General features: G+C 63.6%; 47 protein-coding genes and 1 tRNA gene (1 of these 48 running past the window's edge). 27 read left to right on the plus strand and 21 right to left on the minus strand.

Features of this window, described 5'->3' with window-relative positions; all coding sequences use genetic code 11:
* Positions 1–138: 138 nt before the first annotated feature.
* The 5 genes from glgB to AWB79_RS33865 form a co-directional block, all read right to left on the minus strand.
* Positions 139–2,364, minus strand: a complete 2,226-nt coding sequence (glgB, locus tag AWB79_RS33845) for a 1,4-alpha-glucan branching protein GlgB (protein WP_061171858.1) — start codon at positions 2,362–2,364, stop codon at positions 139–141.
* Positions 2,351–5,737: a maltose alpha-D-glucosyltransferase gene (gene treS, locus AWB79_RS33850; RefSeq protein WP_061171820.1), complete on the minus strand. Its 3,387-nt coding sequence runs from the start codon at positions 5,735–5,737 to the stop codon at positions 2,351–2,353. The genes glgB and treS overlap by 14 nt, the downstream gene beginning before the upstream one ends.
* 79 nt (positions 5,738–5,816) lie before the next feature.
* Positions 5,817–9,212 carry a maltotransferase domain-containing protein gene (locus AWB79_RS33855; RefSeq protein ID WP_063963609.1) on the minus strand — a complete coding sequence of 1,132 codons (3,396 nt, stop codon included), beginning with the start codon at positions 9,210–9,212 and terminating at the stop codon, positions 5,817–5,819.
* Between the two features lie 365 nt (positions 9,213–9,577).
* Positions 9,578–11,248, minus strand: coding sequence for a glycogen synthase GlgA (gene glgA / locus AWB79_RS33860; protein ID WP_061171821.1), 1,671 nt, complete (start codon positions 11,246–11,248; stop codon positions 9,578–9,580).
* A 301-nt stretch (positions 11,249–11,549) separates the two neighbouring features.
* The gene (locus AWB79_RS33865) at positions 11,550–12,206 is read right to left on the minus strand and encodes a DUF1345 domain-containing protein (protein ID WP_061171822.1); all 657 of its coding nucleotides are present in this window, start codon (positions 12,204–12,206) and stop codon (positions 11,550–11,552) included.
* Between the two features lie 84 nt (positions 12,207–12,290).
* Here AWB79_RS33865 and AWB79_RS33870 point away from each other — a divergent pair, with 84 nt between their 5' ends.
* The 5 genes from AWB79_RS33870 to AWB79_RS33890 all read left to right on the plus strand — a co-directional run bounded on the left by AWB79_RS33870 (position 12,291) and on the right by AWB79_RS33890 (position 17,899).
* Positions 12,291–12,779 carry a sugar dehydrogenase complex small subunit gene (locus AWB79_RS33870; RefSeq protein ID WP_061171823.1) on the plus strand — a complete coding sequence of 163 codons (489 nt, stop codon included), beginning with the start codon at positions 12,291–12,293 and terminating at the stop codon, positions 12,777–12,779.
* Between the two features lie 47 nt (positions 12,780–12,826).
* Positions 12,827–14,422 (plus strand): GMC family oxidoreductase, encoded by a 1,596-nt coding sequence (locus tag AWB79_RS33875; protein ID WP_061171824.1) that lies wholly within the window; start codon positions 12,827–12,829, stop codon positions 14,420–14,422.
* On the plus strand, positions 14,419–15,669 hold the full coding sequence (locus tag AWB79_RS33880; RefSeq protein ID WP_063963610.1) for a cytochrome c: 1,251 nt from the start codon (positions 14,419–14,421) through the stop codon (positions 15,667–15,669). Before AWB79_RS33875 ends, AWB79_RS33880 begins: the two co-directional genes overlap by 4 nt.
* Before the next feature lie 112 nt (positions 15,670–15,781).
* Positions 15,782–16,519, plus strand: a complete 738-nt coding sequence (locus AWB79_RS33885) for a metallophosphoesterase (protein WP_061171825.1) — start codon at positions 15,782–15,784, stop codon at positions 16,517–16,519.
* A 48-nt stretch (positions 16,520–16,567) separates the two neighbouring features.
* Complete coding sequence (locus tag AWB79_RS33890) at positions 16,568–17,899, plus strand: DNA topoisomerase IB (protein ID WP_061171826.1); 1,332 nt, start codon at positions 16,568–16,570, stop codon at positions 17,897–17,899.
* A gap of 36 nt (positions 17,900–17,935) precedes the next feature.
* Here AWB79_RS33890 and AWB79_RS33895 read toward each other — a convergent pair whose 3' ends face one another.
* The 3 genes from AWB79_RS33895 to AWB79_RS33905 all read right to left on the minus strand — a co-directional run bounded on the left by AWB79_RS33895 (position 17,936) and on the right by AWB79_RS33905 (position 19,470).
* Positions 17,936–18,661, minus strand: a complete 726-nt coding sequence (locus AWB79_RS33895; protein ID WP_061171827.1) for an RES family NAD+ phosphorylase — start codon at positions 18,659–18,661, stop codon at positions 17,936–17,938.
* 5 nt (positions 18,662–18,666) lie between these two features.
* Entirely contained in the window at positions 18,667–19,104 is a 438-nt protein-coding gene (locus AWB79_RS33900) for an MbcA/ParS/Xre antitoxin family protein (protein WP_061171861.1), read from the minus strand.
* A gap of 93 nt (positions 19,105–19,197) precedes the next feature.
* Positions 19,198–19,470, minus strand: coding sequence for a DUF2866 domain-containing protein (locus tag AWB79_RS33905; RefSeq protein ID WP_061171828.1), 273 nt, complete (start codon positions 19,468–19,470; stop codon positions 19,198–19,200).
* Between the two features lie 464 nt (positions 19,471–19,934).
* Here AWB79_RS33905 and AWB79_RS33910 point away from each other — a divergent pair, with 464 nt between their 5' ends.
* The gene (locus AWB79_RS33910; protein ID WP_061171829.1) at positions 19,935–20,159 is read left to right on the plus strand and encodes a hypothetical protein; all 225 of its coding nucleotides are present in this window, start codon (positions 19,935–19,937) and stop codon (positions 20,157–20,159) included.
* Positions 20,160–20,176: 17 nt separating this feature from the next.
* Positions 20,177–20,494, plus strand: coding sequence for a hypothetical protein (locus tag AWB79_RS33915; protein WP_061171830.1), 318 nt, complete (start codon positions 20,177–20,179; stop codon positions 20,492–20,494).
* A 75-nt stretch (positions 20,495–20,569) separates the two neighbouring features.
* On the opposite strand, the gene AWB79_RS38005 is transcribed toward AWB79_RS33915, so the two are convergent.
* Positions 20,570–20,728, minus strand: coding sequence for a DUF3309 family protein (locus AWB79_RS38005; protein WP_064506629.1), 159 nt, complete (start codon positions 20,726–20,728; stop codon positions 20,570–20,572).
* A 311-nt stretch (positions 20,729–21,039) separates the two neighbouring features.
* Positions 21,040–22,620 (minus strand): inorganic phosphate transporter, encoded by a 1,581-nt coding sequence (locus AWB79_RS33920; protein ID WP_061171831.1) that lies wholly within the window; start codon positions 22,618–22,620, stop codon positions 21,040–21,042.
* Positions 22,621–22,811: 191 nt separating this feature from the next.
* Here AWB79_RS33920 and AWB79_RS33925 point away from each other — a divergent pair, with 191 nt between their 5' ends.
* Complete coding sequence (locus AWB79_RS33925) at positions 22,812–24,314, plus strand: CHAD domain-containing protein (RefSeq protein WP_061171832.1); 1,503 nt, start codon at positions 22,812–22,814, stop codon at positions 24,312–24,314.
* 43 nt (positions 24,315–24,357) lie between these two features.
* A complete protein-coding gene (locus AWB79_RS33930; protein WP_061171833.1) occupies positions 24,358–25,182 on the plus strand; it encodes a TOBE domain-containing protein in 825 nt (274 codons plus the stop codon).
* 45 nt (positions 25,183–25,227) lie between these two features.
* Here AWB79_RS33930 and AWB79_RS33935 read toward each other — a convergent pair whose 3' ends face one another.
* Positions 25,228–25,926, minus strand: a complete 699-nt coding sequence (locus AWB79_RS33935) for a phosphatase PAP2 family protein (protein ID WP_061171834.1) — start codon at positions 25,924–25,926, stop codon at positions 25,228–25,230.
* 341 nt (positions 25,927–26,267) lie between these two features.
* On the opposite strand from AWB79_RS33935, the gene AWB79_RS33940 reads away from it, so the two are divergent.
* On the plus strand, positions 26,268–27,428 hold the full coding sequence (locus AWB79_RS33940) for an extracellular catalytic domain type 1 short-chain-length polyhydroxyalkanoate depolymerase (RefSeq protein WP_061171835.1): 1,161 nt from the start codon (positions 26,268–26,270) through the stop codon (positions 27,426–27,428).
* A gap of 138 nt (positions 27,429–27,566) precedes the next feature.
* Positions 27,567–27,740 carry a DUF3563 family protein gene (locus AWB79_RS38010; RefSeq protein ID WP_064506630.1) on the plus strand — a complete coding sequence of 58 codons (174 nt, stop codon included), beginning with the start codon at positions 27,567–27,569 and terminating at the stop codon, positions 27,738–27,740.
* Positions 27,741–27,841: 101 nt separating this feature from the next.
* Here AWB79_RS38010 and AWB79_RS33945 read toward each other — a convergent pair whose 3' ends face one another.
* From AWB79_RS33945 to AWB79_RS33965, 5 genes are all read right to left on the minus strand, one after another.
* A complete protein-coding gene (locus tag AWB79_RS33945; RefSeq protein ID WP_061171836.1) occupies positions 27,842–28,261 on the minus strand; it encodes an organic hydroperoxide resistance protein in 420 nt (139 codons plus the stop codon).
* Positions 28,262–28,392: 131 nt separating this feature from the next.
* A complete protein-coding gene (locus AWB79_RS33950; protein WP_061171837.1) occupies positions 28,393–28,842 on the minus strand; it encodes a MarR family winged helix-turn-helix transcriptional regulator in 450 nt (149 codons plus the stop codon).
* Positions 28,843–28,936: 94 nt separating this feature from the next.
* Positions 28,937–29,758: a BPSS1780 family membrane protein gene (locus AWB79_RS33955; protein ID WP_061171838.1), complete on the minus strand. Its 822-nt coding sequence runs from the start codon at positions 29,756–29,758 to the stop codon at positions 28,937–28,939.
* A gap of 9 nt (positions 29,759–29,767) precedes the next feature.
* On the minus strand, positions 29,768–30,736 hold the full coding sequence (locus AWB79_RS33960) for a homoserine kinase (protein WP_061171839.1): 969 nt from the start codon (positions 30,734–30,736) through the stop codon (positions 29,768–29,770).
* Positions 30,737–30,862: 126 nt separating this feature from the next.
* Positions 30,863–31,273, minus strand: coding sequence for a hypothetical protein (locus tag AWB79_RS33965; RefSeq protein WP_061171840.1), 411 nt, complete (start codon positions 31,271–31,273; stop codon positions 30,863–30,865).
* Between the two features lie 218 nt (positions 31,274–31,491).
* On the opposite strand from AWB79_RS33965, the gene AWB79_RS33970 reads away from it, so the two are divergent.
* Positions 31,492–33,018, plus strand: coding sequence for an AMP nucleosidase (locus tag AWB79_RS33970; protein ID WP_061171841.1), 1,527 nt, complete (start codon positions 31,492–31,494; stop codon positions 33,016–33,018).
* A gap of 55 nt (positions 33,019–33,073) precedes the next feature.
* On the opposite strand, the gene AWB79_RS33975 is transcribed toward AWB79_RS33970, so the two are convergent.
* A complete protein-coding gene (locus AWB79_RS33975) occupies positions 33,074–33,823 on the minus strand; it encodes an LOG family protein (RefSeq protein ID WP_061171842.1) in 750 nt (249 codons plus the stop codon).
* A gap of 1 nt (position 33,824) precedes the next feature.
* Here AWB79_RS33975 and polA point away from each other — a divergent pair, with 1 nt between their 5' ends.
* The 3 genes from polA to AWB79_RS33990 all read left to right on the plus strand — a co-directional run bounded on the left by polA (position 33,825) and on the right by AWB79_RS33990 (position 39,198).
* Positions 33,825–36,563: a DNA polymerase I gene (gene polA / locus AWB79_RS33980; protein ID WP_061171843.1), complete on the plus strand. Its 2,739-nt coding sequence runs from the start codon at positions 33,825–33,827 to the stop codon at positions 36,561–36,563.
* Positions 36,564–36,739: 176 nt separating this feature from the next.
* Positions 36,740–38,110, plus strand: coding sequence for an NAD(P)/FAD-dependent oxidoreductase (locus AWB79_RS33985; RefSeq protein ID WP_061171844.1), 1,371 nt, complete (start codon positions 36,740–36,742; stop codon positions 38,108–38,110).
* 212 nt (positions 38,111–38,322) lie between these two features.
* Positions 38,323–39,198, plus strand: coding sequence for a dienelactone hydrolase family protein (locus AWB79_RS33990; protein ID WP_061171862.1), 876 nt, complete (start codon positions 38,323–38,325; stop codon positions 39,196–39,198).
* A gap of 15 nt (positions 39,199–39,213) precedes the next feature.
* On the opposite strand, the gene AWB79_RS33995 is transcribed toward AWB79_RS33990, so the two are convergent.
* The gene (locus AWB79_RS33995; RefSeq protein WP_061171845.1) at positions 39,214–40,083 is read right to left on the minus strand and encodes a sulfurtransferase; all 870 of its coding nucleotides are present in this window, start codon (positions 40,081–40,083) and stop codon (positions 39,214–39,216) included.
* Positions 40,084–40,183: 100 nt separating this feature from the next.
* Positions 40,184–41,290 (minus strand): aromatic ring-hydroxylating oxygenase subunit alpha, encoded by a 1,107-nt coding sequence (locus AWB79_RS34000; RefSeq protein ID WP_061171846.1) that lies wholly within the window; start codon positions 41,288–41,290, stop codon positions 40,184–40,186.
* A 312-nt stretch (positions 41,291–41,602) separates the two neighbouring features.
* On the opposite strand from AWB79_RS34000, the gene AWB79_RS34005 reads away from it, so the two are divergent.
* The 4 genes from AWB79_RS34005 (at position 41,603) to folE2 (ending at position 45,783) form a co-directional block, all read left to right on the plus strand.
* Positions 41,603–41,938, plus strand: coding sequence for an exodeoxyribonuclease VII small subunit (locus AWB79_RS34005; RefSeq protein ID WP_061171847.1), 336 nt, complete (start codon positions 41,603–41,605; stop codon positions 41,936–41,938).
* Positions 41,935–42,822, plus strand: coding sequence for a polyprenyl synthetase family protein (locus AWB79_RS34010; RefSeq protein ID WP_061171848.1), 888 nt, complete (start codon positions 41,935–41,937; stop codon positions 42,820–42,822). Before AWB79_RS34005 ends, AWB79_RS34010 begins: the two co-directional genes overlap by 4 nt.
* An 85-nt stretch (positions 42,823–42,907) precedes the next feature.
* Complete coding sequence (gene dxs, locus AWB79_RS34015; protein ID WP_061171849.1) at positions 42,908–44,824, plus strand: 1-deoxy-D-xylulose-5-phosphate synthase; 1,917 nt, start codon at positions 42,908–42,910, stop codon at positions 44,822–44,824.
* 152 nt (positions 44,825–44,976) lie between these two features.
* Positions 44,977–45,783 carry a GTP cyclohydrolase FolE2 gene (gene folE2, locus AWB79_RS34020; protein ID WP_061171850.1) on the plus strand — a complete coding sequence of 269 codons (807 nt, stop codon included), beginning with the start codon at positions 44,977–44,979 and terminating at the stop codon, positions 45,781–45,783.
* Here the strand turns inward: folE2 and AWB79_RS34025 are convergent.
* Positions 45,780–46,706, minus strand: coding sequence for a LysR substrate-binding domain-containing protein (locus AWB79_RS34025; protein WP_061171851.1), 927 nt, complete (start codon positions 46,704–46,706; stop codon positions 45,780–45,782). The genes folE2 and AWB79_RS34025 overlap by 4 nt on opposite strands.
* Positions 46,707–46,799: 93 nt before the next feature.
* Here AWB79_RS34025 and AWB79_RS34030 point away from each other — a divergent pair, with 93 nt between their 5' ends.
* Together AWB79_RS34030 and AWB79_RS34035 are read left to right on the plus strand one after the other, a co-directional pair.
* The gene (locus AWB79_RS34030; protein ID WP_374728583.1) at positions 46,800–48,044 is read left to right on the plus strand and encodes an MFS transporter; all 1,245 of its coding nucleotides are present in this window, start codon (positions 46,800–46,802) and stop codon (positions 48,042–48,044) included.
* A 35-nt stretch (positions 48,045–48,079) separates the two neighbouring features.
* Entirely contained in the window at positions 48,080–48,703 is a 624-nt protein-coding gene (locus tag AWB79_RS34035; protein WP_061171852.1) for a glutathione S-transferase family protein, read from the plus strand.
* Positions 48,704–48,718: 15 nt separating this feature from the next.
* On the opposite strand, the gene tsaD is transcribed toward AWB79_RS34035, so the two are convergent.
* Positions 48,719–49,747, minus strand: coding sequence for a tRNA (adenosine(37)-N6)-threonylcarbamoyltransferase complex transferase subunit TsaD (gene tsaD / locus AWB79_RS34040; protein ID WP_061171853.1), 1,029 nt, complete (start codon positions 49,745–49,747; stop codon positions 48,719–48,721).
* Between the two features lie 89 nt (positions 49,748–49,836).
* On the opposite strand from tsaD, the gene AWB79_RS34045 reads away from it, so the two are divergent.
* From AWB79_RS34045 to AWB79_RS34070, 6 genes are all read left to right on the plus strand, one after another.
* The gene (locus AWB79_RS34045) at positions 49,837–51,063 is read left to right on the plus strand and encodes a BaiN/RdsA family NAD(P)/FAD-dependent oxidoreductase (protein ID WP_061171864.1); all 1,227 of its coding nucleotides are present in this window, start codon (positions 49,837–49,839) and stop codon (positions 51,061–51,063) included.
* Between the two features lie 244 nt (positions 51,064–51,307).
* Positions 51,308–51,754, plus strand: a complete 447-nt coding sequence (locus AWB79_RS34050) for a GatB/YqeY domain-containing protein (RefSeq protein WP_061171854.1) — start codon at positions 51,308–51,310, stop codon at positions 51,752–51,754.
* A gap of 20 nt (positions 51,755–51,774) precedes the next feature.
* Positions 51,775–53,658: a DNA primase gene (gene dnaG / locus AWB79_RS34055; RefSeq protein ID WP_061171855.1), complete on the plus strand. Its 1,884-nt coding sequence runs from the start codon at positions 51,775–51,777 to the stop codon at positions 53,656–53,658.
* A gap of 452 nt (positions 53,659–54,110) precedes the next feature.
* Positions 54,111–56,174 carry an RNA polymerase sigma factor RpoD gene (gene rpoD / locus AWB79_RS34060; protein WP_061171856.1) on the plus strand — a complete coding sequence of 688 codons (2,064 nt, stop codon included), beginning with the start codon at positions 54,111–54,113 and terminating at the stop codon, positions 56,172–56,174.
* Positions 56,175–56,311: 137 nt separating this feature from the next.
* A tRNA-Ile gene (locus AWB79_RS34065) sits at positions 56,312–56,388 on the plus strand.
* Positions 56,389–57,011: 623 nt separating this feature from the next.
* A protein-coding gene (locus tag AWB79_RS34070; RefSeq protein WP_157695908.1) for a hypothetical protein crosses the window boundary here: on the plus strand, positions 57,012–57,671 show its 5' end (the start). Its footprint extends 1,257 nt past the window's final position; 660 of the gene's 1,917 nt are visible here — the first part of the coding sequence; its start codon is at positions 57,012–57,014; its stop codon lies off the right edge, out of view.

The raw sequence follows: 57,671 nt of genomic DNA on the forward strand, positions 1-57,671 counted from the left end.
AAAAAGCTGCTTTCTTTGGTGACTTTCTTTGCAGCAGCAAAGAAAGTTACCCCTGCCCCGGGGAGGGGCGACGCTAATAGACCGACAACAAAACAGGATTTCATAGAAGCGCTGGCAAAGCACCAAACCCACCCCGCTTCAATCACCCCGCAAAACAATCGTCGCCAACGGAGGCAAAGTCAACGCAGCAGACTGCTGCCTCCCATGACTCGGATAGTCATCCGTATGAATAACCCCGCCATTCCCCATATTCGACCCACCATAAATGGAGGCATCGGAATTAAAAACCTCACTCCAGCGCCCGCCGCGCGGAAACCCAATCCGATAAGCCAGCCTCGGCACCGGCGTCATGTTGCAAACAACAACCAGATCACGCCCTTCGGCGTCCGTCCGCCGAAACGCATACACGCTATTCGCGTTGTCATCGCCCACGATCCACTCGAACCCGCGCGAATCGCTATCCAGCTTATGCAACGCCGGCTCGCTCGTATATAGCGCATTCAAATCACGCACCAGCTTCTGCAATCCGCCATGCAATGAATCATCGAGCAGATGCCAATGCGGCGATTCATCGTGATTGAACTCCGCGAACTGCCCGAACTCTCCGCCCATGAACAAAAGCTTCTTGCCCGGATGCGTCCACATGAACCCGAAATACGCCCTCAGATTGGCAAACTTCTGCCAGCGATCCCCAGGCATCTTGTTGATCAGCGATCCCTTGCCATGCACGACTTCATCGTGCGACAACGGCAACACGAAACGCTCCGAATACGCATACACCATCCCGAACGTATACAGATGATGGTGATACTGCCGATAAACCGGGTCCTCCTGCATGTAATGCAGCGTGTCATGCATCCAGCCCATGTTCCACTTGAAGTCGAAACCCAGACCGCCGCTCTCCACGCTCGCCGTTACGCCCGGCCATGCGGTCGATTCCTCCGCAACCGTGATTGCGCCCGGAATCTGCCTCACTTCATGATTCAGCCGCTTCAGAAACGCAATCGATTCGAGATTCTCGCGCCCGCCATAAACATTCGGCACCCATTCGCCCGCCTTGCGCGAGTAATCGCGATAAAGCATCGAAGCGACCGCATCGACCCGTAATCCATCGATGTGGTAACGCTTCAGCCACGCCAGCCCCGACGCGATCAGGAACGCGCTCACCTCGTTGCGGCCGAGGTTGTAGATCATCGTGTTCCAGTCCTGGTGATAACCTTCGCGCGGGTCCGCATGTTCATACAGCGGCGTGCCGTCGAATTGCACCAGCCCATGCGCGTCGTTCGGAAAGTGCGCCGGAACCCAGTCGATGATCACGCCCAGGCCCGCTTCATGCGCCCGGTTCACGAACTCCGCGAACTGCTCCGGCGTGCCGAAACGCGCGGACGGCGCAAACTGGCCCAACGGCTGATAACCCCACGAACCGCCGAACGGATGTTCGGCAATCGGCATGAATTCGAGGTGCGTGAATCCCATGCCCTTCGCATACGGAATCAGGCGCTCCGCGAGCTCGTGCCAGTTCATGCCGCGATTCGCCTCTTCCGGCACGCGCAGCCACGATTCGGCATGCGCCTCGTATATCGTGATCGGCGATTGGGCCGTCTGCTTGCCGCCGCGCGTCGCCATCCAGTCGGCGTCGGTCCACGCGTAGTGATCGATCGCATCGGCATCGGCCACCACCGATGCCGTCGAGGGCGGCTTCTCGCTCTGCATCGCGCACGGATCGGCTTTCAGCGGCAACGTGTGTCCGTCGCGCGTGACGATCTCGTACTTGTAGCGCGTGCCCGCGCCGATGCCCGGAATGAATAGCTCCCACACGCCCGCGTGGTGGCGCATGCGCATCGGATGACGCCGGCCATCCCATGTGTTGAAGTCGCCCACCACCGACACGCGCCGCGCATTCGGCGCCCACACCGCGAAACGCACGCCCGCGACATTGCCATGCGTGATGGGCCGGGAGCCGAGACATTCGAGCACCGCGTACGGGTCCGCGTGCGACAGGCGCGTGAGCCATTCATCAGACAGCACGGGGCCAAACGCATAGGTGTCGTGCGTTTCCTGCGGCGTGCCATGCCAGTCGACCTGCACGCGATACGCCGCCGGCCGCGAAACGAAGCCCGCATAAAGCCCCGCATCGTGTATGCGCGCGAGCGAGCCGAGATGCTCGCCATTGGATGCATCGACGACACTCGCCGCCGACGCGCCCGGCAGAAACACGCGCACCACATGTCCCACGTCGGTTTCATGCAGGCCGAGCATCGAGAACGGGTCGGGATGCCGCGCGTCGACCAGCGCGTCGATATCGAGCGGATTGAGTCCGTGCGCCGGATTCCTGGTATCCGCCGGATCGCTACGATTGTTCATGATGGGTTCCATCAGGATTGTCCTTGGTTGCTCCGAACACGGGTCGCGTGCCGGGCGCGGGCGGCTCGCCCGTGTCTCCCAGCAGGCGGCTCGCGAGCGACGCGAGACCCCGCAACGGAAGGCCGATCCAGGTCGGCCGGTTCGCTGCTTCGTAGCGGATTTCGTAAGCGGCTTTCTCGATCAGGAAGAGATCGAGCAAGGGCGCGAACACGTCCTCGGCCGCGATCGTTTCCGGCGACGATGCGATCGCCTCCATGTACTCACGCAAGAAGCTCTCCTCGGCGAACGCGCGCAGACGCTCGAACAGCGCGCGCTTGCGATCCGCCGTCTGCGCCGGCGCATTCTCCGTGGTCGACTGCGCCGCCGCGCTCGCATATGACAACGAACGCAGCAGGCCCGCGACATCGCGCAGCGGACTCGTTTTTCTGCGGCGCTCTTCCAGCGCGCGCGCCGGCTCGCCTTCGAAGTCGATCAGATACGCATCGCCCTGCGCCATCAGCACCTGGCCCAGATGGAAGTCGCCGTGAATGCGGATGCACAGCGCATCGGCCTTCGACGCGATCAGCTTCTTCACGGCATCGACGAGCATGTCGCGACGATCGAGCAGACTCTGCGCGAGGAAGCGGTCGTGCTCGTTGAACTCGCCGATCTTCTGCGCAATGATGTCGAGCGCCGATTCGAGCAGCTTCAACGTGCCGTCGATCCAGCCCTTCACGTCATCCATGCTCGCGCGCTGCGGCGAGAAGGCTTCGTCATCCGTGGGCGACGCAAGCGCGACGTGCAGCTCGCCCAGCCGCTTGCCGATCACGCCCGCGATGTTGCCGTAGCCCGCGAAGCCCTCGGTCTGCGCATCGCGTTCGGGCGTATGTTCTTCCGATTCCACCGCGACCGAAAGTTCATCTACCGTGCGGCGCAGATAGTCGAGCGCGTAGTTCCACGCATCGCCCTGATTGTCGATGAAGCCCTGCAGGATCACGAGCGTATGCGGTACGCCTTCCGGGTCCACGCGCACCACTTCGCCATACAGCGGGCCGGTGTTCGCATAGCCGAGTTTCGTCAGATAACGGCTCATCTCCGCTTCCGGATGAATGCCGCCGACCACGCGCCGCACCAGCTTCAGCACCACCTTCTCGCCGATCACGAGCGAGCTGTTGCTCTGCTCGGCCGCGAGCCAGCGGATCTCGGGCGGATCGGCCGGATAATAGTTGAGCTCATTCAGGCGCTCGGTTGGCAGGAAGCGAATCTCGCTCTTCTGTACCGTCTCGACAACCGCGCGCTCCTTGAGCTTGCGCATCACGCCGTAGGTGAATTGCGGCACCGCGAACGCATCGGTCAGATGTCCGATGTTGCGGTTGCGCCGCACGCGCGCGAGCGCAAGCTGCATGTACAACGGCGACGTCGTTTCCGTGCCCCACGCGATGGAAAGCGGCAGCACATAGCGCTCGCAATGGTCGCCGACATCGGCTTCGATTTCGGTGAACGCGAAGCCCGCGCCTTCGATCGTCGTCAGCGCGGCGAGACGGACCGCATGCAGCTTCTGATCCTTCGATGCAAACCAGCGCCGCTTGCTCAGATAGTTCGGCAGCACTTCCGATTCGAGCAGACGCACGTTCTCGGGCGTCGGTCCCGTTTGTCCCGCGCGAATCACCATCGTGACGAACTCGGGCAACTGTTCGGAAGGCGCCTGTGCCCACGCGGGCCGCATGTTGCCGGGGCAAAGCTGGAACCACAGGAATCCGTACGGCGGGAAGGTCAGCAGATAAGTGAGCTGGCCGATCTGCGGAAAAGGCGAATCAGCGGTCATTTCGAGCGGCACCGATCCCGCGAATTCCGATAGATCGAGCTCGACAGCCTGCGGCGCACGCGAGAGATTCGCGACGCACAGAATCGGCGGCTCGCCTTCCAGTTCGCGCAGATACGCAAGAATCTTGCGATTCGCCGGGCGCAGGAAACGGATCGTGCCGCGTCCGAACGCATGCGTCGAGCGGCGCACCGCGAGCATCTTGCGTGTCCAGTTCAGCAGCGAATGCGGATCGCGGCTCTGCGATTCGACGTTCACCGCGTCATAGCCGTACAACGAACCCATCACGGGCGGCAGCACGAGTTGTTCGGGATCGGCGCGCGAGAAGCCGCCGTTGCGATCGGACGACCATTGCATCGGCGTGCGCACGCCATCGCGATCGCCCAGGTGGATGTTGTCGCCCATGCCGAGTTCGTCGCCGTAGTAAATCACGGGCGTGCCGGGCATGGAAAGCAGCAGCGAATTGATCAATTCGATGCGCCTTCTGTCACGCTCCATCAACGGCGCGAGCCGGCGCCGGATGCCGAGATTCAGACGCGCGCGACGATCGCTCGCATACGTGTTCCACAAGTAATCGCGCTCGGAGTCGGTGACCATTTCGAGCGTGAGTTCGTCGTGATTGCGCAGGAAGATCGCCCATTGATTCGTTTCGGCGAGGTCCGGTGTTTGCCGCATGATGTCGGTGATCGGAAAGCGGTCCTCGCTCGCGATCGACATATAGATGCGCGGCATCAGCGGGAAGTGGAACGCCATGTGACATTCGTCTTCGTCGCCGAAGTATTCCTTCACGTCCTCCGGCCATTGATTCGCTTCCGCGAGCAGCATGCGGTTCGGATATTCGGCGTCGATGGTCCCGCGAATCTTCTTGAGAATCTCGTGCGTCTCGGGCAGGTTCTCGTTATTCGTACCTTCGCGCTCGACGAGATAAGGCACCGCATCCAGCCGCAGACCGTCGATGCCCATATCGAGCCAGAAGCGCATGACGGAAAGCACTTCCTTGAGAACTGCCGGATTGTCGAAGTTCAGATCGGGCTGGTGCGCATAGAAACGGTGCCAATAGTACTGCCCCGCAACCGGATCGTGCGTCCAGTTGGAAGGCTCCGTATCGATGAAGATGATGCGCGTCTCTTCGTACTTCTTGTCCGTATCGGACCACACGTAATAGTTGCGATGATTCGAGCCCGGCTTCGCATGGCGCGCGCGCTGAAACCACGGATGCTGATCCGACGTGTGATTGATGACCAGTTCGGAAATGACGCGTATGCCGCGCGCATGCGCTTCCTGAATGAAGCGCTTCACATCCGCGATCGTGCCGTAGTCCGGATGCACGTTGCGGTAATCGGCGATGTCATAACCATCGTCGCGCCGCGGCGACGGATAGAACGGCAACAGCCAGATGGCGTCGACGCCCAGCTCCGCGATGTAGTCGAGCTTCGCGAGCAGGCCGGGAAAATCGCCAATGCCGTCGTTGTTCGCATCGAAGAATGACTTGATGTGAACCTGATAGATGATCGCGTCCTTGTACCAGAGCGGATCGTCGTTGAGAATCGACGCCTTCTTGTTGCGCTTCACCCTTGTATCCACGGTTTCGCTCCAATTTGCATGGGCTGGCTGCGGCCCTTGTTATGGGTGTGATGCCGTCGTCAGACGCTCATTCGTCGTCCGGCTGAGGCTTCGGCAAGCCCCACGTCGGCGAGATGCGCCAGATCGCGAACGGCAGCGAATGCGGATTCAGCCGCACATGCTGACGCCGTCCGCGCCATTCGAATTTCTCACCCGTCACCTGATCCTCGACGGCAACGGCATCCCCTTCATGCACGCCCCAGCGTTCGAGCGTCTGCCACGGCAACTCGATATCCGCGCCTTGCTCGTTGAACGGATCGAGATTGATGGCGACCAGCACGACGTTGTCGCGCGACGCGTTTGCCTTTTCGAAGAACAGGATTTGCTCGTTATGAGCAGGCAGGAAGTTGATGCCCAAATGCGTCTGCAGCGCGGGATTCGCGCGCCGGATTCGATTGAGCGCCGTGATCTCCGTGACGATGTTGCCCGGCCGGTTCCAGTCCCACGCGCGCAGCTGATACTTTTCGGAGTCGAGATACTCCTCGCTGTTCGGCAGCGCGGCCGACTCGCACAACTCGAAGCCGCTATACACGCCCCAGAGCCCCGACAAGGTCGCCGCGAGCGCCGCGCGAATCACGAAGCCCGGACGCCCCGAGCTTTGCAGAAAGCGCGGATTGATATCCGGCGTGTTCACGAAGAAGTTCGGACGGAAGAATTCCTTCGCGTCGGTCTGCGTGAGATCGTGCATGTACTCCATGAAATCGCGCTTGCTTTCGCGCCACGTGAAGTACGTGTACGACTGCGAGAAACCGAGCTTGGCGAGGCGATTCATCACGCGCGGCCGCGTGAACGCTTCGGAGAGGAAGATCACATCGGGATGACGCGCGCGCACATCGCCGATCACCCATTCCCAGAACGGGAACGGCTTCGTGTGCGGGTTATCGACACGGAAAATGCGCACGCCCGCCGCGATCCAGTGCAGGAACACGTCGCGCAAACCGACCCATAATTCGGGCTTCGCATCCTGCGCATAGAAGTCCGGGTTCACGATGTCCTGGTACTTCTTCGGCGGATTCTCCGCGTAACGCAGCGTGCCGTCGGGACGCCATGCGAACCAAGTCGGATGTTCCTTGAGCCACGGATGATCCGGCGAGCATTGCACCGCGAAGTCGAGCGCGATTTCGAGGCCGTGTTCATGCGCGGCTTCGAGCATGCGCTTGAAGTCGTCGAGATTGCCGAGCTCGGGATGCAGCGCATCGTGCCCGCCTTCCTTTCCACCGATCGCATACGGGCTGCCGACATCGCCGGGCTGCGCCGTGAGCGTGTTGTTCTTGCCCTTGCGGTTCGCCACGCCGATCGGATGAATCGGCGGGAAGTAGAGCACGTCGAAGCCCATCTCGCGAATGCGCGGCATCTTGCCGATCACATCGATGAACGTGCCGTGACGATTCACGTCGTCGCTCATCGAGCGCGGGAAGATCTCGTACCAGCTCGCGAAGCGCGCAGCCGCACGTTCCGAGTCGACGCGATACACCACCGGATCGCGCGATAAAAACGGCCGATGCCGCGCCGCCGCGACGGCCTTCGCGGTCGCGGGCGCGAGCACGAGTTCGAGCTTGCGCGCGTCGCCCGCCTTGGTGAATTCCTTGACGATCGCTTCGAGCGGTCCGCTGTCCGAATCGTCGACGGTCTTCACTTCGGCGAGGATCAGCGCGAACAGATGCTTCGCTTCCTCGACTTCGAGCTCCACCGTCTGATTCGCCTTCAGCTTCTTCTGCATGTGATCGACGAGCGAGGCGAAATCGTCGCGCCACGCCATTACGACGAACTCGTGACGTCCGACACGTTCGAGCGGAATGCGCGTGCTCCACAAGTCGAGGCCCGCCGGCTGCACGGCCGACATGGGCGTTTCGTGCCACTCGGTTTCGTCGGCGGCGCGCCATTGCACGGCGGCGGCGATCTTGTCATGGCCTTCCGCGAAGATCGCGGCCTGAATCTCGACCGCTTCGCCGACGATGCGCTTGGCCGGAAAGCGCCCGTGATCGACCGCGGGCGTCACGCTCTCGATCGACACGCGCGGCGCGGCGATCGCGTCCGCCACCGACTTCTTGTCCGCGGCCTTGGCACCGCGCTTCACTTGCGGCTGCGCGAGCAGAATGAACGGCTCGGCTTCGGCGCGGAACAGACGCACTTCGCCGGGTTTCAGCGAGAACGGCGCAAGACGCTCGGGCTTGGTCTTCTCCGCATCGATGGGCGCGAAGCGTGTGTAATTGCCGGGGACCGATTCGAGCAGATGCAGCGTATCGACATGCACCGGCGCGACGAGATCCGGATTGACCATCATCAGCACCGCGTCTTCGCTGTTACGCAGATCGCCGCCATCCGCGCGGATGAGCGCGGCGTACGGCGTGCCCGCGCCCGTGAGCGCGCGCAACTCGCCCACGCTCGACAAGGTTCCGACGTTGCGTTGCAGATCGTTCGCACGTTTGACACGCTGGCTCAGATCGATGCGCTTCTCGTTCGTCGCGCGCTTGTACTCCGCGGCGACGCCGTATTGCGGCGACAGCGGCAGGCCGACGCCGTATTCGAAGCCCATCGGCACCATGATGCCGGTGCCGAGCGCGGCGGCGGTGTCGAGCACGCGCGTATAGGCGCGTTCGACGAGCGCGGTGTCGCTCGTGTCGGACAGATCGCTGATGAGACGCGCGCCGAACGGGTCTTCCGGAAACGCGACAGGCGAGGCGATGCGCGACAGCGCCGCGTGCTCGTCGAAGAGCCATGCGCTTTTGAAGTCCCACCAGCGCGTGGAGGAAAACACCGCGTCGAAGCCGGCGTCGGTCAGACCGTGCAGATCGTGCCGCGTGACGCCCACGGTCCACGCGAGCCAGCGCGTGTCGGGATGCTTCTCGCGCACCGCCGCGCCGAGCCGCCGCCACACATGCGCGGGCACGGCATGCGGCGCATCGAAACGAAAGCCGCCTACGCCCGCATCGGCAAGCTGGTTCAGTTCGCGCGCCCACCATTCGGTCAGCTGATGCGCGGCTTCGCCATCGGCGAAATTCGCGTAGGCGACATCGCGCTGACGCGGCGGCTTGCGCGGGTCGAGCCGCGCGTCCGCGCTTTCGAACGGCTGAAACCAGCGCTTGTTCTCGAGATAGAGACCGCCTTCCGCGCTCACACGGTCGATCACGATATCGACGAGCAACGTGAGCCCGTGCTTTTTCGCGGCATCGGCGAGCTTGCGCAGGCCATCGGCGGCGCTGGCGTCGGACTCGAAGACAGGGTGCAGGCGATGATGATCGGCGACCGCCTCGCGATGCCCGTTGCTGCCGGGCACGAACGGCGCGCCGATCAGGACATGATCGAAGCCGAGCGCGGCCGCATGCTCGAACTGGGCGGGCCAGTCCGCGAGAGGTCCGACAAGCAGGGGATCGATGAAGTAAATACGCGGCGCGTACGCATGATGAGCTTGATGGTTTTCCATCGTTCGTCTTTTCCAGAGTCGTCCTGCGGTGGCGGGGATGCGGGCATCATTCGCGATCACGCTCACGGGCCAAACTGGCTGAAGAGTTCGTCCGCGCGACACGCTTGACTCACGCGGACTTCAGGCGGAACTCAGATTACACCCTGGCGCCGCTCGTATCGACGCCTGCCTGGCCGTGTCCTGCGATGCACCGTGCATCGAGCGCTGAAACGCGCTCGCGGCGGGCGCCACGGTCCCCGAGGATTTCGTTCGGGGCACGTACGGGGCGAGGCAGCACATTGCGTGCCGCGCCCGGTGAGTGCCCACGAGTGTCCAACTCAGCTCTGCATGAAGGCACTACTATGGAGCAACTGCGTCGGCCGTGCTCAGGCTGTGCGCGCGAGCGAATGCGCATCGCCTTGCAAGGGCAATTGCGCCGGCATTTGCGAAGGCTGTTGCACGCCATCCGCTGCGCGGCGCGGGCGCAGCGCGCTCCGGCTCGGCCGCGCGTCGCTCAGGCCGACGTACAGTGCGACCATCGTCGTGATGGCTTCGTTCCATCCGAAATCGCATGACATCGCGTTGCGCTGCAGCGCGCGCCACGCTTGCGGACGCATGTACGCATCGAGCGCACGGCTCGCGGCGCGCACGATATCGTCCGCGCGTTCGCCTTCGAAGAGAAAGCCAGTGGGTGCGTGCAACGCGCGCCGCGCGGGCGCTGCGGCGACCGGCATGTCGTGCGTGCCGTCGCGCAGCCACACCGAAGGACGCAGCGCATCGTGCGCGGCATGATCGACGTTTTGCGCCGCATCGACGATCGTGTCCGCGAGACCGCCTACCCGCGATGCAACCGGCAGCGTGCCGTAGCGCATCGCATAGAGTTGCGTGAGGCCGCACGGCTCGAAGCGGCTGCCGTGCAACAGGATGTCGGCGCCCGCGTGCAGCGCATGTGCGCGTCGTTCGTCATATCCAATATGCGCGCCGACGCGATCCGGCCATTCCTGCGCGAGCTTTCTGAAGCCCGCTTCGATATACGCCTCGCCCTTGCCGATGACCGCGAGCTGCAGGCGCGGATGTTTCGCGAGCAGGCGCGGCAGCGCTTCGAGCACGACATCCGCGAGCTTCTGTCCCGTCATGCGGCTGCCTATCGCCATGAGCGGCGCGAACGGATCGACCGGCAGGCCGAACTTGCGTTGCAGCGCGCGCTTGCAGGCGTGCTTGCCGCGCATATCGTCGAACGAATAGTTGCGTTCGATGAGCGTATCCGTCGCCGGATTCCACGTCTGTTCGTCGATGCCGTTGACGACGCCGGAGAGCTTGTGCGCGCAACTCTGCAGCACGCCTTCCATCAGATTGCCGAAGCGCGGCGTGAGAATCTCGCGCGCATAGGTTTCGGAAACGGTGGTCACGCGATCGGCATGCACGATGCCCGCTTTCATCAGACTCAGCGCGCCGTAGAACTCGATGCTGAGCGGTTCGCTCAACGCATGCACGAGCCATTTCTCCGGCACGCCGAGCGACGCACCAAGCGAGAGCGCGTAGTTGCCCTGAAATGCGAGATTGTGGATCGTGAAAACGCTCTTTGCGTGCACGCCCGCGTGCTTCATCAGAAGCGGCGTCAGGCCGGTGTGCCAGTCGTGCGCATGCACGATGTCGGGCTTCTTCACGCCGCGCACGCCCTGCGCGATCCTCACCGCGGCGGCGGAAAGCGTCGCGAAGCGAATCGCGTTGTCCTGATAGTCGCGGCCTTGCGCATCCTGATACAAACCTGTGCGTGCGAACAGCGCGTCGCAGCGCAGCAAAAGCACCGGCACGCCGGTCCCGGGCATGCGGCCGCGCAACAGCGACGCGTCGCCGCCGGGCAGACCGCTCAGCGTGCCGATCTTGCTCAGACCTTCGGCCTGGGCGATCGCGTTCGGGTAGGCGGGGAGCAGGATGGTGGCGTCGACGCCGGCTTCGCGCAGCGCGGCGGCATAGGCGCTGACCATGTCGCCGAGTCCGCCGGTCTTGGCGAGCGGGACAGCTTCGGAGGCGACCAGCAGAACGTTCAAAGGCAAAATGGGCTCCTGGCGGGAGGAACGCGGGCGATGCGCCGCGCATGCGAATGCTGATCGGGGTTTTGTCTGGAGTGGCTGGCGCATTGCAGCAATCGTTGTGCCACCGCAGCACGCTTGTGTGCGCTGCGGCACGTTTCTATCCGCCCGTGGCGCGAAAAGACTGGCCGACGCGTCCGCTTCCTGGCGCGTCGATGGCACGAACGTGCCGCGTGTAAAACTGACAGCGGCGCGCGCCGCGTTTTTACACGGCGTCTCAGATGAGCTTATGTCGCGCCCGTGACAGCGGCATGATGCAGGGCCGCTAGCCGCTGACCATGCTCGCGGCGATGTTGATCGAGAGCCCGAGCACCGCGAGATTGAAGAAGAACGACATGATCGATTGCGCGAGCACGGTGCGGCGCGCGGCGGTCGAGCCGAGCGCGATATCGGCGGTCTGCGAGGCGACGGCGATGGTGAAGGAGAAGTACAGGAAGTCCCAGTAATCGGGCTTCAGGTGTTTGTCGGGAAAGCGCAGCGCGGTGTCGTCGCCGGGCGACTGATAGTACTGGCGCGCGTAGTGCAGCGTGAACATCGTCGGAATGAGGAACCAGGCGCCGAGCATGGTCGCGCCGGTCAGCAGATAGTGCAGCAGCGGCCGCGAGCCGGGACTTTTCGCCGCCGCCAGTTCCACCACGATCGCGACGATGCTCGCGATCGCCGCCACGCTCACGACCATCAGCACGGTGGCTGCGTTCTCGTCCTCGCGTTCGGCGAGCTCCTCCACGTCGCTTTGACCGGCCCGCGCCATCTTGATCCAGATGAGCGCGAGATAAAGCCAGACGGCCGCATCCCAGCCGATCAGCGCGCGTGCGGTCGGCCGCAGATGCGCCGGAACCAAAGCGCCGACGACGACACCAACCAGCAGGGCGATCAGCGCGCGCGGCCGGTTGCGCAGTACGGGCGGCAAAATAGGCTTCATTTTCGTTTTGTCCGCGTGACGGAGAGCAAGGCCCGGTGTCTGCGATTATTGCGCGCGTCCCTTTCAATACGCTGAGGAAGAAGCATGTCGTTTGCGATGCGGCGGGGAATCATGGCGGGCGCGTGCGCTTCGTTTGCGTGCGGCTTGCTGGCGGCGCGAGCGCAATCGGCCAGACCCGCGACGCCATCGGGCGGCGACGCGTTTCTTGCCGTATCGATGAAACTCACCGGCCGCACGAGCTTCGATCCGCAACTCGCGGAACGCGTGCATGCGGCGCTCGCCCGCCATGACGCCGCCTTCGCCACGAAGATCGCCGCGCTGAATCAATGGATCGCGACGCACGGCGGCACTCCGACCGACATCATCACCGCCGCGCTCGAAAGCACGCGCCCCGAGCTCGGAAAGACCGTGGGCGACGTGATGCGCGCGTGGTATCTCGGCGTGGTCGGCGAGGGGCAGCATGCCGAGGTCGTTGCGTACGAGCGCGCACTGATGTTCGATCCGGTCGGCGACATGCTCACGATTCCCTCATACTGCCGCGGCGAGCCGGCCGACTGGGCGCGCAAGCCCTGAGCAGGGAATCGCCCCGCATCGACATTTAAAAGGACAAAGGCGCGCGCATGGCGGGTTCCACTTCGGCGGACGTAGTCGTCGTCGGCTCCGGCGTGGCGGGCAGTCTCGTCGCGTACCGGCTGGCGCAGGCGGGCGCGTCGGTGATTCTGCTCGAAGCCGGGCCGCGCCTCGCGCGCTGGCAGATCGTCGAGAACTTTCGCCGCGCCGCCGACAAGCGCGACCTGTGCGCGCCATATCCGCTGCCGCGTCACGCGCCGCGCCCCGAGCCAATGAATCCCGGCGCGTATCTGATCGATCGCGGCGCGATGCCGTATCAGCCGCAATATCTGCGGCTCGTCGGCGGCACGACATGGCACTGGGCCGGCGCGGCGTGGCGGCTGTTACCCGCCGACTTTCGTCTGAAGTCGCTGTACGGCGTCGGGCGCGACTGGCCGTTTCCCTACGAGACGCTCGAACCGTGGTACGGCCAGGCTGAGGTCGAACTGGGCGTGTCGGGGCCGGACATCGATCTCGGCTCGCCGCGCTCGACGCCGTATCCGATGGACGCACTCCCGCTCTCGTGGATGGACCGGCGCGTGACCGAAGTGCTCGGGGCGCAGTCGTATCGGGTGGTGCCGGAGCCGGTCGCGCGCAACAGCCGCCCGTACGATGCGCGGCCTGCCTGCTGCGGCAACAACAATTGCATGCCGATCTGTCCGATCGGCGCGCTCTATCATGCCGCGACGCACGCCGAAAAGGCCGAGCGCGCGGGCGCGAAGTTGCTCGCGCAGGCGGTCGCGTATCGCGTCGAGGCGAACGACCGTGGCGAGATCGTCGCGATTCATTACAAGGATCCGAATGGCCAGGGCACGCGCGTGACCGGCAAGCGCTTCGTGATCGCGGCGAACGGCATCGAGACGCCCAAGCTGTTGCTGATGTCGGCATCGGCGCGGTTTCCGAAGGGCGTCGCCAATGGCTCGGATCAGCTCGGACGCAATCTGATGGATCATCCGGCCACGAGCGTGAAGTTCCTCGCCAACGAGGCGCTGTGGCCGGGGCGCGGGCCGGTCGAGATGAGCTCGATCGTCGATTTCCGCGACGGGCCGTTTCGCGCGCGGCAGTCGGCGACCAAGCTGCATGTGTCGAACGCCGCGCCGACGCTCTCGGTCACGCACAAGCTGCTCGGTCTCAAGCTGACTGGCGGCGAGCTCGACCGGCAGATCCGCGAACGCTGCGCGCGCACGCTCACGTTCGGGAGTTTTCACGAGCAGTTGCCATCGGCGGCTAACCGCGTGACGCTGTCGGCGCAAAAGGATGCGCTCGGTCTGCCGCGTCCCGAGGTCACTTATTCGGTCGATGACTACGTGCGCCGCGCCGCCGCGGAAACGCGCGCGCAGTTCGAACGCATCGCGGGCATTTTCGAGGGCGCGGAAGTCGAGCACGACGAGTCGCTCGGAGCGAGCAGTCACATCATGGGCACGGCGATCATGGGCGCCAACCCGAACGATTCCGTCGTCGATGCGGAGTGCCGCGCGCACGATCACGCGAATCTCTTCATCGTCGGGAGCGCGGTGATGCCCGCAGGCGGCGCGGTCAACTGCACGCTGACGATCGCCGCGCTGTCGTTGAGGCTCGCCGGCACCATCGAAGCGTCGTTGCGATGAGCGGACTACGCGCTTCGCTGATCGGCAGCCTGATCGTGGCGCTCGTATGCGTCGCCGGTGGCGCGAAGGCGCAGAACGAGAAGCTCGCGCAGGGCGAATATCTCGTGCGCGCGGGCGGCTGCGTGACCTGCCATACGGCCGATGCCGCGCGTCCCTTCGCGGGCGGCAAGCCGATCGCGACGCCGTTCGGCGATGTGTACGCGCCGAACCTCACGAGCGACCGCGCGACGGGCATCGGCGCGTGGACCGACGCGCAGTTCATCCGCGCGATGCGCGAGGGCGTAGGCCGGAATGGCGAGCGGCTTTATCCCGCGTTCCCATACACCGCCTACACGCTTCTCTCCGACGACGATCTGCTCGCGATGCGCGCGTATCTCGCGACCGTGCCGCCCGTACGCGCCACCACGCCGCGCAATACGCTCTCCTTTCCCTTCGATCAACGCTGGCTGATGCCGCTGTGGAATCTCGTCAACTTCACGCCGGGCCGCTTCGTGCCCGATCCGTCGAAGAGCGCGGAATGGAATCGCGGTGCGTATCTCGTCGAAGGGCTCGGTCATTGTGGCGAGTGCCACACGCCGCGCAACTGGCTCGGCGGATTGAAGTCCGGCGCACGGCTGGCCGGCGCGGATGTCGCGGGCTGGCGGGCGGGCAATCTGACGGCGGATCGCGTGGCGGGCATCGGTGCGTGGCGCGACGACGAGTTGACGCGTTTCCTTTCGACCGGCGCCGCGCCCGGCCGCGCGCATGCGCTCGGGCCGATGGCGGAGGTCGTCGCCGCGAGCACGCAATATCTGACGCCCGCCGATCAGCGCGCGATCGTCGTGTATCTGCGCACCGTGTCCGCGGTTCCAGTGCAGAATGCGCGCGTGCGCACGAGCTTCGGCCAAGCTTCGCGCGTGGATGTCACGTCGCTCGACGCATCGGGCGATGGCGCGCGCCTGTATGCCGCCGCGTGCGCGAGTTGCCACGGCATGACGGGCGAGGGCATCGTGCCGTTTCCCGCGCTCATCCACGATGGCGTGACCGGTGCGCTCGGCACCATGACGACGAGCAATCTCGTGCTCGTGATCCTGCACGGCGTGAATCGCAAGACGCGCGAAGCGCACGCGCTGATGCCGGCGTTCGGCGCGCAGTTCACGGATGAGCAAATCGCCGCGCTCGGCAACTATCTGACGCGCCAGTTCGGCGATCCGCGCGCTATGACCGATGCGAAGTCCGTCGCGCGACTTCGTGCTATATCGCAGTGAGCGCGCGGTGTGTGAATCACCCCACGAACGCGCACGATACTTGCACCGGATTTGCATTGTGAAAGCGACCCAACCCGCACACCCCGCGATAGAGCAGCGCTAAGATCGTCGCATGAATGGACCTACTTACCCTATCGTCTGCAGGCATCCCGCCAATGACCTCGGCCGCGATTTCGTGGTCGGTGATCTGCATGGCTGTGTCGATGCCCTGCGCTATCTGCTGCACGAGATCGGCTTCGATGGCGAGCGGGATCGTCTGTTCTCCGTCGGCGATCTGGTCGATCGCGGCACCGATTCGCTCGCCGCGGTCGAACTCATCGAGAAGCCGTGGTTCTATCCGGTGCTCGGCAATCACGAGGATTCGCTGATCGCGGTGGCGACCGGCGCGATGCGCCGTCAGGCGTGGTACGCGATCGGCGGCGCATGGGCCGACACGCTTCCCGAGGAGCAACTCTCCAGCTTAGCCATCCGTCTCGCGAAGCTGCCGCTGGTGCGCATCGTGGGCGACGGCGCGCGGCGCTTCAACGTGCTGCACGCGGAGTTCTTCGGCAGCGACGAAGATCTCGAAGTCATCGATTTCTCCGACGAAGTGCGCAACGAAATGCTCTGGGGCCGCGGCCTCGCGCTGGGCGAAGTGGACCCGGCGCGCCAGCGGGGCCTGTCGCCTACCTACGTCGGCCATACGCCGATGCGCGCGGTCAAGCAGATCGGCTCGCAGATTTATATCGATACGGGCGCGTTCGCATCGGAGGGGCGGCTCACCATCGTCCAGCCGGGCACCGACGAGCGCTGGTCCGTGAAAGAGCGCTGGGCCGCGTCGGAAGGCGCGCGCATGATCCCGCTGCCGTGATATCGCGTGCGCCACGCGGCACGCACGTTGCTCATAGGTTCGCCATGAATGAAAAGCAAATCAGGCGAGGCGATGGTGGCGCAAACGGAACGGAGCACCGAAGCTGACGGCGGCGCGGGCGGCATGCAAGGCTGCCCGGAGGACTTGCCGCCGGGTCTGCGCTATATGGACGATTCGCGGCGCGGCTATACGCGCGAATGGATCGACGGCGCGTTCGCCTACTTCAACACGCAGGGCAAGCGCATCGACGACGATGCCGAGGTGCGCCGCATCAATGCTCTGGCGATTCCGCCCGCCTATACCGATGTCTGGATCTGCCCCGACTCGCGCGGTCATCTGCAGGCGACGGGACGCGATGCGCGCGGACGCAAGCAATATCGCTATCACCCGCAGTGGCGCGAAACCCGCGACGCCAGCAAGTACGAGCGCATGCTTGCGTTCTCCGCGGTGCTGCCGAAGCTGCGCGCGCGCGTGGCGCGTGATTTGTCGCTCGAAGACATGCCGCGCAACAAGGTGCTCGCGACGGTCGTGCGCCTCCTCGACACGACGCTGATTCGCGTCGGCAGCGAGGAATACGCGCGCGAGAACCGCTCGTATGGATTGACGACGCTGAGGAAGCGCCATCTGAGCGTATCGGCCGGCAGGCTGCGTTTCAGGTTTCGCGGCAAGAGCGGCATCGAGCACGATGTCGCCGTGAGCGACGCGCGCGTCGTGCGCATCGTCAAGCGCTGCATGGATTTGCCGGGCCAGGATCTGTTTCAGTATCTCGATGCCGATGGCGCGCGCCATGCCGTCACCTCGTCCGATATCAACGATTATCTGCACGAGATCACCGGCGCGGATTTCACCGCGAAGGACTACCGCACGTGGGCCGGCAGCGTGTTCGCGCTCGCGGCGCTCAGAAGGCTCAAGTGGGAGACGGTGAGCGAGGCGCGCAAGCATGTCGTCGGCACGATCAAGGAAGTGTCGCAACTGCTGCGCAACACGCCGGCCGTGTGCCGCAAATGTTATGTGCATCCGGCGGTGGTCGAGGCGTTCGAGGCGGGCGAACTCGCCGAGACGATGCCCGCATCGCGCCGCCGCGGGCTGAGAACCGATGAAGCGGCGCTCGCGGTCTTCCTCGAAAAGGACACGCGGCGGCGCACGCGCGAGGCGGCGCGCAAGAGCCGCAAGGGCGCCGATCCGTCCGATGCGCGCCTGACGAAGCTACTCGACGCGTCCAGCCGCAAGGCGCGCTCCGGCGCGCTGAAGGCAAGCAGCAAGGGCGCGGCGTCGCAGGCGCTGGAGCAGGTCACGAAAAAGCCAACGCGCAGCGCCGCGCGCCCGGCTTCGAAGAAGCTGGCGAGGACGCGATCGGGAACGGCGGTCGCGATGAACTGAACCGGGATCAACCGCGCGATTGAAACGTTTGCCCGATCAGCCGACCTGATTCATCTCGAACACGTAATCGATGGTCTCGCCATTCCAGTTGTATTCGAGATAGGCCGCGTGACGGCAATCGCGCAGCATCGTCGTGCGCAGCGCGGCGAGACATTCGCCGCCCGGATCGCGCACCGACGGATACGCGATTCCCGGCGTGCCCGCCGCCCGCACGGCGCGGCCGAGCGTCTTGCCCGGCATGTAATCGTCGGGTGCGAGGATGCACGGGTCCAGTTGCCATCGCGTGATCGCGTCGCCCCGCAGATCGACGACTTCGCCATGCGCCATAACGGTGTAGAGGCGCATCTGCTGGCGCAGCGGCGCTTCCTTCGTCGCGGCGAGAAACAGGCCCGAGTGATAGCGCGTCTCCGCGATCGCCGTCTGCCGCTCGCGGCCGCAATAGAACACGCCGTAGCTGCCGTCCGAGAAGCGGCTGCCGTTCGGGTTCAGATGCGTGAACGCCGCCATGATCGGCCCGCAGCCCGGCCCGAAGCAGCGCTCCTGCGCTGGCACGAGATCGAGTTCGCCGACTTCGGTGCGCAGACGGTCGTTGGTCATCGCCTCGAGTGCGTAGAGCGCTTCGAAATCCTGCGGCGACGCCACGCGGTCGAACAGATTGACGGCCGGAAAGCGCGTGGGAATCACGCGATACGCGGGCGACCAGTCCAGCAGACCGTTCGGCCACCGCTCGCGCCAGTTTGTCGTGTCATTGCTGAATGCCATCCCCATCACGCCCAGCCGCCTCGCATCGCGTCGAGATACTGGCGCACCGCGATCAGGTCGCCGATATTGCCGGCCAGCATGCGGTCGAGCGCCGGACGCCCGCCGAACGGCGGCGCGGCGTTGGGGCGGCGAATCCAGGTATCGGCGGCTTTCGGGTCGGGCAGGAGGATTTGCAGCGCCTTGTAGATGCCGAGAATCAGCGAAAGACGCTCCAGCGTGTCGCGTGCGAGCCGCGCCGACTCGGGCGCATTCTTCCATTTGAAGTAGGTGGAACGGCCGGGCGAGCCTAGAAGCGTGATCTGCTCCTCGGCGGAAAGCTCCCAGGCCTCGGCGATTTTGAGGAAGGCGCGCAGGCCGGCAGCGGATAGATCGCTCGAATCCAGCGCCGGGCGCGGCACCGGGTGGCCGGCCGACGCAGAAGCGATGCGTGCGGCGTTTGACATGTCGTCAAGTCTCCAAAGGAACTTGTTCTGCATATTAGTCCACATTTGGATTATTGCAAGCGTGCCATGAGCTTTCGTGCTCGAAGCGCCGGATCAGTCTTCGTCGTCTCGCGGGCCGTAACGGCGGCCGGGAACGTGCTCGCGCAGCGCATCGGCGATTTGCGACGGAGTGCAATCGGCGGGAAATACGCGGCGCTGCACGCGCTGGTCATTCTTCTGGACCCATTCGACCATGCGATACGCCGGTCCCCAAGGCGGTTTTACCGGCAGCGACAGGCGGCACTCGCGCAGCGAGAGCGCGTGCTGCTTGCGCAGCGTCGGGGCGAGATTGGCGGAGTTGCGCCGAGAAGCGGAGTTGGCAGGCATGACCCATTCCTCACGTGTATTGTCCGGGCCGTCCGGTGCGGTCGGCGATGGAGCCGGATCGTAAGGTCGAGTGTGGGCGGGGAGAATTAAAGGTGACTTAACGCAGCGAAGTTGCTTCGCTCGATGCGGCGATCTGTCATACCGGAAAACCGGCCTATGTCGATCCTTCGCGTTTTTTTCGTTAGTGCGATGAGGATTCGGCAAATTGAACTTAGGAAGACGGATGAAAAGTTACGATGTATGGACTGGGCCATGAGCGCTACGAGTTCGAGGATGAAAGCTCGACGTGAAGAACATTCGGATCGTGAACCAGCTTTTCGTCGGGTGGGCGGCGATGCGGAGAACCGGCGCGCAGGTCAAGACTCGCTTCGGCATTTTCACCACGTAAGACGCGCGCGGATGGTTTGCTGCAACGCCCGCTTACTGTATATTCGTACAGCTTGTCCGCAACAGGGAGCCTGCCGATGATTCCACGCCAAGATTCGCTCGAAGCCGCCGCGCTCGAACGTTTCATGCGCGCGACGCGCGCGGTCAACGCGGCGTTCGACGCCACGCGAGGCGAACCCGATTTCGACCAGGGCGGGCAGTCCGTCGCGCGCTCACTCGAGCGCCTCGACGCTGCGTTGCGCGAGCTGGAGACCTCCGAGCAGTCGCTCGACGCCATCCTCTCGCGCAAAGCGGGCCACTAACCGTTGGAGCGAATCTCTTGAAGCGTGCATTCCTTATCGTTTGTCTGTTGATCGCCTCGTCGTCGTTGTTTGCGGCCGAGCGCTATACCGAAGTCTGGAATCCTCCCGAAGCTCAGGCCGCGACGAAGGCCAAGAGCAAGACTCATGGGGCCGCTCAGACGGCTTCGAAGAAGAAGCGCAAGACTCCGGCTTCGACCACGGTGAAACAGGTCGCGGACAAAGCCGCGATCGAGCAGTCGCCCGCGCCGGTTCGTCCGAAGGCGACATCGCCCAGACAGAGCGAGCCGGTGATTCCGCGCAAGATCGAGCCCAACGGACAGGTCATGCGGGTTTGACCGCGCACGTCGCGCGCGAATAACAAAAAGGGGCGCTCCAGTCGGAGCGCCCCTTTTTTTTGGTCGGTGTTCGTGTCACAGCCGTCCCAACAACAGCAGGACGATGACCACGATCAGCACGACACCGAGAAGCCCGCTCGGCCCGTAGCCCCAACTGCGGCTGTGCGGCCAGGACGGAATGGCGCCAATCAGAAGCAGGATCAGAATGATCAGCAGGATGGTACCGAGCGTCATTTGAACGTCTCCTTATCAAATGATCGCGTTACGGATCGGCGCCGGCGTTGGCCTCCCAACTGCCTCGAAACTCCAACTTCGCCGGACGGCGGCGGCTCATGACCGCCGGCCAATCTGAAGTGCGATCGACGACGAGACTTGAGCAATGACCGTGCCATCGAGCGCGAAACGCCCGTCGCGCGGGGCGTTCCGGGTATTCGGAATCGCTCGCGCGGACGGACGGATTGTCGAAAAGGCGAGGCGAAACGTAACGGCCAGGCAAAACTTTCAATGCGCGGAGACGACGCCTTTCCGTTCGCCCCGCGTGCCGCTCAGAAAAGGCCGCGGAACACCCAGAACAGGAAGCCCGCGAGCGCGATCGACACCGGCAGCGTCAGGATCCACGCGAGCGCGAGGCTGCGCACCGTGCGCCATTGCAGGCCGGAGCCGTTCGCGGCCATCGTGCCCGCGACGCCCGACGACAACACATGGGTCGTGCTGACCGGCAGGCCGTAGACATCGGCGGCGCCGATGGTCAGCATGGCGACGAGTTCCGCCGACGCGCCTTGTCCATACGTCAGATGCGTCTTGCCGATGCGCTCGCCCACCGTCACGACGATGCGCTTCCAGCCGACCATCGTGCCCAGGCCCAGGGCGACTGCGACCGCCACCTTAACCCACGTCGGAATGAACCTGGTCGCGTGATCGAGCTGCTTCTTGTAGTTGCCGAGCGTGGCGTCGTCCTCAGGCGAAAACGCCGGCGCCTTCTGCTTCTCCATGATGCGCAGCGCTTCGGACGCGATGTACATCTCGTTGCGCACGTTGCGGACCTTGCTCTGCGGCACCTCGGACATCGTCTGACTCGGGCGAATCTGCGAATCGATCGAATCGACCAGGCCTTTCAGCGACGCGACGGTATCGGGCGCCAGTGTCTTCGTCTGCACGTACTTCTCGACCTGGCCGCGCGCGTCGGCGGCGGGCGCCGCGCCGTTGCTGTAGCGCTGTAATGCTTCGGAGGCGCTATGGCTGACCGCGAGGAAGGTCTGCGTCTCGTTCGGCGTCACGGCCTTGTTGAGCGCGTAGGCCGTCGGCACGGTGCCGATCAGGATCAGCATGATGAGGCCCATGCCTTTCTGGCCATCGTTCGAGCCGTGCGCGAACGACACGCCCGTGCAGGTGAGAATCAGCAGGCAGCGGATCCAGAACGGCGGCGGCGTATTCTTCTTCGGCTCCTTGTAGAGCGCGGGCACACGCACCACGAGCTTGAGCACGTACAGCAAAAAGCCCGCGAGGATGAAGCCGACGAGCGGCGAAAACAGCAGCGACTTGCCCACCGACATCGCCTGGCTCCAGTCGACCCCCGAGGTGCCGTTCGTGCCGTGCAGCATCTGGTTCATCAGGCCGACGCCGATCACCGAGCCGATCAGGGTGTGCGAGCTCGAAGACGGCAGGCCGAGCGCCCAGGTGCCGAGGTTCCAGATGATCGCCGCGATCAGGAGGGCGAAGACCATCGCGAAGCCCTGCGAGCTGCCCACGCCGATGATCAGCTCCACGGGTAGTAGTTGCAGGATGCCGAACGCGACCGCTCCGCTCGAAATCAGTACGCCGATGAAATTCCATGCGCCGGACCAGACAACCGCTAAGTTCGGCGTCAAGGAGTGCGTGTAAATTACTGTTGCGACGGCGTTCGCGGTGTCGTGAAAGCCGTTGACGAACTCGAAGCCGAGCGCGATCAAAAGCGCGATGCCGAGCAGGATGTACGGAAATGCGGACGATTCACGCACGGGCGCGAGGTCGTCGAGCAGATGCATGACGCAGTACACGACGCCGGCGGCGATGGCGAGCAGGAACAGCAGCAGCGCGAAGCGCTGTCCGGGCGAGCGGCTCTCTCGGGGAATGGCAACTTGGTTCATATCGCGTCCTTGGGCGGGTCTTGCGCGAGGTCTTGGTTGAAGTGGAAAAAAAGCGAAAGGCGGGCAGACGAGAATCGTTTCGAAACGCAAATGACCATGTTTCCCGGCCCGTATGTCGATTTCGTGAACCGGCGAACAATCAGCATTTCGTATGAATTGACGGGCGACGCGAGACTGCCCTTGGGGACTACATGACGGTGTGGCTCGAGGTGGCGTTGCAGGCGTTGCCATCGCATCGACTGGAGGACCGGACGCTCGGCGCGCTGGCGGGCGAACTCGGGCGGATCGCCGCTTTCGCGGGCGCCGCGTCGACGCAATCGCGCCTCGCCACGCGCGAGATTCCGCTGAAGGCGTCGGGATGGCGGCTCAGCGTCGACACGCTGGACGGCGCGCGCACGCTTTGCGCGGCGCAGGAGCAAGGTGCGCCCATTCCGGGCTTCACGCGCTATCGAACCTTCGCGCGTCCGGCGAGCGAGGATCTGGCCGCATCGCTGCGCGACTTCGCCGCCGCCGATGACGCGTTGCGCGGGCCGCTCGCGAAAGCGCATCGCCTCGTCGCGCCCGAGACCGGGGATTCGAACGGGCTGGAGCGCGAGATCGAGCGCATCGAATGGCGTATCGATGCAGGCGGTGCGGACATTCTCGCGACACTCGAAACCTCCGCGCCGGCGCTGCCGATATTGCGGCTCGCGGCGCTCGCGGTAGACGGCTCGCTCGATGCCGTCTTCAGCCTCGCCGGCGAAGTCCTCGACGCCGGGCCGTTTGCCGTCGCGTCGAGTGCGCCGGATCGAGCGAGCGCCGAGGCCGTGCACGCAGCGCGGCTCGAACTCCCGCGCACAGCGACACGGCGCGCCGCGTTCACGGCCATCGCGGCGTCGATCGCGGAGCAATGGTTCGGCAACGAGGCCGCATCGCGCGCGGATTTCAATGCGGGTCTTGGCGATGAGCACGTGCACCAGTTGCGCGTCGGGCAGCGGCGTCTGAAGACACTGTTCAAGCTCTTTCCCGCCTATGCCGACGATGCGTGGAACACGCGCGTCGCGCCCGGTCTGAAGTGGTTCGGCGACCTGCTCGCCGAAGCGCGCGACTGGGACGTCTTTACCGACAAGACGCTGCCCGCCTACGCCAGCGCCGACGACAGCGCCGCTCGCTGGCAGGCGCTCATCGCCGCCGCCGACGTGAAGCGCTGCATCGCGCGCGAGCAAGTCCGCGACGCGCTCGCATCGCGTCGGTACGCGCGCCTGGCGCTGGCGTTCGTCGAATGGCTCGCGCGCTTTTCCTCGCGCGAAGACGAGGCGCCGACGCGCTTCGTCAGCTACGCTGAGAAGCGCATCCGCCGAGACTTTCGGCGCATCGCAAACGCGTCCGATCTGCGGACGCTCGCAGCGCACGAGCGGCATCGCGTACGCATTCACGCGAAGCGCTTGCGTTACGCGCTCGAATTCTTCCGCTCGGTCGCCTCGCGGCGCACGCGCGAAGACACGGCGGCGCTGCTCGGGCAATTGCAGACGGTGCTCGGCGAAGCGAACGACGCGACCGTCGCCGCCGAACGGCTCGCGAGCATGCCCGAGGCCACCGACTATCAGCGCGGCTTTGCACGCGCGTGGGGCGCGGCGTCGGCGGGCAAGGACGCACAGGAAGGCGAGCGGTTGCTGCGCTCGATACCTCGTCCGCGCGTGAAGGCATCGATATAATGCATCGCGCGTTCATTGTTTCAGCACGACCTCGAGGCGACTCATGACTAAAACAGCATCGTCCAAGGTGCGCGATCCGCTGGAACTCGGCGGCTCCGTATGGCTCAGGAGCGGCACGGAAACGCTCGGCGGCTCGGCGCGCATCGCGCTTCTGGCCGCGATTCGAGACACCGGATCGATCACCGCGGCGGCGAAGTCCGTAGGCATGAGCTACAAGGGCGCCTGGGACGCGGTGGACGCGATGAACAACCTCGCCGGCGAGTCGCTCGTTTCGAGCGCGAGCGGCGGCAGGGGCGGCGGCGGCACGACGCTGACGCCGGCCGCGCTGCGCCTCATCGAGACGTATCGCGCGGTCGAACGCGAGCATCGGAAATTTTTGGAACGAGCGGGCGCGGCCATCGAAAGCTTCGCCCATGACTGGCAACTGATCGGGAGACTAGGAATGAAAACAAGCGCACGCAATCAACTGGCCGGCAAGGTGACCAAGGTCACGCGCGGTGCGGTCAACGATGAAATCGAGCTCGGCCTGCCGGGCGGACAGGCGATCGTCGCGGTCGTCACGCATGAGAGCACGCAGACGCTCGGCCTGAAGGAAGGCAGCGATGCGTTTGCGCTCATCAAGGCGTCGTGGGTCATGCTGATGGAAGACACGAACGCGAAGCTGTCCGCGCGCAACCAGTTGCGCGGCACGGTTGCCGGCGTGACGAAGGGTGCGGTGAACGCGGAAGTGTCACTGTCGCTCGACGGCGGCACGACGATCACTGCGATCATCACGAACCAGAGCGCCGATACGCTCGGGCTCGCGCAAGGTCAGAAGGCTGTGGCGGTGATCAAGGCGTCGAGCGTGATCATTGGCGTGAACGACTGATTCGCACGCTTCACCTGCGCTGCCGGGTAACGCGCCTGATGCGCGTTACCCGGCAGCGCGTTTTTCGGCCTGCGCTTCGAGCTGATCGTCCGTGCGATGCTCCGGCGCGCGATAAGTCTTCGCCCTCCAGCTTGCCCGCACGAAGGGACGTTCGTGACCCGATAATCCGAGCGCGATTTCGGTGAGCCAGTGCTGTGTGGGCACCGGCATCCCGTGCAGGGCCACGACGACCGCTGCGAGGCTCGCGACGACGGGCGTCGGCGAGAGCTTGCCGGATTCCGCGCGCCACGCAAACCACACGAACGCGAGCGCGACCACCGCGCCGAGCGCGCAGCCCGCCACCACTTCCGACACCGAATGCGCGTTCAACACGACGCGCGAGACGCCGACCCACATACCCAGCATCAGACCGACGGCGACGCCGGCCGCGCGGATCGCACCGCGCGCGGGCAGCAGTGCGACAAAAATCGCGACCGGCAGCACGCCCGTGGACATCAGCGCGTGTCCGCTGAAGCCGGTGAAGTCGAGATGGCGCACGCCGATTCCCCAGCCGATGAACGCGATCTTGCTCAGCGCGACGAGGCCGCTCGCCGCGCCGAGCAAGCCCAGCCACGCGCATGCGTACTTCCAGCGATAGCCGAGCGCGAGCCAGGCCGCGACGATCAGCGCGACGGGACCCATGACGCCGACGCTACCGAGCGCGGTGATCGAGATCCAGACGGAAGGAGACGGGTCCACGTTCATTGATATGGGTATGCTTGGGAATAGACGTTGCTGCAGTGCGGCGACCGAAGCGGAAACACACGGCGTCGAAAGCGCTTACTTCACTGAGTCGTAATGCCTGGCAAGTATATCGCTTGGGAACATCCTGAATTATGCGACTTTGCTTAAAGCGGGTAGGCGGTTACATTGCGTAACTTTCGTTAAGTTTCGGTTTTTCAATTGAAATGCTGTTAATTCATCTCAATATGTAGGTGGAGGATGGCTGCCGACCGGCCGGGTTTGGTGTTATTGTGCAATGCACAACCCGGTGCGATTTTTTGCTCGCGCCCGTCCGATTGCATGTTCATAAAGGATCCAGCCGAATGTCGAAAAGCCTTACCAAGCTCTGGCTGCGCGGCTTGAGACGCCTGGTCGCCGGCCAGGTCGAAGCGATTCGCGTACCCAAGCCACGCGCGGCGGCCAAGCCCACGCGCGCCAAGACCGTCAAGCCCAAACTGAAATCGGGCGCAGCCGCCAAGACCGCGGGCGCGCCTCGAACGGGTGCACGTCCGGCGCCGCGAGAGTCGCGCGTGCGTCCGCGCGCCTCCGCGTGGGCGCGCGGGAAATGGGCGCGCTCCTATCACTCGGCGCCGCCCACGGCGGGGCGCTTCGTGAACCATCTTTCCTACGCGCTGTACGTGCCGCCGAAGACGTCGCCCGAGTCGATGCCGCTCGTCGTGATGCTGCACGGCTGCAAGCAGAACGCCGACGACTTCGCGCAAGGCACCCGCATGAATCTGCTCGCCGACAAGTACGGATTCGCGGTGCTATATCCCGAGCAGTCGAAGCACGATCATCCGCATCGCTGCTGGCGCTGGTACGACGATTCGGGCAGCGGCGGGGGCGGTGAGGCGGCTTCGGTCGTGTCGCTCGTGCAGGCGATGCTCGACCAGCACGATCTCGACCCCGAGCGCGTCTATCTCGCGGGCATGTCGGCGGGCGCGGGGCTGGCGGCGCTGCTCGCGATGCGTTATCCGCATGTGTTCGCGGCGGTCGGCCTGCATTCGGGCGTGGTTTTCGGCGAGGCGAGCTCGGCCATCGGCGCGATGGACGTGATGCGTCGCGGCAGCCGTACCGATCCCGTCACGCTGATCGACGCCGCCGTCGATGTCCGCGCCTATCCGGGCATGCCGGCCGTGATCCTGCACGGCGAGCTGGATTCGGTCGTCACGCAAGCCAATGCCGAACAGCTCACGAAGCAATTCCTGCGGTTGAACGGCTTCATCGATGCAGCGGGTAATCGCCGGGCAGGCGAGGCGCGCGAGGAAACTCATGCGGATGGCATCGTGAGCGACTATTTCAAGAACGGGCGGCGCGTGGTGAAAACTTCGATCGTGCGCGGACTCGGCCACTCGTGGGCCGGCGGCGATGACACCGTGGCCTTTCATTCGTCGAAGGGACCGGACTCGTCCGCTGTGCTGTGGGAATTTTTCAAGCATCAGCGGCGCTCGAGCGAGGCCGGCCGCGATGCGTACGTCGCGTGACGAGCCGTTCCAGCATTTCGCGTGTTGCAATTTAGTCTTTAGTATCAGCGTTCTAGAGCAAACCACTGGCGTCTCATCAGGGATTACCCTATAATCGCTCTCATAGGTGATAACCCCAGTATTCAAGCGAGGCCTCAAATGTTCCTGCTCAGCCGTATTTTCCTGTTCCTGACCAAATCCGCCGACCAACGCGATCGCGAGCGTGACGACGCGTATCTCGCCGAAGCCACGGATATTTACGATCTCGAATATCGTATGAAGAAACTGGACCAGCGTGCTTCGGTTCGTCGTCCGTCTTGGATTTCGGGCTGATTGCAGACGCTGCAAGTGCGCCGGTTCGATTGCCGGTAGCTTGGTCTGAAGTAAAAATGCCGGCCCTCGTGGCCGGCATTTTCGTTTCCGCAGGTTGCGTCTCAGATCACGTTCACGCGTACATCGATATTATTGCGCGTCGCGTTCGAGTACGGGCAGACTTGATGCGCGGCATCCACCAGCGCGCGCGCGTCGGCGGCGTCCAGCCCCGGCAATGACACACGCAGTTCGATATCCAGCCTGAAGCCGCCCGTGTCGTTCGGGCCGACGCCTACATCGGCGGTGACGGTCGCGTCCGCCGGAATGGCGCGCTTTTGCTGACCCGCGACGAACTTCATCGCCGAAAGGAAACACGCCGAATAACCCGCCGCGAACAGCTGCTCCGGATTCGTCCCCGGCGCGCCCGATCCGCCCAACGCCTTCGGCGCGCTCAGTTTCACGTTGAGTTGTTCGTCCGAAGAAATCGCACGGCCGTCGCGTCCGCCCGTGCTCGTTGCCGTTGCCTTGTACAGAATGTTCATATTGCTCTCCGGTGGTTTGTTTGTCGGATCGATGCTGCGTCGACCGCGGAGAGAAATATATCGCGATAAATATTAGTGTACAAATTAAATTATATCGATCGATACGTTAGACGATCGCTATTGGGTACCTCTTATTGATCGAGATATTGAGCAAGCGACGCGCGTAGCCGCGCGAGATCGCCGCGTAGCCGCAGCATCGCGTCGAGGTCCGAGCCCGACGCGCAGTAAATCTCATTCGGAATCGCGCGGGCGGGTTGCCTGAGCGCGCGGCCAGGCTCGGTCAGGCGGATATACACCTGCCGCTCGTCTTCGACGCCGCGCACGCGCTCCACGTATCCCTGCGCCTCAAGACGCTTGAGCAGCGGCGTCATGGTCGCGGAATCCAGCGAGAGTCGCGCGGCCATTTCCTTGACGGTCAGATCGTCGGATTCCCAGAGTACGAGCATCGCCAGATATTGCGGATACGTCAGGCCGAGCTTCTCCAGCAGCGGCTTGTACGCCTTCGTCATCGCGAGCGATGTGGAATACAGCACGAAGCACAACTGCTGGTCGAGTTCGAGCGGAAAGTCGGGCGGATTCATGACGAAAGCGCAGCGGAAAGGCCGTGGCGGCCGGTTCCGCTAGTGTACGTGCAATGCTTCGCGTGCGAAGGATCGTAGCTTCGGCGCGCTTTGTTCAATTGCCCGGTGTGTCGGGGGCGTTCGGAATATCCGGTGTGTCCGGCGATTGCACGCCGAAGCAGCCGCGGTAGGTCGCGTAAAACGAGCAGTAAAGCGCCGTCGTGACGATGATGGACGCCGGCATGAGCACCGCGAGCGCCATCTCCTGACCCGCGCCGAGCGCCTGCATCAACGCGGTCAGCCCGAACGATACCGCGAGCGCGATGGCGATCCACAGCACGCCGTAAAAGACGAATGCGCCGCGATTGCGCCAGCACGACACGAGGCTGAAGAACAGCGCCTTCGCCGGCGGCACGTCGTGCCACGCGACGAGAATAGGCGCGAACCAGAACAGCATGGCGACGGGTACGTAACACGCCATCGCGATGAGCACGGCGAGCGGGCTGAAGCTCGCGGCCACGGTTTCGGGATCGCCCGTCGGGCCGTCGCCCATCATGAGGCTGAGCAGCGTGCCGCCGTCCACGAGCGCGGACGCCATGAAGATCGCCGCCATTGCCACGATATACAGGCCGCCCAGCGTGAGCAGCCGGCGTGCGACCACGCTGCCGTAGGAACGGAAGCCGTCGACCAGCACGGTCGGCCACACGGGCTTGCCCGCGATCGTATTGCGGCACGCTGCCATGAAGCCGACCGCGACGCCCGGAATGAACAGCAGCGGCAGCACCGGCCCGATGAGCGGCACGCGCGAAATCAGCGTCATCACGAACAGGTAGGCGAAGAACACCGTGAGAAACGCAAAGGGGTTGCGGCGAAACAGCCAGATGCCCTGGCGAAACCACACGTAGCCGGTCTTGGCTGGAACTTCAATCAGTCGCATGTCGCAGGGTTATCGGTTGACGGGAGAAGCGGCTTTGACGCGTTCGCGCAGAATGCGTTCGAAATGGCCGGGGTCGTGCGCCTTCAGCATCTGCGCCTCGCGCGGACGGTGGAAGTCGTACAGACGCGACACCCAGAAGCGCATCGCGCCGGCGCGCAGCATGTCGTTCCAGTGCCGCTCCTCGGCGGACGTGAACGGGCGCACGGTCTGATACGCGCGCAGCATCGCGTCGACTCGCGCGGCGTCGAGCACGCCGGTCGACAAGTCGATGCACCAGTCGTTTACCGTCACGGCCACGTCGAAGAGCCATTTGTCGACGCCGGCGAAGTAGAAGTCGAAGAAGCCGCCCAGGCGCGCATGTTCGCGACCGGGGGCGAACAGCACGTTGTCGCGGAACAGGTCGCAATGGCACGGACCTTCGGGCAGCGCCGCGTAATCCGCCGAGCCGAAGAACGCGGTCTGATGCGCGAGCTCGCTCTCGAACAGCTCACGCTGTTCGCGCGCGAGAAATTCGACGATCGACGGCGCCTTCTCCTGCCACCACGGCAGGCTGCGCAAATTCGGCTGATGCCGCGGAAAATCGCGCCCCGCCAGATGCAGGCGCGCGAGCATCTGGCCGACTTCGACGCAGTGCGCAGGCGTTGGCTGAAGTTCCGGCGAGCCTTCGAGTTTCGTCACGATGGACGCGGGCTTGCCGTGCAGCAGGCCGAACAGCGAGCCGTCGCGACGTGGCATCGGATCGGGCACGGGCACGCGATGCGAGGCCAGATGACGCATCAGATCGAGATAAAACGGCAACTGCTCCGCCGTGAGGTTCTCGAAAATGGTGAGCACGAATTCGCCGTGCGTCGTCGTGAGAAAGAAGTTGCTGTTCTCGATGCCCGACTGGATGCCGCGAAAATCGACGACATCGCCGAGATCGTAGTCTTGCAGCCAGTCGCCGAGTTCGGCGTTGGTGACGGGGGTGAAGACGGCCATGCAGGAAAACGTCGGTCAGGTGAGCGGCCCGCAGCGGGCCTGAGGACGGCGGCGCGGGCAGGAAGCCGCAACGCCGCAAGAAGGCGACCCGCTCCTAACGAGCGGGTCCGAAGCAATCTTACGGGATCAGTAATGCAGGTTGATGGACGGCAGGCGCGTGCTCGCCTTGCCGTTGTCACGCACTTGCGGCGATGTGTCGGCGGGCGCGCTCATCTGATAACGCGTGCCGAAATTCGAACGAACGTCGATTTCGACCGGCTTGCCTTTATCACGATATTCGGTGATTTCGGTGCCATTCGTGCTCATTTCATGAAAGCTAGGCGTGCGCGGCGGCGAGATTTCGACTTTCGAGCTCACATTCGCCGGCGGACGGTTGATGGCTTTCAGGTCGGGAAGGCCGGCGGCTTCTTCCGGCGACATTTTCTGGGTGGCCGGCTGCGGTTCCGCTTGGGCGGCTTGCGGCGCCGGCTGCGCAAATGCGCCAAGGCTTGCTGCGGCGAGGACTGCCGCGGCGGCGGCGCAAAGGTGCGGCTTCATGATGGTTCTCCAGGCGATGGCCGGATTCTAGCAAAACGCTTGTTGGCTCAGTGCAACGCCTTATTTTGCGCTGGTTTCCGGATTTTGACCTTGTGTCGAAAAAAGGTGTTGCAGGGTGTTATCGCACGCACTCATGTAAAGAGGGGCTTCATGGTCCGCGCATTCTTCCGTGTTAAGGTCGATTCATCACGAGGGCATTTGAAAAAAGACACAAGATCATGACAAACGACCGGACTCAGAGCACTCAGGGCACGCCCGCCAGCGATTTCCCCACCGAATCCTTCGAAGACCCCGTCGCGGCCGTCACGCGCCTGTCCGCGATTTACGAAGCGAATACCGCATACCTGCGCGATGCTTTCGCGCGCTATCGGCGCAACGAGCGTTTCACGCATCGCGTGCGCGCGTGTTACCCGTTCGTGCGTGTGCGCACCGAGCTGAACACGCAGATCGATTCGCGGCGCTCGTACGGTTTCGTCGCGGGTCCCGGTATCTACGAAACGACGCTGACGCGCCCCGATCTCTTCGGCGATTACTATCGCGAGCAATTGCGTCTGCTCACGAAGAACCATCACGTGGGCCTGGAGGTGGGCGTGTCGGCGCATCCGATTCCGATTCACTTCGCGTTCGCGGAAGGCATTCATCTCGAAGGCGATCTCGATCGCGACCGCCTGCTCGCCATGCGCAATATCTTCGATACGCCGGACCTCGCGCTGCTCGACGATCGCATCGTCAACGGCACGTACGAGCCGGGCCCGGGCGAGCCGCATCCGCTGGCGCTGTTCACGGCGGCGCGCGTGGATTTCTCGCTGCATCGGCTGCGGCATTACACGGCTACGTCGCCCACACACTTCCAGAACTACGTGCTGTACACGAACTATCAGTTCTATATCGACGAATTCGTGAAGCTCGGCCGCACGATGATGTCGCGCGCGGACGACGAAGAGACGCGCGCATATCGCAGCGAGTATTCGTCGTTCGTCGAACCGGGCGATGTCATCACGTACAACGCCAATCTCGGCGAGCAGCCCGAAGAGGGCACGACGCCCGTGCGTCTGCCGCAGATGCCCGCGTATCACCTGAAGCGCGCGGACGGCAGCGGCATCACGATGGTGAACATCGGCGTGGGGCCGTCGAACGCGAAGACGATCACGGATCACATCGCGGTGTTGCGTCCGCATGCGTGGATCATGCTCGGACATTGCGCGGGCCTGCGCAACACGCAGCGTCTGGGCGATTACGTGCTGGCGCACGGTTATGTGCGCGAGGATCACGTGCTCGACGACGACCTGCCGTTGTGGGTGCCGGTGCCCGCGCTGGCCGAAGTGCAGGTGGCGCTGGAGCGCGCGGTCGCGCAGGTGACGAAGCTCGAAGGCGTCGAGTTGAAGCGCGTGATGCGCACGGGCACGGTGGCGAGTGTCGATAACCGCAACTGGGAATTGCGCGATCATCGTGAGCCGGTAAGGCGTTTGTCGCAGAGCCGGGCGGTAGCGCTCGATATGGAAAGCGCGACGATCGCCGCGAACGGATTCCGTTTCCGCGTGCCGTACGGGACGCTGCTATGCGTTTCGGACAAGCCGTTGCATGGCGAACTCAAGCTGCCGGGAATGGCCGATCAGTTTTATCGCGCGCAAGTAGATCAGCACTTGCAGATCGGCGTCAAGGCAATGGAACTGCTGCGCGAGAACGGCTTGTCGAAGCTGCATTCGCGCAAATTGAGGAGTTTCGCGGAGGTGGCGTTTCAGTGACACCGCAATGAAAAGAGCGAGCGGCTTGAAAGGCCGCTCGCTTCTTGAAACACGTTTACAAATAGAACATCCGGTCCTCGTCCGACTTGCTTTCCGCCGGCTGCTCGACCGCTTCCTCGCGATCTTCATAGAATCGCAGCACGGCATCCAGCACCTGATCCGGGTCGTCGATGACCTGCATCAGATCCAGATCTTTCGGGCTGATCACGCCGTTGGTCAGAAGCGTGTTCTTGAACCAGTCGAGCAGACCGGCCCAGAACTCCGCGCCGACGAGCACGATCGGCACATGACGCGATTTCTTGGTCTGGATGAGCGTCAGCACTTCGGCCAGTTCGTCCAGCGTGCCGAAACCGCCGGGCATTACCACGACCGCGTCCGAGTTCTTCACGAACGTGACCTTGCGCGTGAAGAAGTGACGGAAGCGCAGCGAGATGTCCTGCCACTGATTGCCCGACTGCTCGTGCGGCAATTCGATGTTCAGTCCGACCGATGGCGATTTGCCCGCATGCGCGCCCTTGTTGGCCGCTTCCATGATGCCCGGACCGCCGCCCGAGATGACGGCGAAGCCCGCGTCGGAGAATTTCTGCGCGATTTCGATCGTGAGCTGATAGTACGGCGACTCGGGTTTCAGACGCGCCGAACCATAGATGCTGATGGCAGGGCGGATCTCCGAGAGGTACTCGGTCGCCTCGATAAACTCTGCCATAATCGTGAACATCTGCCACGATGCGCGAGCCTTCTTGGCCGTCGCGCGCTCTTGATCTGCGAGCGATCGCAGACTCGGAATCACTTTTCTCTTGTTCATAATGCCTGAAGAACGAAGTCTTGAAGGTAAGACCCTGCTATTGGTCGACGGTTCTAGTTACTTGTACCGGGCCTACCATGCGATGCCTGACCTGCGAGGCCCCGACGGCGGTCCGACCGGCGCGCTGTACGGCATGATCAACATGCTTCGGCGCTTGCGGCGCGAAGTTAATGCAGAGTATAGCGCGTGCGTATTTGACGCCAAAGGCAAGACTTTCCGCGACGACTGGTACGCCGAATACAAGGCCAACCGGCCCTCCATGCCGGAAGATCTCAGTAAGCAAATCGAGCCGATCCACGTCGCCGTGCGCGCGCTCGGCTGGCCGCTCGTCATGATCGAACGCGTCGAGGCCGACGACGTCATCGGCACGCTTGCCGTCGAAGCCGAGAAACGTGGCATGAAGGTGATCGTGTCGACGGGCGATAAGGATCTGGCTCAGCTCGTGACGGATCATGTCACCCTCATCAATACGATGACCAACGAAACCCTCGACCGCGCCGGCGTGCTGAACAAGTTCGGCGTGCCGCCGGAGCGCATCGTCGATTACCTGTCACTCATCGGCGATACGGTCGATAACGTGCCGGGCGTCGAGAAGTGCGGACCGAAGACCGCGCTCAAATGGCTCACTCAATACGACACCCTTGATGGCATCGTAGAACATGCCGGCGAGATCAAGGGTGCGGTAGGAGACAATCTGCGCAAGGCTCTCGAATTCCTGCCGATGGCCAAAAAGCTCGTTACCGTGCACACGGAATGCGACCTCACTTCGCAGATCGAATCCATCGATGCAACCTTGGAGAGCCGTCCCGAGTCGCGCGACGAACTGCGCGACGTGTTCATGCGCCACGGCTTCAAGACCTGGCTGCGCGAAGTCGAAATCGCCGACGCGGTGGAAGGCCCGACCGACACGCCGCCCGCGCAAGTCACCGAAATCGAGCACCACTACGAAACCGTGCAGACTTGGGAGCAGTTCGAAGCGTGGCTCAAACGCATCAACGATGCCGAGATCACCTCGTTCGACAGCGAGACCACTTCTCTCGATCCGATGACCGCGCAGATCGTCGGAATGTCGGTGTCGACCGAGCCGGGACATGCCGCGTATATTCCCGTCGCGCATCGCGGGCCCGACGCGCCCGAGCAATTGCCGCGCGATGAAGTGCTCGCGAAGCTCAAGCCCTGGCTCGAGGATGCATCGAAGAAAAAAGTCGGTCAACACCTGAAGTACGACGAGCAGGTGCTTGCCAGTTACGGCATCGAAATGCGCGGCGTCGAGCACGACACGCTGCTCCAATCGTACGTGCTGGAATCGCATCGCCCGCATGACATGGACAACCTTGCGTTGCGTCATCTCGGCGTGAAGACGATCAAGTACGAAGATGTTGCGGGCAAGGGCGCGTCGCAGATCGGCTTCGACGAAGTGCCGCTCGACAAGGCGTCCGCCTACGCGGCCGAAGACGCCGACATCACGCTGCGTCTGCATCACGCGCTCTATCCGCAAGTGGCGCAGGAAGAAGGCCTGCTGCGCGTGTATCGCGACATCGAGATGCCGACTTCGCGCGTGCTGCGCAAGATGGAACGCAACGGAGTGCTGATCGATCGTGCGAAGCTCGACACGCAGAGCAACGAGATCGCGAAGCGCCTCGTCGATCTGCAGGCGCAAGCGTATGAACTCGCCGGCGGCGAATTCAATCTCGGCTCGCCGAAACAGATCGGGCAGATTTTCTTCGAGAAGCTGCAATTGCCGGTCGTGAAGAAGACGCCGAGCGGCGCGCCTTCCACCGATGAAGAAGTGCTGCAGAAGCTCGCGGAAGATTATCCGTTGCCGAAGGTGCTGCTCGAACATCGCGGGCTGTCGAAGCTCAAGTCCACCTACACGGACAAGTTGCCGCGCATGGTCAATGCATCGACCGGACGCGTGCACACGAACTATGCGCAGGCCGTCGCGGTCACGGGGCGTTTGTCGTCGAACGAGCCGAACCTGCAGAACATCCCGGTGCGCACGGGCGAAGGCCGGCGCATTCGCGAGGCGTTCATCGCGTCGCCGGGCTGCAAGATCATGTCGGCCGATTACTCGCAGATCGAGCTGCGCATCATGGCGCATATTTCCGGCGACGAGTCGCTGATGCGCGCGTTCAAGGAAGGCGAGGACGTGCACCGCGCGACCGCATCCGAAGTGTTCAATGTGACGCCGCTCGAAGTCGACAACGATCAGCGCCGCATCGCGAAGGTCATCAACTTCGGCCTGATTTACGGCATGAGCTCGTTCGGGCTGGCGTCGAACCTCGGCATTACGCGCGATGCGGCGAAGCTCTATATCGACCGCTATTTCGCGCGTTACCCGGGCGTGGCGGCTTACATGGAGAACACGCGCGCGACGGCGAAGATGAACGGCTATGTCGAGACCGTGTTCGGTCGCCGTCTGTGGCTGCCGGAGATCAATGGCGGCAGCGGGCCGCGTCGACAGGCCGCCGAGCGCGCGGCCATCAACGCGCCGATGCAGGGCACCGCGGCAGACCTCATCAAGCTCTCGATGATCGCGGTGCAGGACTGGCTCGAAGCATCGGGCATCGGCGCGAAGATGATCATGCAGGTCCACGACGAACTCGTGCTCGAAGTGCCCGAAGAAGCGCTTCCCGAAGTCAGGAAGCGCTTACCTGAACTGATGTGCGGCGTCGCGAAGCTGAAGGTGCCGCTGGTCGCCGAAGTGGGCGTCGGCAATAACTGGGAAGAGGCGCACTGAGCAAGTACTGACCGTCCGCTGAAATAGTTTGCGCAAGGCATATGCGGCACATGTCGCATATGTCCGACATGTTGGAGACACGCTTGTGACTGTCACTCAGGCTCACGCACAATGAGCCAGTCGGGGAAGGGAAGCACGATATAGCCGATCGAAGATAAAAGCACAGGGAGAGTTCCATGCATCGATTCATCATCGTCGGCGGTGGGGCCGGCGGTCTCGAACTCGCAACTCGTCTCGGCGACCGTTTCGGCTCGACAGACGAGAAGACGCCGCCGAAAGCTCAGGTCACGCTCGTCGACCGCAATCCGACGCATATCTGGAAACCGCTCCTGCACGAAGTCGCGGCGGGCAGCATGGACCCTTTCACGCAGGAACTCGAATACGCCGCGCAAGCCCTGTGGCATGGCTTCGAGTTTCAGCAGGGCGAACTGGTCGGCCTCAACCGCGCGGCCAGGCGCATCACAATCGGCGCGTTGCGCGACGAGGAAGCGGGCGAACTCCTGCCCGAGCGCGAGCTGGAATACGACACGCTCGTGCTTGCCATCGGCAGCACGACACACTTTTTCGGGGTCGAAGGCGCGCAGGAAAATTCCATCGCACTCGATACGGTCGGCCAGGCCGAGCTCTTCCGCAAGCGTCTGATCCAGGCCTGCATGCGCGCCGAACACTTCACGCCCGAACCCGTCGCGGCAGGCGTGGACGAAGCCGAAGCCGAAGACGAACCCGGCGTCGACCCCGTGCCGCGCATTCAGGTGGCGATCGTCGGGGCGGGGGCGACGGGCGTCGAATTGTCGGCGGAACTGCGCAACACCGCGCAGGTGCTTTCTGCCTACGGATTGCACAAGCTCGACCCGAAGCACGATATCGGCATCGTGCTGATCGAGGCCGGGCCGCGCATTCTGCCGGCCTTGCAGGAGCGCGTGTCGAGCGCGACCGGCGAGCTGCTCACCAAGCTCGGCGTGAAACTGATGACGGGCGAAACCGTCGCGCAGGTCTCGCGCGATTCGATTCGCACCGCGAGCGGCAAGACCATTCGCGCGGATCTCACCGTCTGGGCGGCGGGCATCAAGGCACCCGCGGTCCTCTCCAATCTCGACGGCCTGCCGACCAACCGGCTCGGCCAGTTGACCGTGCGCCGCACGCTGCAAACCGAAATCGACGACAGCGTCTTCGCCCTGGGCGATTGCGCCGCGTGCCCGTGGCCCGGCAACGAGCGCAACGTGCCGCCGCGCGCGCAGGCCGCGCATCAGCAGGCGAGCTTTCTGTTCAAGTCGTTCGAGCGGATGTTGCAGGGCAAGACGCTGCCCGAATACACGTATCGCGATTTCGGCTCGCTGGTGTCGCTCGGACATTACAGCGCGGTCGGCAATCTCATGGGCGGGCTGATCGGCGGCAACATGCTGATCGAGGGGCTGTTCGCGCGGTTCATGTACATGTCGCTGTACCGCCTGCATGTCGCCGCGCTGCACGGCTATGCGCGCATGGTGCTCGATACCGTCGCGCACTGGCTGCGCCGCTCCACCGCGCCACGCGTCAAGCTGCACTGAAACTGCGGCGGAATAGATCGGCTGCGCCATTCGTTTAAAGCTGTTTAGAATGGGCGGCGCGTGAGAGGGCGACGCATTTCGCACGTTCGCCGGTTCACCGTCGTGCAGCGCCACGCCTTGTGATGCCTTGAGCACGAGCGCGCGGTTTTCAACGATCCACGCCGTCGCGCAACCGGAAGCCCGCCGCGATGGCTCAGCCGCGGGAGCTCCGTATGCTAGATCCTGAAGTCGACAGCCTCATTCCGCACGTCCCGTTCAATCGACGCAACTTCATCAAGGCAACTTTCGGCACCGGCTTCGCGGCGTGCGTGCTGCCGGTGTCCGCGCAAGCCATTCATACCGATGACACCGGTCTGGACGCGGGCGCCATCGGCATTCGCGGCGCGGACGGCGCGCTCGTGCCGGCGTATCGCGCGCAGCCCAAGGGCAAGACGCACCTGCCGGTCATCATCGTGATTCACGAGATTTTCGGCGTGCACGAGCATATCGCTGACGTGTGCCGGCGCTATGCGAAGCAAGGATATCTGGCGATTGCGCCGGATCTCTTCACGCGCCAGGGCGATGCATCGGCGTACAAGTCGATGCAGCAACTGAACGAACAACTGGTGTCCAAGGTGCCGGATTCGCAGGTGATCTCCGACATCGATCAGACCGTCAGATGGGCTGGCGAACACGGCGGCGACCTGAAGCGCGTGGGCGTCACGGGCTTTTGCTGGGGCGGGCGCATCACCTGGCTTTATGCCGAGCACAACCCGAACGTCAAGGCGGCGGTGGCGTTTTACGGGCGGCTCGTCGGCAACAAGACCGAGAACACGCCGACCAATCCGATCGACCTTGCGAGCCAGCTAAAGGTGCCGGTGCTCGGGCTTTACGGACGACAGGATCAGAGCATTCCGCAGGACACCATCGAGCAGATGAAACAGGCGCTCGCCAACGATCCGCCGCCTGCGAAGAACTCGCAGTTCGTCGTCTATGACGACGCGCCGCACGCGTTCTTCGCGGATTATCGTCCGAGCTATCGCAAGGCGGACGCGGAAGACGCCTGGAAGCGCGCGCTCGCGTGGTTTCGCGAGCACGGCGTCAAATAACGCGATTCAGGCGCTTCAAGGATTGGGGCCGGTCGCGACTGGCCGGCCCGGGTCAGCGCTCCACTCGCTCCACGAGCCGGGATACAGCGCCGCGCCGTGCAGGCCGGCGATTTCCATCGCGAGCACGTTGTGACAGGCCGTGACGCCCGAGCCGCACTGCAGCACGACACGATCCGGCGACGTCGTGCCGATCAGTGAGCCGAACGCCTCGCGCAGTTCGTGCGCGGTCTTGAAGCGGCCTTCCGCGTTGAGATTGTTCTTGAAGAAGTGATTGAGCGCGCCCGGAATATGCCCGCCGACGGGATCGATGGTCTCGTTCTCGCCGCGATAGCGATCGGCGGCGCGCGCATCGACCAGCAGATGATCGCGTGTGCCGATGCTGCGCTCGATCGCCTGTGCATCGATCGTCACCTGCAGCGGCGCGGCGGCCTTGAACGTGCCTTGCGTCTTGGGCGGCACGGCCGTGTCGAGCGGCTGTCCCGCGTCTTCCCAGGCTTGCAGGCCACCGTCGAGCAGCGCCACCGAGTCGTGCCCGAGCCAGCGCAGCAGCCACCACAGACGCGCGGCGTACATGCCGCCCTGCGCGTCGTAGGCGACGACCTGCTGACGTTCGTTCAGGCCGAAGCTCGCGAGCTTCGCGACCAGCGCGGCGCGCTCCGGCAGCGGGTGACGCCCGTTCGTGCCGGTCTTGGCGCCGGACAGATCGCGGTCGAGATGAAGATAGTGCGCGCCCGGAATATGCCCGCTGGCATAGGCCGCTTCGCCGGATTCGGGCGCGGCGAGATCGAACCGGCAGTCGAAAACGAGAACGCTGCCGGGCGCGGCGGCGAGCCGTTCGGCGAGATTCGTCGCCGATATGAGCGTGGTGTAGTGAGTGTGCGGCATGACGGCTCCAGATTCGGCGCGTGTGGTCCGAGGATGAGCCATTAGTCTAAAAGAAAAAACGGGCTCGAAAGCCCGTCTTTTCCTGATGACCGAACCGCGTTCAGATCGGCCCGAGTTGATGCCGGAGGAACTCGTGGAAATGCTGCATTCCAGATTCCATCGGGCTCTGGTACGGGCCGACTTGATTTTCGCCACGTGCCATCAGCGCGCGGCGGCCAGCGTCCATGCGCTCGGCTATCTCGTCGTCCTCGCGCGCGGTTTCCATGTACGCGGCGCGCTCCGCCTCGATGAACTCGCGCTCGAACAGCGCGATTTCCTCGGGGTAATAGAACTCGACGATATTCGTCGTCTTCTGCGTGCCGCGTGGAATCAGCCACGACACGACCAGCACGTGCGGATACCACTCGATCATCAGACCGGGGTAGTACACCATCCAGATCGCGCCGAACTCGGGCGGCGCGCCGTTGCGAAAGCGCAGGACTTCGTCATGCCACTTGCGATACGTCGGACTGCCCGGCTTCTCGAGATTCTTGTGGACGCCGACGGTCTGCACGCTGTACCAGTCGCCGAATTCCCACTCGAGGTTGTCGCACGACACGAAGCTGCCCAGTCCCGGATGGAACGGCGCGACGTGATAGTCCTCCAGATAGACCTCGATGAAGCTCTTCCAGTTGTAGTTGCACTCGTGCACTTCGACGTGATCGAACATGAAGCCCGAGAAGTCGAAGTGACGTGCCGTGCCAAGTCTCGCGAGATCCGCGGCGACGTTGCGGCCCTCCGATTCGAAAAGCAGGCCTTGCCAGTTCTGCAGTGAAGTCTTGCCGAGGTTCAGGCAGGGCTTGTCCGCGAAGTGGGGCGCGCCGAGCAAGTGGCCGTCGAGATCATAGGTCCAGCGATGCAGCGGGCAGACAATGTTGTCCGCGCTGCCGCGGCCATTGAGCATGATCGCCTGGCGATGGCGGCACACGTTCGACAGCAGTTCGATGTTTTTCTGCTGATTGCGGACGAGCACGCGCCCCTCGCCTTCGCCCGGAAGCGCGAAATAGTTTCCCGCCTCGGGAACCATGAGTTCGTGCCCGATATAGCGTGGACCTTGCTTGAAAAGTGTGTCGAGTTCGCGCGTAAGAAGCGCTTCGTCAAAGTAAGCCGTGACTGGCAGCTGGCTATGAACAGCCTTGAGCTGCAATGCATTGCTCAGATTGGACATTCCCACTCCCGATGAAAACGTGAAAGCAGTGAACAACCCAACCATCGAAGGTTCGATTTAGGGGAGCCCGCGATTATACCGAAATCCGCCATGCCGGGGCGCATAAGGTCTTGATTTGGGTATAAATTGTCACCGGAGTTCCGCATAATCGCCCGGCGATCGCGAGCGGATGGCGCGCTGGGCGCGGATTGGCGGACAATGCCGCAAGGCAGTGTTGACGGTCCCGCACGTACCGGATGCGGGTCGAAAATTTGTCTTTTGCCGTAGAATGTGGGACTTGGCTCCAAAAGTTCAATTGCACATCCACGATTCATGGCGAAAACCGCTGTCCAGCAAACAGGTGAGGTAACTGGCGCCGACGCGCCGAGCGCGGACGCCGCGCGGCTTCCTGAGAATTACGAAGCGGCCCTGGCCGAACTCGAGGCACTCGTGGCGCGCATGGAAGAGGGCGCGCTGAGTCTTGAGGAATCGCTTGCGGCATACCGTCGCGGCGCGGCGCTTGTGGGTTTTTGCCAACAGCAACTCGAGAAGGTCGAACAGCAGGTACGCGTGCTCGATGGCGAGACGCTCAAGCCGCTGCCCGCCGACGTACAGCGCGCCACCCAAGGCGCCGGAGCCACCAACGACCACGGGGACGACGACCTATGACGTTCGAACAATGGATGCGCGCCACGCTCGACCGTGTCGAGACCGCGCTCGAGCACTACCTGCCGGGCACGGACGTCGCGCCGGCGCGCCTGCATGAAGCCATGCGCTACGCCGTGCTGGGCGGCGGCAAGCGTGTGCGACCGCTCTTGTGCCACGCGGCCGGCGAACTGACCGGCGCCAGCGCGCAGGCGGTGGAAGCGGCGAGCGCCGCGCTGGAAATGATTCATGTCTATTCGCTGGTGCATGACGACATGCCCGCCATGGATGACGACGCACTGCGCCGCGGCAAGCCCACGGTACACATCCAATATGACGAAGCGACGGCACTGCTCGTCGGCGACGCGTTGCAGTCGCAGGCGTTCGTCGCGCTGACGGCCGAACGCAATGGTCTGAACGATGGCCAGCAGGCCGCGCTGGTGCGCGAGCTGGCGCTCGCGAGCGGCTCGGTCGGCATGGCGGGCGGGCAGGCCATCGATCTGGAAAGCGTCGGGCGCAAGCTGTCGCGGCCCGAACTCGAAACGATGCATCGCAAGAAGACGGGCGCCCTGCTGCGTGCGTCGGTGCGCATGGGCGCGCTCGCTGGCGCGACGCCGAGCGCGTCGGACCTGGCGGCGCTCGACCAGTACGCCGCCGCGGTCGGCCTCGCGTTCCAGGTGGTGGACGACATCCTCGATGTCACCGCCGACTCGGCCACGCTCGGCAAGACCGCCGGCAAGGACGCGCAGCACGACAAGCCGACTTACGTATCGATCATAGGCCTCGACGCGTCGCGCGAACTCGCGGCGCAACTCGGCCGCGACGCCCATGCCGCGATCCAGCCTTTCGGCGCGCGCGGTCAGCGTCTCGCCGAGCTTGCCGACCTGGTCGTGAACCGGGTGAATTGATTGTTGAACGCGTGACGAACCCCACGGCGCGAAGCAAGAAATCGCGCTGAACGAATCACGCCAGTTTTCCTAAAATGGGACGACGATGTACGACCTGCTGAAAACCATCGACGATCCGGCCGATCTCCGTGCCCTCGATCGTCGCCAACTGCAACCGCTGGCCGATGAGCTGCGAGCCTATGTGCTCGACAGCGTGTCGCAGACGGGCGGCCATCTGTCGTCCAATCTGGGCACGGTCGAGCTGACGATCGCGTTGCACTATGTGTTCGATACACCTGCTGACCGCATCGTCTGGGATGTCGGCCATCAGACGTATCCGCACAAGATCCTCACCGGTCGCCGCGATCAGATGCCCGGGCTGCGCCAGTTGGGCGGCATTTCCGGCTTTCCGCGCCGCGCCGAGTCGGAATACGACACCTTCGGCACCGCGCACTCGAGCACGTCGATTTCGGCGGCGCTCGGCATGGCCGTCGCAAACAAGCTGCAAGGCGACAACCGCTACTCGATCGCCGTGATCGGCGACGGCGCGATGACCGCCGGCATGGCCTTCGAGGCGATGAACAACGCGGGCGTCGCCGACGACCTGCCGCTGCTCGTCATCCTCAACGACAACGACATGTCGATCTCGCCGCCGGTCGGCGCCTTGAATCGCCATCTCGCGCGTCTGATGTCGGGCCGCTTCTACGCCGCCGCGCGGGCGGGCGTCGAGCGCGTGCTGCGCGCCGCGCCTCCCATGCTCGATCTCGCCCGCAAGCTCGAAGAGCACGCGAAGGGCATGATCGTTCCGGCGACGCTGTTCGAGGAATTCGGCTTCAACTACATCGGCCCGATCGACGGTCACGACCTCGACTCGCTGGTCCCGACGCTGCAGAACATCAAGGAACTGCGCGGCCCGCAATTCCTGCACGTCGTGACGAAGAAAGGCCAGGGCTACAAGCTCGCCGAAGCCGATCCGGTGCTGTATCACGGTCCGGGCAAGTTCAACCCGGCCGAGGGCATCAAGCCGGCGACCACGCCTTCGAAAAAGACCTACACGCAAGTGTTCGGCGAATGGTTGTGCGACGCCGCAGCGCAAGATTCGCGCGTGGTCGGCATCACGCCGGCGATGCGCGAAGGGTCCGGCATGGTCGAGTTCGAGAAGCGCTTCCCGGAGCGTTATTTCGATGTCGGCATCGCGGAACAACACGCGGTGACGTTCGCCGGCGGTCTGGCCGCTGACGGCATGAAGCCCGTCGTCGCAATCTATTCAACCTTCCTGCAACGCGGCTACGACCAGTTGATCCACGACGTCGCGCTGCAGAATCTGCCGGTCGTGTTCGCGATCGACCGCGCGGGTCTCGTCGGCGCGGACGGTGCGACGCACGCGGGCAACTACGATCTCGCGTTCCTGCGCTGCATCCCGAACATGACGGTGATGGCCGCATCGGACGAAAACGAGTGCCGTCAGATGCTCTACACGGCGCTGCAGCAGCCGAACCCGACCGCCGTGCGTTATCCGCGCGGCGCGGGCACGGGCGTCGCGACCGTCAAGCAGATGACCGCGATTCCCGTCGGCAAGGGTGAAATCCGCCGCGAGTCGTCGCAGAAGCTGGGTTCGGGCAAGCGCATCGCGATCTGCGCGTTCGGCACGATGGTCGCGCCGTCGCTGGCCGCCGCGGAACAGCTCGATCTCACCGTCGCCAACATGCGTTTCGTGAAGCCGGTCGACGCCGACCTGTTGCGCGAACTTGCCGCGACTCACGACGCCATCGTGACGATCGAGGAAGGCTCGATCATGGGCGGGGCGGGCTCGGCATGCGTGGAAGCGCTGCTCGCCAGCTCCGTCATCAAGCCCGTGCTGCAACTCGGCTTGCCGGACGCGTTCATCGATCATGGCGATCCGGCCAAGCTCCTCGCGAGCGTCGGTCTGGACGCGGCGGGCATCGCGAAGTCGATTCGCGAACGCTTTCTCGACGCTGTCGAGAGGGCGCATGCAGACAAGCTGACCAAGCGCGTCGCGTAAGTTTCGACGGCTCGACGGTTCAACGGCGCGCTCGGGGTGCGCCGCGCAACATCGCTTTGGCACACGGCGCGGACCTCCATCCGCGCCGTGTGCGCTTCAACGTTTCGATCCGCCCGCGTCGCCCTGACGCGCGGCGCATAAGGACAAAACAAATGAATCAGATGAATCCCGCCTTCGTGATGCCCGATGTCCAGAGCACGCCCGACACGCGCCAGATCGCGATTCAGCGCGTCGGCGTGAAGGGCGTGCGCTATCCGCTGACGGTGCTGACGGAAGACGGTCTCAAGCCGAGCGTGGGCGTGTGGAATCTCGACGTTCATCTGCCTGCCGAACAGAAGGGCACGCATATGTCGCGTTTCGTCGCGTTGCTGGAGGAGAATCGCTCTCCGCTCGACCAGCACGCGCTGCGCGGCATGCTCGCGCTGATGCTCGCGAAGCTCGAAGCGCATTCGGGCCGTATCGAAGTGACCTTGCCGTACTTCGTGATGAAAACCGCGCCGGTGTCGGGCGTGAAAAGCCTGCTGGACTATGAAGCGAGCTTCATCGCCGAGCGGCGCGACGGCGACACGACCATGTCGATCAAGGTGCTCGTACCGGTGACGAGCCTGTGCCCGTGCTCGAAGAAGATCTCGGAGTATGGCGCGCACAACCAGCGCTCGCACGTCACGATCACGGCGGAACTGGCCGATGAAGTCGCGGTCGAGGAGCTGATCCGCATGGCTGAGGAAGAGGCTTCGTGCGAGCTTTGGGGCTTGCTGAAGCGCCCCGACGAGAAGTTCGTGACCGAGCGCGCGTACGAGAATCCGAAGTTCGTCGAAGACCTCGTGCGGGATATCGCGACGCGCCTGAATGCGGACAAGCGCATCGTCGCTTACGTGCTCGAGGCGGAGAACTTCGAGTCGATCCACAATCACAGCGCTTACGCGGTCATCGAGCGCGACAAGCGCCGCGACGCTTAAAGCATCTCGGCGAGCGCCGTTTCCGACGAAACGTGCGCTTCCCGCACCGAGGCGATCACCAGCGACGCAAGCCGCTCCACCGGCGGCGACGCGCTTCCCGATGCGCGATGCAGCGCCAGCGGAATCGACGGCAACGCGGGCAGGCGGCATTCACCGGCCTCGAGCGCGCGTACCGTCGATGGCAAGCCGTAGGTCGTGCGCACGGTCACGCCGAGACCGGCCGCGGCGGCCGCCCACAGTCCCGACAAGCTCGGGCTCGTGAACGCCACCCGCCACTTGATGCCCGCGCGATCGAGCGCCGCGGCCGCCGCGCTGTGAAACATGCAAGGTCGATCGAAGGCGATGAGCGGCAAAGGCTCGTCCGTCCCATATTGCCAAGGAACGCTCGATGAGCCGATCCAGCGCATGTGCGGCGTGGCGATCGGCTCGGCGATCATCGCGGCATTGCTGTCGTCGGTAACGCCGGCCGCGCCCCAGACGAGCGCGAGATCGAGCTGACCGGTATCGATGCGCTCCAGCAACTCCGTATTCCGCGCCACGCGTGCTTCGATCCGCACCTTCGGATGCGCGCGCGCGAAGCGGCCGAGCACATCGGGCAGCACGACTTCGCCGAAATCCTCCTGCAAGCCGAGCCTTATCCAGCCTTCCAGATCGACGCCGCGAAGCGCGACGGCGGCCTCGTCGTTCAGTTCGACGAGGCGTCTCGCGTAACCGAGCATGATCTCTCCGGCTTCGGTGAGCGCGAGTCCGCGCCCCGATTTGCGAAACAGCGCGGTGCCCGCCTGTTCCTCCAGCTTGCGAATCTGTGCGCTGATGGCCGACGTCGAACGGCCGACGCGATCCGCCGCCTTCGCGAAACTGCCCAAATCCATGCCCGCGACGAAGCTGCGCAGCACCGCGAGATCGAATGTCGTCTGGCTCATGGAAATCGTCCTGATAATCCGAATGATCGATTGAAAACTTTGTGATTTTCAGGATGATCCTAAGCCGTCAAACTGGCTCCAGTCAAATCCGATATGGACAGCATGATGGCAACGCCCCTCGTATTGAAATCGAAGAACGCGTCCGCGCTCGGTCGCGGGCATCGCTGGAAGGTGCTTGGCGTCGGCGTCGCGGCCAACGCGAGCTTCTCTGCCGCGTCGGCGGGCATTCCGACTACGGCGGTCTGGCTGCGCGGCGGCTATCACCTCACTAACAGTGAACTCGGGCTCGTGCTCGGCGCGCTCGGCCTCGGCGCCGCGCTCTCCGAATTGCCGTGGGGCGTGCTGACGGATCGCTGGGGCGATCGCCCGGTCTTGCTCACCGGCCTGCTTTCCACGGCGGCCACGCTCATCGCGATGAGCCTGCTCCTCGTGCCCGCGACCGCCACGCTTGGCTGGCTCGTCGTCGGGATGGGTGTGATCGGGCTGCTCGGCGGCAGCGTCAACAGCGCGAGCGGGCGCGCGGTGATGGCGTGGTTCGCCGAAGGCGAGCGCGGTCTCGCGATGAGCATCCGCCAGACCGCGGTGCCGCTCGGCGGCGGCATCGGCGCGGGATTGCTGCCGTGGCTGGCGTCATCGCATGGCTTTGCGGCGGTGTTCGGCGCGCTGGCGGCGTTGTCGGCGGCATCAGGCGCGTTTGCCTGGCGCTGGTTGCGCCAACCGCCGGACGCGGTCCATCGCGCCGCGCGGCATGAAGCGGGCGCCGCGCCGCTCAGGAATGCGCTGGTGTGGCGCGTGGTGCTGGGTATCGGCATCTTGTGCGTGCCGCAGTTCGCCGTGCTGACCTTCGCGACCGTGTTCCTGCACGACGCTGCGCGCTTCGGCGTGACGGCGATCAGCGCGACGATGGGCGCGATCCAGCTCGGCGCGATGGCGATGCGCGTCTGGAGCGGCCGATACACCGATCGTCACGGCAACCGGCGCGCGTACATGCGCGCGTCGGTGATCGTGGCGTCGGCGTCGTTCGTCGCGCTGGCGGTGGCGATTGCCGGCGGGCTCGCGCACGCGCCGTGGCTGATCGCGGCGATGCTCGTGTTCGCGGGCGTGAGCGTATCGGCGTGGCACGGAGTCGCATACACCGAACTGGCGACGCTCGCGGGCGCCGAGCGCGCCGGGACCGCACTCGGCATGACGAACACCGCAGTGTATGCGGGCTTGTTCGTGACGCCGCTCGTCATTCCGCATGTGCTCGCGGCCGGTTCGTGGGCCATCGTCTGGCTCGCGGCGGGCGCGTGCGCGCTGATCGCATGGCCGTTGTTTCCGAGGCCCGCACGCGCTTAAACTGGCTCTCCACTTACGACTAAGCGGAGCGCCTCTTGATCCTCATCGGCCAATACGATTCCCCGTTCGTGCGGCGCGTGGCCATCGCGCTGAATCTCTACGGCATGACGTACGAGCATCGTCCGTGGTCGGTGTTCGGCGACGCCGACAAGATCGCGCCGTTCAATCCGCTGATCCGCGTGCCGACGGTCGTGCTCGATTCCGGCGACGTGCTGATCGAAAGCGCGATGATCCTCGACTATCTCGACGAGCAGGCAGGCGAGCACGCGATGATCGCGGCGAGCGGCCCGCAACGCCGCGAGGCGCTGAAGGTCTGCGCGCTCGCCACAGGTCTCGCTGACAAGGCCGTTGCGCTGGTCTACGAACGCGTTTTGCACAAGGAGAAATCGCAAACCTGGCTGGACCGCTGCACGGGACAGGTCGAGCGCGTGCTGAACGCGCTGGAGGCGGATCGCGCCGCGCGCCCGACGCCGTTCTGGTTCGGCGACGCCATCGGCCACGCGGATATCGCGGTGGCGTGCGCGCTGCGGTTCGCGCGCGAAGCGCATCCGTCGATTTTCACGTCGACGCGCTGGCCGACGCTCATCGGCCACAGCGATCGCTGCGAAGCCCTGCCGGTCTTCAAATCGATCGTGCAGCCGTTCAATCCGCCGCGATGAGGCGCGGGTTATAGCTCAGGCGCGCGCGAGCGAGGTGAGATCCCAGCGCGGCTTCACGGTGAACGCGTAGTCGCGCACGGCCTGCTCGGGCCAGCGCGACAGGCGCAGCGCGCCGGCGAGCGCGATCATCGCGCCGTTGTCGGTGCACAGCGACAGATCCGGGTAGTGCACGTCGAAGCGGCGCTTCTCCGCCGCCGCCGACAGCGCCTCGCGCAACTGCCGGTTCGCCCCGACGCCGCCCGCCACGACGAGCCGCTTCAGGCCGGTCTTCTTCAGCGCGGCCAGCGACTTGGCGACGAGCACGTCCACGGCCGCATCGACGAAACCGCGCGCGAGATCGGCCTTCGCCTGCTCGCACACGTTGTTGCCGAGCTTGCGGCTCTGCGTGAGCACGGCGGTTTTCAGGCCGCTGAAGCTGAAATCGAGATCGCCGGAATGGAGCATCGGACGCGGCAGCGCGACCGCGCCCGGCGTGCCGAATTCCGCGAGCCGCGATACTTCCGGGCCGCCCGGGTAACCCAGGCCGAGCAACTTGGCGGTCTTGTCGAAGGCTTCGCCGGCGGCGTCGTCGAGGGTTTCGCCTAGCGTCTCGTAGACGCCGACATCGGTCACGCGCATCAGTTGCGTATGCCCGCCGGAAACGAGAAGCGCGACGAACGGAAACGGCGGCGGTTCGTCGACCAGCAGCGGCGACAGCAGATGCCCTTCGAGATGATGGATGCCGACGGTCGGCTTGTCCCACGCCATTGCGAGCGAATTGGCGATGCTCGCGCCGACCAGAAGCGCGCCCGCGAGCCCGGGGCCTTGCGTGAACGCGATCGCGTCGATATCGCCGCGCTGCGCGCCCGATTTTTCCAGCACTTCTTCCAGTAGCGGCAGCGCGCGGCGGATGTGATCTCGCGAAGCCAGTTCCGGCACGACGCCGCCGTAGTCGCGATGCATCGCGATCTGCGAATGAAGGGCGTGCGAAAGCAGACCGCGCCCGGTGTCATAGAGGGCGAGGCCGGTTTCGTCGCAAGAGCTTTCGATGCCGAGAACGAGCATGGATGTGAGGCGTCGGAGGGAACAGAAAAGTATAGCAGCGCGCGTACTTGTGCGTTTTCCGGCGCGGCGGGGAAGGTAAAATGCGCGCCATGGAATCTTTCGATATCGCCGTTATCGGCGCGGGCGCGGCCGGCATGATGTGCGCGGCCGTGGCCGCTCAGTCCGGGCGCCGCGTCGTGCTCATCGACCACGCCGAGCGTCTTGCCGAGAAAATCCGCATCTCCGGCGGCGGGCGCTGCAATTTCACCAACATCAACGCGCAGCCGGCCAATTTTCTGTCCGCGAATCCGCATTTCTGCCGCTCCGCGCTCGCGCGCTACACGCCGCGCGACTTTCTCGCCCTGCTCAAGCAGTACCGCGTGAAGTGGCACGAAAAGCACAAAGGCCAGCTCTTCTGCGACGACTCCAGCGAAACCATCATCGACGTGCTGAAAAGCGAGTGCGATGCCGGCGCGGTGGCGTGGCGGCGTCCCTGCGCCGTGCACGAGATCCGTCACGACGGCGCGCGCTACACGCTTGACACGAACGCTGGCGCGATCGGCGCGGCCGCGCTCGTGATCGCAACGGGCGGGCTCTCGATTCCGAAGATCGGGGCGACGGATTTCGGCTATCGCGTCGCCAAGCAGTTCGGCCACAAGCTGATCGACATGCGGCCGGCGCTCGTGCCGCTCACGTTCACATCGGCGGACTGGGCGCCGTTCGCGGCGCTCTCGGGGCTGTCGCTGCCAGTGCGCATCAGCACGGGCCGTGGCAAGACGCGCGGCGAGTTCGACGAGGATCTGCTGCTCACGCATCGCGGCGTGTCCGGGCCGGGCGTGCTGCAGATTTCGAGCCTCTGGAACACGTCGGAGCCGATTCACGTCGATCTGCTGCCCGACGCCGACGCCACGGGCATGCTCATCGAAGCGAAAGCGGGCTCGAAGAAGCAGATCGGCAATTTTCTGGCTGAGCATGTGCCCGCGCGTCTGGCGCATGCGTGGCTCGAAGCGCAGAAAGTATCCGTCGATGCACGTCTTGCCGATCTGCCCGACCGCACCTTGAAAGCGCTTGGCGCGTCGCTATCGGGCTGGACGCTGATGCCGAGCGGCACCGAAGGCTATCGCAAGGCGGAAGTCACGCGCGGCGGCGTCGACACGCGCGAGCTTTCCTCGACGACGATGATGAGCGAGCGCGTCGCGGGCCTGTATTTCATCGGCGAGGCGGTGGACGTCACCGGCTGGCTCGGCGGCTATAACTTCCAGTGGGCGTGGGCATCGGGCGTCGCGGCGGGCAAGGCCGCGGCGGAGTTTGCGCGGGGCGCGGCAACGTCCGTCTGAAGGCGCGCGAAGCGGGGTTTTGGCGAGTCTCGGAATGCGAACCCGTTTGCTATACTCAGACGGTCATCGGAGGATTCTCTCCGCTCTGGCTGGCGCTCACACGTAAGCGCGGCAAGTTTCGCCGCAACTCATGACGGCCCGCTAACGATCCCGCTTGAGGAGGCCTTCCCAAGCGGGTTTTTGCTTTCGCGGGATGCCGGGCGCCGGCTGGAATTCAAACTTTCGCAATTGCACCGGGTGAACGATGAGCCTCAAAGACCAGATCAACGACGACATGAAATCGGCCATGCGCGCGAAGGAAACCGAGCGCCTCGGCACGATTCGCCTGCTACTCGCCGCAGTCAAGCAGCGTGAAGTCGACGATCGCATCACGCTCGACGACGCGGGTATTACCGCCGTCATCGACAAGATGATCAAGCAGCGCAAGGATTCGATCAGCCAGTTCGAAGCCGCGAACCGCACCGATCTCGCCGACAAGGAAAAGGCCGAGCTCGCGGTGTTGTCCGCGTACATGCCCGAACAGCTTTCCGCCGATGCGATCGCCGCCGAAGTGCAGGCCGCCATCGCAGCGTCGGGCGCAGCCGGCCCGCAGGACATGGGCAAGGTGATGGGCGTGCTGAAGCCGAAGCTCGCGGGCAAGGCCGACATGACCGCCGTTTCGGCGCAGGTGAAGGCCGCGCTCGCCAAGTAATTTTCGCTGCTGACTGATCGGTGATTCCGCACGCTTTCCTGCAGGATTTGCTCAACCGCGTCGATATCGTCGACGTGGTGGGCCGCTACGTCCAATTGAAAAAGGGCGGCGCGAATTTCATGGGCCTGTGCCCGTTCCATAACGAAAAGAGCCCGTCGTTCACGGTCAGTCCGACCAAGCAGTTTTATCACTGCTTCGGCTGCGGCGCGCACGGCACCGCGATCGGCTTTCTCATGGAGCACACCGGGCTTACCTTTCCGGAGGCCGTGAAGGATCTCGCGCAGGGCGCAGGTCTGACGGTGCCGCAGGAGCCGTCTTTCAGAGGCGGTGGTGGTGGCGGTGGCGTCGAAAGCGGGCCGAGCAAGGCCGTCACCGTTGCGCTGACCGACGTCATGCAGACCGCCTGCGATTTTTATCGCAAGCAATTGCGCGGTGCGCCAAACGCCATCGGATATCTGAAGAAGCGCGGCCTGACGGGTGAAATCGCGGCGCGCTTCGGGCTCGGTTATGCACCGGACGGCTGGCAGAACCTCGAAACCGCATTTCCCGATTATCGGGATGAAAACCTGGTGGAAGCGGGTCTCGTCATCGTCAGCGAGAAGACGGATTCGCAAGGGCAGGCGCGTCGCTATGACCGTTTCCGCGAGCGCGTGATGTTCCCGATCCGCAACGTGAAGGGCAATGTCATCGGCTTCGGCGGGCGCGTGCTCGACGGCGGCGAGCCGAAATATCTGAATTCGCCGGAAACGCCCTTATTTAGCAAGGGCAGCGAATTGTACGGACTGTTCGAGGCGCGCCTCGCGATTCGCGAACTGGGTTACGTGCTGGTCGTCGAAGGGTACATGGACGTCGTCGCGCTGGCGCAACTCGGCTTCGCGAACGCGGTGGCGACGCTCGGCACCGCGTGCACGCCGGTCCACGTGCAGAAACTGTTTCGTCAGACCGATACGGTGGTCTTCAGCTTCGATGGCGATTCAGCCGGCCGGCGCGCCGCGCGTCGCGCGCTGGAGGCAGCGCTGCCGCACGCGGCGGACAACCGCACGGTCAAGTTCCTGTTCCTGCCGAAGGAACACGATCCGGACAGCTACGTGCGCGAATTCGGCACGGACGGATTCGGCGAACAGGTCGATCGCGCGATGCCGCTGTCGCAGTTCCTCCTCAACGAGGTGTTGAACGACAAGGAACTCGATCAGCCCGAAGGTCGCGCCAAGGCGCTCTTCGACGCCAAGCCGCTGCTTCAGGCGCTTCCGGCGAACGCGTTGCGGGTGCAGATCCTGCATATGCTCGCGGATCGGCTGGACACGCCGTTCACGGAAATCGCCGCGTTGTGCGACATCGACTCGCGTGCGGCGGCCGTCGCGCGAGCGAACGTGCCTAAGAGCGAGCGCCGGCGCGTGACAGGCCAGGAACAGCGGGCGCTGCGCAACCTGGTGATGTACCCGGGAATCGCGGTAACGCTCGAGCAGGAAAGCGAGCGCACCCTTGTAACGATGACCGAGCATGGCGAACTTTTCAGCGAAGTGATCGGGCACGCGCGCGAGCTCGGCGGCGACGCGGAGTTTCAGATGCTGTCGGACGTCTTGAGAAATGCAGCAAATGCGCCCACGTACGAAGATATCTTCCAGGAAATTCTCGCCTATGATGAAAACGTTCGCGATTTGCTGATGCGCGACCCGTCCGACGAGGACGCTGCGCAGCGCGTCGAAGAGCAGAAGCGCCTGCTAGCGGAAGAATTGCAGGCGACGGTGGTGAAGTTGCGGCACGACAGTTATCGCGCACGGCTAGATCAACTGGCGCGGCAATCCAGCCTCTCTGCAGATGAGGTGGCGGAGTTTTCGGATTTGTCGGCGAAAGTGGCGCAGATCAAGGCTGGGCGGGGCGCTGCGCCGGATGGCGCAAGGTGAGATGCTATAATTAAAAGTTCAAGAGGAATTGCTTTTTGTCAACTGTTCAGGCGTTTTCGTCGTGTTTTTGCGGCGAGTGAGCGGCAGCGGAAGGAGCGGTTCGCAAAGAGCATTCAGGCGTTTTTGCGGTAGACCGGCGCGTTTGGCCGGTTCGGAAAGAGAGGCAGGAAGGCGGGAGCTTTGTCGGTCGTCCGGAGTGTGGCGCACGAGCACGATTGCGTGGCGCGGGCCGCATAAATCACACGGAACGGGCGGAAAAGCACGCCGACGAACAGACGGGCGCAAGGGAAGCGGCTGCTATTGAGGGTAAGGGCGAGAAAGGCGATTCAAGCTCGTCCGATCCGCAATGGCGCCCCGGGCAGGGCACGCAGGACGAAGCAGCGTGCGCGTATTGGGTATTCACGGTTCCATCGGCTGTTGTCCAGCAGCCGCGAGTCGAGACTAAAGCCGGTATGGCGAACTCCATGACGAAAAAGCTGAACGATGTATCCGTCGAAGACGACGCAATGCAAAACGCAGAGTCTGGCGCCGCTCCTGCGGCGAAGGTCGAAAAGGCGAAGGCCCGCGATCGCCGCGCGAAGGAGAAGGCACTCCTGAAGGACGCGTTCTCGTCGAGCGCACCCGGCACCGTCGAGGAACTGGAGGAGCGGCGCGGCAAATTGCGCGCGCTCATCAAGCTCGGCAAGGAGCGCGGCTTCCTCACGTACGGCGAGATCAACGACCACCTTCCGGACAACTTCACGGAAACCGAGGCGATCGAAGGCATCATCAGCACGTTCAATGACATGGGCGTGGCGGTGTACGAGCAGGCGCCCGACGCCGAAACGCTGCTGTTGAACGACAACGCTCCGAACGCTTCATCGGACGATGAAGTCGAGGAAGAAGCCGAAGTCGCCCTTTCCACCGTCGATTCCGAATTCGGCCGCACGACCGACCCGGTGCGCATGTACATGCGCGAGATGGGCACAGTAGAGCTGCTGACGCGCGAGGGCGAAATCGAGATCGCCAAGCGCATCGAAGACGGCCTCAAGCACATGGTCATGGCGATCTCCGCATGCCCGACGACCATCGCGGACATTCTGGCGATGGCTGAGCGCGTGCAGAACGAGGAAGTGCGCGTCGATGAGCTCGTCGACGGCCTGATCGACCCGAACGCCGCGGATACGGACGGATTCTCGGAGCAGGAAGCCGAGGCGATCGAGACCGAGGACGAGGAAGCCGAGGAAGAGAAAGACGGCGACGAGGAAGAGGAAGAAGAGGACGACGGTTCCGCGCAGGCGAGCGCGAATGCCGCGCAGCTCGAAGCCCTCAAGACCCAGTCTCTCGAGAAATTTGCGCTCATCAGCGAGTGGTTCGACAATATGCGTCGCGCCTACGAGAAGGAAGGCTACAAGTCGAAGGCATATCTGAAGGCGCAGGAAGCCATTCAGACGGAGCTGATGAACATCCGCTTCACGGCGCGTACCGTCGAGCGTCTGTGCGACACGCTGCGTGCGCAAGTCGATGAAGTGCGTCAGGTCGAGCGTCAGATCCTGCATACGGTCGTCGACAAGTGCGGCATGCCGCGCGCCGAGTTCATCACGCGCTTCCCGGGCAGCGAGACGGATCTCGAATGGTCCGACAAGGTGGTCGCAGAAGGTCACGAATACGGCGCGGTGCTGGAGCGTAATATTCCGGCGATCCGCGAGCAGCAGCAACGTCTGCTCGATCTGCAGGCGCGTGTGGTGCTGCCACTGAAGGACCTGAAGGAAACGAACCGTCAGATGGCGGCGGGCGAACTGAAGGCGCGGCAGGCCAAGCGCGAGATGACCGAGGCGAACCTGCGTCTCGTGATTTCGATTGCGAAGAAGTACACCAATCGCGGTTTGCAGTTCCTCGATCTGATCCAGGAAGGCAACATCGGCCTGATGAAGGCGGTGGACAAGTTCGAATATCGTCGCGGCTACAAGTTCTCGACGTATGCGACGTGGTGGATCCGTCAGGCCATCACGCGCTCGATCGCTGATCAGGCGCGCACCATCCGGATTCCGGTTCACATGATCGAGACGATCAACAAGATGAACCGTATTTCGCGGCAGATCCTGCAGGAGACCGGTCTCGAGCCGGACCCGGCGACGCTTGCCGAAAAAATGGAAATGCCGGAGGACAAGATCCGCAAGATCATGAAGATCGCGAAGGAGCCGATCTCCATGGAAACGCCGATCGGTGACGACGACGATTCGCATTTGGGCGATTTCATCGAGGATACGAACACGGTGGCGCCATCGGATGCCGCGTTGCATGCTTCGATGCGCGACGTGGTCAAGGATGTGCTCGACTCGCTGACGCCGCGTGAGGCGAAGGTGCTGCGTATGCGATTTGGCATCGAGATGAGCACGGATCACACGCTCGAAGAAGTCGGCAAGCAGTTCGATGTCACGCGCGAGCGGATTCGGCAGATCGAGGCGAAGGCGCTGCGCAAACTGAGACATCCGAGCCGATCGGACAAGCTGAAGTCGTTCCTCGAGGGGAACTGAGCGCGCGGTTGTCCAGGGCTTGTATTGGGATGCGTTGTGAGGCAAACTCGCTACCCTTCGAAGGCCGCCCAGCGCAATGTTTGGAAGTGACAGAAAGCGCCGCACTCGGCGCTTTCTTTTTGCCCTTCACGCTCAAAGGGCCGGAAGCTTAACTGGTATAAGCTGTCGACTCATAATCGACCGATAGTGGGTTCGAGTCCCACCCGGCCCACCACGAGTATCGTTTTAAACTCAAAGAGTTAGCGTGTTTTTTGTCCCTCATGGGTGCCTTCAGGGACACTCCAGGGACAATTTCGGGGACGATGTGGGTCACGTACCCACTCGGGCCTCTCCATGCCGGGTCTTCCAGCGCGGCGTTTTTTCTCTGTCACCACTCCTTCCTCTTCGCGTGCCGCTGCCTCGCTGCGCCCGAATCCATGCATAGGCAACCGTAGGGCGACGGACCGGCCGAAGACCGTTGTCGACCCGCTGCGGCCGATCACGAATTGACGTGAATCACGACCGCTTATATTTGGAAGCCGGACGCTCGCACTCCACGCCCACCTCTCTCCGTCCATGAACGCCGCTTGCGGAGCCACATTGTTCTGTTTTCCTACCACGAACGCCGAGTGAAACTCCGGATACGATCATGGCTCGATTTGTGCTTCCTCGGAGATGCCATCGTGATCACTTTTCGTTGTCCTCGCGGCCCGTGCTCTGGCAAACTTCTCTGTGACCCACGTTGCGAGCCAGGCCAAAACTTGGCGCGAAAAGCGGACCAGTGCAAGCATGGCTGAATAACAGCGGCGAACGTCGTGTGATTCAGCCCGACGATTTATTTTTATGGAGCGTAATACGATGTATTTCTCCGGCCTGCGACGAGCAATTCAAGACGTTGAAGAAAAGAAATTTTATGACGTCGCGCTGCTGTTTCTGCAGAGTGAAGGGTATAGGGAACTCAGCATTATCGATGGAACGGGCGACGGCGGCAGAGATGTATCGTGCTCTCGTACGGATCTGCGCATTCAACTAAGCGTCAGAAAAGATTGGGAAAATAAAATTAATAGTGAGGCCGACGCCACGCGAACCGCGGGAAAGCGCCATTTGATTTACATTACAAATCGATTAATTCGTGATACTGATCTCGCCAATTTTCGAAATAATAAATATAAGCAAAAAGGCGAAGTGGAGCTTTCTGTATTTGATTTAAATAGAATTTCTACGAGTCTTTCTGCGCCGGGCGTCATTAAATCCGCATATGAAAAACTAGGTTATCTTGTTCAGGGGAAAATTACAGCAACACCTAAAGAAATTGCTCTTAGTAATCTTCTGCTATTTTCAAGCGAAGCAAAAGATTTGCGCCAAGACGTCATTGAGAGCAATATCCGAGCGTACATGTTCAAACATCCTTCGTCAAAAAATGACGATGTGGTATCGGCCATCGGCTCATCACTTCCCGGGGTCGATATTGAACACGACGCAAGAGGCGCTCTATCTCGCCTCATTGTCAAAGGCGAT

This window comes from Caballeronia hypogeia, from assembly GCF_001544875.2.
Lineage (GTDB): Bacteria > Pseudomonadota > Gammaproteobacteria > Burkholderiales > Burkholderiaceae > Caballeronia > Caballeronia hypogeia.

Coding starts and splice junctions, on each gene's coding strand:
- glgB (WP_061171858.1), bottom strand. CDS start 2,364: ATGAACAATCGTAGCGATCCGGCGGATACCAGGAATCCGGCGCACGGA.
- AWB79_RS33855 (WP_063963609.1), bottom strand. CDS start 9,212: ATGGAAAACCATCAAGCTCATCATGCGTACGCGCCGCGTATTTACTTC.
- AWB79_RS33865 (WP_061171822.1), bottom strand. CDS start 12,206: ATGAAGCCTATTTTGCCGCCCGTACTGCGCAACCGGCCGCGCGCGCTG.
- AWB79_RS33870 (WP_061171823.1), top strand. CDS start 12,291: ATGTCGTTTGCGATGCGGCGGGGAATCATGGCGGGCGCGTGCGCTTCG.
- AWB79_RS33875 (WP_061171824.1), top strand. CDS start 12,827: ATGGCGGGTTCCACTTCGGCGGACGTAGTCGTCGTCGGCTCCGGCGTG.
- AWB79_RS33880 (WP_063963610.1), top strand. CDS start 14,419: ATGAGCGGACTACGCGCTTCGCTGATCGGCAGCCTGATCGTGGCGCTC.
- AWB79_RS33885 (WP_061171825.1), top strand. CDS start 15,782: ATGAATGGACCTACTTACCCTATCGTCTGCAGGCATCCCGCCAATGAC.
- AWB79_RS33890 (WP_061171826.1), top strand. CDS start 16,568: ATGAAAAGCAAATCAGGCGAGGCGATGGTGGCGCAAACGGAACGGAGC.
- AWB79_RS33895 (WP_061171827.1), bottom strand. CDS start 18,661: ATGGCATTCAGCAATGACACGACAAACTGGCGCGAGCGGTGGCCGAAC.
- AWB79_RS33900 (WP_061171861.1), bottom strand. CDS start 19,104: ATGTCAAACGCCGCACGCATCGCTTCTGCGTCGGCCGGCCACCCGGTG.
- AWB79_RS33905 (WP_061171828.1), bottom strand. CDS start 19,470: ATGCCTGCCAACTCCGCTTCTCGGCGCAACTCCGCCAATCTCGCCCCG.
- AWB79_RS33910 (WP_061171829.1), top strand. CDS start 19,935: ATGATTCCACGCCAAGATTCGCTCGAAGCCGCCGCGCTCGAACGTTTC.
- AWB79_RS38005 (WP_064506629.1), bottom strand. CDS start 20,728: ATGACGCTCGGTACCATCCTGCTGATCATTCTGATCCTGCTTCTGATT.
- AWB79_RS33920 (WP_061171831.1), bottom strand. CDS start 22,620: ATGAACCAAGTTGCCATTCCCCGAGAGAGCCGCTCGCCCGGACAGCGC.
- AWB79_RS33925 (WP_061171832.1), top strand. CDS start 22,812: ATGACGGTGTGGCTCGAGGTGGCGTTGCAGGCGTTGCCATCGCATCGA.
- AWB79_RS33930 (WP_061171833.1), top strand. CDS start 24,358: ATGACTAAAACAGCATCGTCCAAGGTGCGCGATCCGCTGGAACTCGGC.
- AWB79_RS33935 (WP_061171834.1), bottom strand. CDS start 25,926: ATGAACGTGGACCCGTCTCCTTCCGTCTGGATCTCGATCACCGCGCTC.
- AWB79_RS33940 (WP_061171835.1), top strand. CDS start 26,268: ATGTCGAAAAGCCTTACCAAGCTCTGGCTGCGCGGCTTGAGACGCCTG.
- AWB79_RS38010 (WP_064506630.1), top strand. CDS start 27,567: ATGTTCCTGCTCAGCCGTATTTTCCTGTTCCTGACCAAATCCGCCGAC.
- AWB79_RS33945 (WP_061171836.1), bottom strand. CDS start 28,261: ATGAACATTCTGTACAAGGCAACGGCAACGAGCACGGGCGGACGCGAC.
- AWB79_RS33950 (WP_061171837.1), bottom strand. CDS start 28,842: ATGAATCCGCCCGACTTTCCGCTCGAACTCGACCAGCAGTTGTGCTTC.
- AWB79_RS33955 (WP_061171838.1), bottom strand. CDS start 29,758: ATGCGACTGATTGAAGTTCCAGCCAAGACCGGCTACGTGTGGTTTCGC.
- AWB79_RS33960 (WP_061171839.1), bottom strand. CDS start 30,736: ATGGCCGTCTTCACCCCCGTCACCAACGCCGAACTCGGCGACTGGCTG.
- AWB79_RS33965 (WP_061171840.1), bottom strand. CDS start 31,273: ATGAAGCCGCACCTTTGCGCCGCCGCCGCGGCAGTCCTCGCCGCAGCA.
- AWB79_RS33970 (WP_061171841.1), top strand. CDS start 31,492: ATGACAAACGACCGGACTCAGAGCACTCAGGGCACGCCCGCCAGCGAT.
- AWB79_RS33975 (WP_061171842.1), bottom strand. CDS start 33,823: ATGAACAAGAGAAAAGTGATTCCGAGTCTGCGATCGCTCGCAGATCAA.
- polA (WP_061171843.1), top strand. CDS start 33,825: ATGCCTGAAGAACGAAGTCTTGAAGGTAAGACCCTGCTATTGGTCGAC.
- AWB79_RS33985 (WP_061171844.1), top strand. CDS start 36,740: ATGCATCGATTCATCATCGTCGGCGGTGGGGCCGGCGGTCTCGAACTC.
- AWB79_RS33990 (WP_061171862.1), top strand. CDS start 38,323: ATGCTAGATCCTGAAGTCGACAGCCTCATTCCGCACGTCCCGTTCAAT.
- AWB79_RS33995 (WP_061171845.1), bottom strand. CDS start 40,083: ATGCCGCACACTCACTACACCACGCTCATATCGGCGACGAATCTCGCC.
- AWB79_RS34000 (WP_061171846.1), bottom strand. CDS start 41,290: ATGTCCAATCTGAGCAATGCATTGCAGCTCAAGGCTGTTCATAGCCAG.
- AWB79_RS34005 (WP_061171847.1), top strand. CDS start 41,603: ATGGCGAAAACCGCTGTCCAGCAAACAGGTGAGGTAACTGGCGCCGAC.
- AWB79_RS34010 (WP_061171848.1), top strand. CDS start 41,935: ATGACGTTCGAACAATGGATGCGCGCCACGCTCGACCGTGTCGAGACC.
- dxs (WP_061171849.1), top strand. CDS start 42,908: ATGTACGACCTGCTGAAAACCATCGACGATCCGGCCGATCTCCGTGCC.
- folE2 (WP_061171850.1), top strand. CDS start 44,977: ATGAATCAGATGAATCCCGCCTTCGTGATGCCCGATGTCCAGAGCACG.
- AWB79_RS34025 (WP_061171851.1), bottom strand. CDS start 46,706: ATGAGCCAGACGACATTCGATCTCGCGGTGCTGCGCAGCTTCGTCGCG.
- AWB79_RS34030 (WP_374728583.1), top strand. CDS start 46,800: ATGGACAGCATGATGGCAACGCCCCTCGTATTGAAATCGAAGAACGCG.
- tsaD (WP_061171853.1), bottom strand. CDS start 49,747: ATGCTCGTTCTCGGCATCGAAAGCTCTTGCGACGAAACCGGCCTCGCC.
- AWB79_RS34045 (WP_061171864.1), top strand. CDS start 49,837: ATGGAATCTTTCGATATCGCCGTTATCGGCGCGGGCGCGGCCGGCATG.
- AWB79_RS34050 (WP_061171854.1), top strand. CDS start 51,308: ATGAGCCTCAAAGACCAGATCAACGACGACATGAAATCGGCCATGCGC.
- rpoD (WP_061171856.1), top strand. CDS start 54,111: ATGGCGAACTCCATGACGAAAAAGCTGAACGATGTATCCGTCGAAGAC.